At 67.6% G+C, this 41905-nt stretch carries 49 protein-coding genes and 1 pseudogene; 17 read left to right on the top strand and 33 right to left on the bottom strand.

Features of this window, described 5'->3' with window-relative positions:
• From DPQ64_RS15465 to DPQ64_RS15435, 7 genes are all read right to left on the bottom strand, one after another.
• Positions 1-306 (bottom strand): hypothetical protein (locus tag DPQ64_RS15465; RefSeq protein ID WP_198662156.1); only part of this gene is annotated, 306 nt, incomplete at its 3' end.
• Position 307: 1 nt separating this feature from the next.
• Positions 308-1342, bottom strand: coding sequence for a hypothetical protein (locus DPQ64_RS15460; protein ID WP_115865212.1), 1035 nt, complete (start codon positions 1340-1342; stop codon positions 308-310).
• Between the two features lie 31 nt (positions 1343-1373).
• Positions 1374-2498 (bottom strand): hypothetical protein, encoded by a 1125-nt coding sequence (locus DPQ64_RS15455; protein WP_115865211.1) that lies wholly within the window; start codon positions 2496-2498, stop codon positions 1374-1376.
• A gap of 124 nt (positions 2499-2622) precedes the next feature.
• Positions 2623-2976: a fluoride efflux transporter FluC gene (locus DPQ64_RS15450; RefSeq protein ID WP_115865210.1), complete on the bottom strand. Its 354-nt coding sequence runs from the start codon at positions 2974-2976 to the stop codon at positions 2623-2625.
• Positions 2977-3013: 37 nt separating this feature from the next.
• Complete coding sequence (gene crcB, locus DPQ64_RS15445; protein WP_115865209.1) at positions 3014-3403, bottom strand: fluoride efflux transporter CrcB; 390 nt, start codon at positions 3401-3403, stop codon at positions 3014-3016.
• Positions 3404-3481: 78 nt separating this feature from the next.
• Positions 3482-4612 (bottom strand): ATP-binding protein, encoded by a 1131-nt coding sequence (locus DPQ64_RS15440; RefSeq protein WP_115865208.1) that lies wholly within the window; start codon positions 4610-4612, stop codon positions 3482-3484.
• Positions 4613-4703: 91 nt separating this feature from the next.
• Positions 4704-5837, bottom strand: coding sequence for a PrsW family intramembrane metalloprotease (locus DPQ64_RS15435; protein WP_115865207.1), 1134 nt, complete (start codon positions 5835-5837; stop codon positions 4704-4706).
• A gap of 133 nt (positions 5838-5970) precedes the next feature.
• Here DPQ64_RS15435 and DPQ64_RS15430 point away from each other — a divergent pair, with 133 nt between their 5' ends.
• From DPQ64_RS15430 to DPQ64_RS15405, 6 genes are all read left to right on the top strand, one after another.
• Entirely contained in the window at positions 5971-6186 is a 216-nt protein-coding gene (locus tag DPQ64_RS15430; protein ID WP_115865206.1) for a hypothetical protein, read from the top strand.
• 109 nt (positions 6187-6295) lie between these two features.
• The gene (locus DPQ64_RS15425) at positions 6296-6949 is read left to right on the top strand and encodes an HVO_0476 family zinc finger protein (RefSeq protein WP_115865205.1); all 654 of its coding nucleotides are present in this window, start codon (positions 6296-6298) and stop codon (positions 6947-6949) included.
• A gap of 19 nt (positions 6950-6968) precedes the next feature.
• Positions 6969-7658, top strand: a complete 690-nt coding sequence (locus tag DPQ64_RS15420) for a protein-L-isoaspartate(D-aspartate) O-methyltransferase (RefSeq protein ID WP_115865204.1) — start codon at positions 6969-6971, stop codon at positions 7656-7658.
• 57 nt (positions 7659-7715) lie between these two features.
• Positions 7716-8657, top strand: a complete 942-nt coding sequence (locus tag DPQ64_RS15415) for a class I SAM-dependent methyltransferase (protein ID WP_115865203.1) — start codon at positions 7716-7718, stop codon at positions 8655-8657.
• Between the two features lie 26 nt (positions 8658-8683).
• Positions 8684-9499, top strand: coding sequence for a protein-L-isoaspartate O-methyltransferase family protein (locus DPQ64_RS15410; RefSeq protein ID WP_115865215.1), 816 nt, complete (start codon positions 8684-8686; stop codon positions 9497-9499).
• Between the two features lie 77 nt (positions 9500-9576).
• Positions 9577-9981: a hypothetical protein gene (locus DPQ64_RS15405; protein WP_115865202.1), complete on the top strand. Its 405-nt coding sequence runs from the start codon at positions 9577-9579 to the stop codon at positions 9979-9981.
• Between the two features lie 215 nt (positions 9982-10196).
• Here DPQ64_RS15405 and DPQ64_RS15400 read toward each other — a convergent pair whose 3' ends face one another.
• Positions 10197-10721, bottom strand: coding sequence for an Ig-like domain-containing protein (locus tag DPQ64_RS15400; RefSeq protein WP_115865201.1), 525 nt, complete (start codon positions 10719-10721; stop codon positions 10197-10199).
• A gap of 80 nt (positions 10722-10801) precedes the next feature.
• Positions 10802-11437, bottom strand: coding sequence for a riboflavin synthase (locus DPQ64_RS15395; protein ID WP_115865200.1), 636 nt, complete (start codon positions 11435-11437; stop codon positions 10802-10804).
• 627 nt (positions 11438-12064) lie between these two features.
• Between DPQ64_RS15395 and DPQ64_RS15390 the strand changes: the two genes are divergently transcribed.
• A complete protein-coding gene (locus DPQ64_RS15390) occupies positions 12065-12310 on the top strand; it encodes a DUF7533 family protein (protein WP_115865199.1) in 246 nt (81 codons plus the stop codon).
• Positions 12311-12394: 84 nt separating this feature from the next.
• On the top strand, positions 12395-12535 hold the full coding sequence (locus tag DPQ64_RS18935) for a hypothetical protein (RefSeq protein WP_157971744.1): 141 nt from the start codon (positions 12395-12397) through the stop codon (positions 12533-12535).
• Between the two features lie 25 nt (positions 12536-12560).
• Here the strand turns inward: DPQ64_RS18935 and DPQ64_RS15385 are convergent, their stop codons facing one another.
• The 9 genes from DPQ64_RS15385 to DPQ64_RS15360 all read right to left on the bottom strand — a co-directional run bounded on the left by DPQ64_RS15385 (position 12561) and on the right by DPQ64_RS15360 (position 19240).
• Positions 12561-14396 (bottom strand): UvrD-helicase domain-containing protein, encoded by a 1836-nt coding sequence (locus tag DPQ64_RS15385; RefSeq protein WP_115865198.1) that lies wholly within the window; start codon positions 14394-14396, stop codon positions 12561-12563.
• Between the two features lie 189 nt (positions 14397-14585).
• Positions 14586-14747 (bottom strand): DUF7563 family protein, encoded by a 162-nt coding sequence (locus DPQ64_RS19325; RefSeq protein WP_198662155.1) that lies wholly within the window; start codon positions 14745-14747, stop codon positions 14586-14588.
• Between the two features lie 293 nt (positions 14748-15040).
• Positions 15041-15214 carry an HVO_0416 family zinc finger protein gene (locus tag DPQ64_RS19320; protein WP_198662154.1) on the bottom strand — a complete coding sequence of 58 codons (174 nt, stop codon included), beginning with the start codon at positions 15212-15214 and terminating at the stop codon, positions 15041-15043.
• 136 nt (positions 15215-15350) lie between these two features.
• On the bottom strand, positions 15351-16019 hold the full coding sequence (npdG, locus tag DPQ64_RS15380; RefSeq protein ID WP_115865197.1) for an NADPH-dependent F420 reductase: 669 nt from the start codon (positions 16017-16019) through the stop codon (positions 15351-15353).
• A 99-nt stretch (positions 16020-16118) separates the two neighbouring features.
• Positions 16119-16565 carry an SRPBCC domain-containing protein gene (locus DPQ64_RS15375; RefSeq protein WP_115865196.1) on the bottom strand — a complete coding sequence of 149 codons (447 nt, stop codon included), beginning with the start codon at positions 16563-16565 and terminating at the stop codon, positions 16119-16121.
• A gap of 206 nt (positions 16566-16771) precedes the next feature.
• Entirely contained in the window at positions 16772-16930 is a 159-nt protein-coding gene (locus DPQ64_RS18930) for a DUF7534 family protein (protein WP_157971743.1), read from the bottom strand.
• A 22-nt stretch (positions 16931-16952) separates the two neighbouring features.
• Positions 16953-17888 (bottom strand): TIGR01548 family HAD-type hydrolase, encoded by a 936-nt coding sequence (locus DPQ64_RS15370; RefSeq protein WP_115865195.1) that lies wholly within the window; start codon positions 17886-17888, stop codon positions 16953-16955.
• Between the two features lie 62 nt (positions 17889-17950).
• Positions 17951-18739: a formate/nitrite transporter family protein gene (locus DPQ64_RS15365; protein ID WP_115865194.1), complete on the bottom strand. Its 789-nt coding sequence runs from the start codon at positions 18737-18739 to the stop codon at positions 17951-17953.
• 111 nt (positions 18740-18850) lie between these two features.
• Positions 18851-19240 (bottom strand): UPF0146 family protein, encoded by a 390-nt coding sequence (locus DPQ64_RS15360; protein ID WP_115865193.1) that lies wholly within the window; start codon positions 19238-19240, stop codon positions 18851-18853.
• 39 nt (positions 19241-19279) lie between these two features.
• On the opposite strand from DPQ64_RS15360, the gene DPQ64_RS15355 reads away from it, so the two are divergent.
• A complete protein-coding gene (locus DPQ64_RS15355; RefSeq protein WP_115865192.1) occupies positions 19280-19801 on the top strand; it encodes an archaemetzincin family Zn-dependent metalloprotease in 522 nt (173 codons plus the stop codon).
• 36 nt (positions 19802-19837) lie between these two features.
• Here the strand turns inward: DPQ64_RS15355 and DPQ64_RS15350 are convergent, their stop codons facing one another.
• The 5 genes from DPQ64_RS15350 to DPQ64_RS15335 form a co-directional block, all read right to left on the bottom strand.
• A complete protein-coding gene (locus tag DPQ64_RS15350; protein ID WP_115865191.1) occupies positions 19838-21175 on the bottom strand; it encodes a hypothetical protein in 1338 nt (445 codons plus the stop codon).
• Between the two features lie 168 nt (positions 21176-21343).
• The gene (locus DPQ64_RS19825) at positions 21344-21478 is read right to left on the bottom strand and encodes a hypothetical protein (RefSeq protein ID WP_269814488.1); all 135 of its coding nucleotides are present in this window, start codon (positions 21476-21478) and stop codon (positions 21344-21346) included.
• A 44-nt stretch (positions 21479-21522) separates the two neighbouring features.
• On the bottom strand, positions 21523-22560 hold the full coding sequence (locus DPQ64_RS15345) for a hypothetical protein (RefSeq protein ID WP_115865190.1): 1038 nt from the start codon (positions 22558-22560) through the stop codon (positions 21523-21525).
• A gap of 118 nt (positions 22561-22678) precedes the next feature.
• Positions 22679-24499 carry a ribosome biogenesis/translation initiation ATPase RLI gene (locus DPQ64_RS15340; RefSeq protein WP_115865189.1) on the bottom strand — a complete coding sequence of 607 codons (1821 nt, stop codon included), beginning with the start codon at positions 24497-24499 and terminating at the stop codon, positions 22679-22681.
• 2 nt (positions 24500-24501) lie between these two features.
• Positions 24502-24810, bottom strand: a complete 309-nt coding sequence (locus tag DPQ64_RS15335) for an EMC6-like membrane protein (protein WP_115865188.1) — start codon at positions 24808-24810, stop codon at positions 24502-24504.
• A 205-nt stretch (positions 24811-25015) separates the two neighbouring features.
• On the opposite strand from DPQ64_RS15335, the gene DPQ64_RS15330 reads away from it, so the two are divergent.
• Complete coding sequence (locus DPQ64_RS15330; protein WP_115865187.1) at positions 25016-25297, top strand: helix-turn-helix transcriptional regulator; 282 nt, start codon at positions 25016-25018, stop codon at positions 25295-25297.
• A 231-nt stretch (positions 25298-25528) separates the two neighbouring features.
• Positions 25529-25918 (top strand): rhodanese-like domain-containing protein, encoded by a 390-nt coding sequence (locus tag DPQ64_RS15325; protein WP_115865186.1) that lies wholly within the window; start codon positions 25529-25531, stop codon positions 25916-25918.
• Positions 25919-25970: 52 nt separating this feature from the next.
• Here the strand turns inward: DPQ64_RS15325 and yciH are convergent, their stop codons facing one another.
• From yciH to DPQ64_RS19665, 5 genes are all read right to left on the bottom strand, one after another.
• Positions 25971-26264: a stress response translation initiation inhibitor YciH gene (gene yciH, locus DPQ64_RS15320; RefSeq protein WP_113276842.1), complete on the bottom strand. Its 294-nt coding sequence runs from the start codon at positions 26262-26264 to the stop codon at positions 25971-25973.
• A gap of 54 nt (positions 26265-26318) precedes the next feature.
• Positions 26319-28676, bottom strand: a complete 2358-nt coding sequence (locus tag DPQ64_RS15315) for a transglutaminase TgpA family protein (protein WP_115865185.1) — start codon at positions 28674-28676, stop codon at positions 26319-26321.
• Positions 28673-29845 carry a DUF58 domain-containing protein gene (locus DPQ64_RS15310; RefSeq protein ID WP_115865184.1) on the bottom strand — a complete coding sequence of 391 codons (1173 nt, stop codon included), beginning with the start codon at positions 29843-29845 and terminating at the stop codon, positions 28673-28675. Before DPQ64_RS15310 ends, DPQ64_RS15315 begins: the two co-directional genes overlap by 4 nt.
• Before the next feature lies 1 nt (position 29846).
• On the bottom strand, positions 29847-30824 hold the full coding sequence (locus tag DPQ64_RS15305) for an AAA family ATPase (RefSeq protein WP_115865183.1): 978 nt from the start codon (positions 30822-30824) through the stop codon (positions 29847-29849).
• Between the two features lie 603 nt (positions 30825-31427).
• On the bottom strand, positions 31428-31934 hold the full coding sequence (locus DPQ64_RS19665) for a DUF7573 domain-containing protein (RefSeq protein ID WP_232820600.1): 507 nt from the start codon (positions 31932-31934) through the stop codon (positions 31428-31430).
• 116 nt (positions 31935-32050) lie between these two features.
• Between DPQ64_RS19665 and DPQ64_RS15295 the strand changes: the two genes are divergently transcribed.
• The gene (locus DPQ64_RS15295) at positions 32051-32257 is read left to right on the top strand and encodes a hypothetical protein (protein WP_115865182.1); all 207 of its coding nucleotides are present in this window, start codon (positions 32051-32053) and stop codon (positions 32255-32257) included.
• On the opposite strand, the gene DPQ64_RS15290 is transcribed toward DPQ64_RS15295, so the two are convergent.
• From DPQ64_RS15290 to DPQ64_RS15280, 3 genes are all read right to left on the bottom strand, one after another.
• Complete coding sequence (locus tag DPQ64_RS15290) at positions 32214-33200, bottom strand: 5,10-methylenetetrahydromethanopterin reductase (RefSeq protein WP_115865181.1); 987 nt, start codon at positions 33198-33200, stop codon at positions 32214-32216. The genes DPQ64_RS15295 and DPQ64_RS15290 overlap by 44 nt on opposite strands.
• Positions 33187-34014, bottom strand: coding sequence for a coenzyme F420-0:L-glutamate ligase (locus DPQ64_RS15285; protein ID WP_115865180.1), 828 nt, complete (start codon positions 34012-34014; stop codon positions 33187-33189). The genes DPQ64_RS15290 and DPQ64_RS15285 overlap by 14 nt, the downstream gene beginning before the upstream one ends.
• Positions 34015-34353: 339 nt before the next feature.
• A complete protein-coding gene (locus DPQ64_RS15280) occupies positions 34354-35313 on the bottom strand; it encodes an NOG1 family protein (protein ID WP_115865179.1) in 960 nt (319 codons plus the stop codon).
• Positions 35314-35451: 138 nt separating this feature from the next.
• Between DPQ64_RS15280 and DPQ64_RS15275 the strand changes: the two genes are divergently transcribed.
• The 5 genes and pseudogenes from DPQ64_RS15275 to DPQ64_RS15255 all read left to right on the top strand — a co-directional run bounded on the left by DPQ64_RS15275 (position 35452) and on the right by DPQ64_RS15255 (position 38512).
• Entirely contained in the window at positions 35452-36123 is a 672-nt protein-coding gene (locus DPQ64_RS15275; RefSeq protein ID WP_115865178.1) for a TetR/AcrR family transcriptional regulator, read from the top strand.
• A complete protein-coding gene (locus DPQ64_RS15270) occupies positions 36120-37382 on the top strand; it encodes an MFS transporter (RefSeq protein WP_115865177.1) in 1263 nt (420 codons plus the stop codon). Before DPQ64_RS15275 ends, DPQ64_RS15270 begins: the two co-directional genes overlap by 4 nt.
• A gap of 253 nt (positions 37383-37635) precedes the next feature.
• Positions 37636-37917 (top strand): annotated as a pseudogene (locus DPQ64_RS19945) (VOC family protein); the annotation flags it as partial.
• Positions 37918-37959: 42 nt separating this feature from the next.
• Positions 37960-38190, top strand: coding sequence for a DUF433 domain-containing protein (locus DPQ64_RS19940; RefSeq protein WP_115865214.1), 231 nt, complete (start codon positions 37960-37962; stop codon positions 38188-38190).
• Positions 38191-38311: 121 nt separating this feature from the next.
• Positions 38312-38512, top strand: coding sequence for a DUF5615 family PIN-like protein (locus tag DPQ64_RS15255; protein ID WP_115865176.1), 201 nt, complete (start codon positions 38312-38314; stop codon positions 38510-38512).
• Between the two features lie 54 nt (positions 38513-38566).
• Here DPQ64_RS15255 and DPQ64_RS15250 read toward each other — a convergent pair whose 3' ends face one another.
• On the bottom strand, positions 38567-39943 hold the full coding sequence (locus DPQ64_RS15250) for an NUDIX domain-containing protein (protein WP_115865213.1): 1377 nt from the start codon (positions 39941-39943) through the stop codon (positions 38567-38569).
• A gap of 213 nt (positions 39944-40156) precedes the next feature.
• Positions 40157-41905: Hvo_1808 family surface protein (locus DPQ64_RS15245; protein WP_198662153.1), on the bottom strand; the 1749-nt coding region annotated here is incomplete at its 5' end.

The raw sequence follows: 41905 nt of genomic DNA, 5'->3' as shown, positions 1-41905 counted from the left end.
CGCGTCGTCGCCGCGCGGCGACGACGCGGGCGCGACCGCCGCGACCTGCTCGACCCTCGGGTCGAAATCGGCGGCGAGGGCGTCGAGCAGGCCGACGAATTGCTCGTCGCGGTCGTCCGGGTCGTCGCTCGCGGCCGGGAGCGGGACGCTCGCGCGGAGCTGTTCGGCCACGTCGCCGAGCGTGTCGCGGATGGCCGCGGCGTGGGTCCACGGCTCCGGGGCCTCGGCGAACCGGTTGGCCGACAGGAGGTCCTCCAGCCGCCGGTCGATCACCCGTGCGCTGCCGAGGAGCGACTGGGCCTGCATGCTACACCGCGAAGTCGGTAGTCTGTCCCTCCTCCTCCATCTCCTCGCCGACGATGTCGTCGACGGCCGAATCGAGGCTCTGGGTGTCGCTCATGATGTCCGTGACGGCGTTCTCGAGGTCGTCCTCGGACATGTCCTCGGCCTCGTCCTCGATGCTGCCGACGCCGGTGAGACTGGTGACGAGTTCGCCCATGTTCATCGCGATGTCGACGTCGTTCTCGGGGAACACCCGCTCCTTGAGCGCCCGCTGTCTGATCTCGCCCTGCTTCTGGTCGAGCGTGCTACGGGCTCCCTCGAGCTTGTCGATCATGCGCTTTATCTCGTCGATGCCCTTCTGGGCGGTCGAGACGTTCTCCTGTTCGGCCTCGTTGAGCTTCTTGTAGTAGACGAAGTCCTCCTTGAGCACGTCGTACTTCTGTCGTTCCTGCTCGGAGAGGTCGCTCCGGTCCGGGAATCCTGAGCCGCCGCCCAGCGCCATCAGCTCCTGGGCCTTCTCCTTCATCAGCTCCTCGGTGCGCTGGGGGTCGGCGTCGACGCTGTCCATGTGCTTCTGGAGCTTGTCCTTGGCGCGCTCGAACCGGTCCATCGTCTCGTCGATCTTGTCGACGCAGGCACTCATCGCCGCGGCCCAGTTGAGCACCATCTCGCCCGACACCTCGTTGGGGTCCTTCAGAAGGACCACGTCGTTGCCCTCGAGTTCGACCACCTCGTTCTCGGCGAAGTAGTCGAGCAGGGCCTCGGCTTCGGCCTCGTTGGCGACGATCTGCTCGCCGCCCTTGGTGGCTTCGTCGAGGTTCTCGACTGCTTGCTGTCTGGCGATGGTGCCGGTGCCCTCCGACAGCGACATCCCGTCGGTGAGGTCGCTCCGGATGATCGCGCCGATGGGCTCTTCCCACTCGCCCTCGATGTCGTCCTCGGTGTCGAACCAGCCGGCTTCGAGGCGGACCGCCTCGTCGGTCTGGTTGACTGGCTCCGCGACGACGTACTCTCCGTCCTGCATCTCGGTCGATTCGAAGTTTCGGTATTTGCGTGGCATCGTTACGTAGATCGGCTATCGGTCGCTCGATTCACGATTCGGAGGTCCCGACCCGGAACTGGTCGGCGACCATCTCGTCGAACCGGTCGCGGATGGCGTCCCGGGCGTACTCGTTGGCCTGCTGTGCGGTGCCGACGTGGATCTCCTCGATCATCGGGTGGCCCACGTCGTGGAAGTCCGACTCGGTCGCGAGGCGCTCGTCGCTGCTGGTGACCTCGCGCTGGATCTCCTCGGCCCGGCGGTCGACGTACGCCTCGAACTCGTCGCCCTGCCGGACGACCGGCGCGTCCTCCTCCAGCCCGAGATCGTCGGCCAGCGCGTCCTCGGTCGCGTCGAGCACGTCGCCCCGGACCTCGCGGGCCTGCGCGAGTACGTCCGAGCGCTCGGAGACCTCGTTCTCGACGAGCTGGGAGAACTCCTCGGCCGGCAGGAGATACGCCGAGGACTCGAACTCGGTCGCGACGTCGTCGCCGATCTGGCGGGCGAGGTACGCGCCGAACTCCGCGATGGCCTCGTCGCTCTGGACGAGGTACTCGCCGTCGAGGTCGATGACGAACCCTTCGGCCTCCAGATATCGGATGACGTCGGCAGTCGCCGAGACGTTGATGACCTTCTCCAGCTGGTCGTGGGAAAGCTTCCCGTAGGTCGCTTTCTCCTGTAGTCGCGCCTCCACGCCCGCTTCCCCGGCCTGCTCTTTGAGCTGCGAGCCGATGGTGAAGTAGTCGCGCTCGCCCGCCGCGACGCGCTTGAGAAGTCGCCGGTCTTCGAGTTCCTCGGTGAAGAAGTCGATGTCGTCGATGGCGACCTCGAAGCGCGACCGGAGCTTCTCGCTGGTGACAACCAGCTGCTGGCGGAACAGCGCGGTCAGCTCCGCGGTTATCTCCCGGTTGTCGCCGGTTCCGAACGGGTCGTAGTAGTACACCCCGGTCCGGAGCCGCTGGAGTTCGGAGTACTCGTCGGAGACGATGTCGTCCATCGCCTTCTTGATGTCCGTCCGGGACAGCGAACTGGCCTTCAGCGCGCCGGTGTCCGAGCTCTCGTACTGCGACCGGATCTCGTCGCCGACCCGGTCGACGTACAGAAACCCGTGGTTCTGTAGCGCGACCGACGTGCAGATATCCGCGAGAACGTCGGTATCGGTGGGACGCAGTGGCATCGATTTCCTAACCTCGTTCCTCCATACTAAAGTTTGCGACGTATCTGCGGGAAGACACCACTCCGCGGGCCATCGAGCCACTGCGAGCGACAGGCCGACCGGTATCCACGGGGCCCGGCCGAAGTCACCCGACGAACGCAGTCCCGATCCAGCCGCCGACGCCGACCGCGAGGAGCGCACCCGCTAAATTCACCGCCGCGTTGAAAACCGCCGTCCGCCGCTCGCCGCGCTCGTACAGGTCCACGGTCTCGACCGCGAAGCTGGAGAACGTCGTGAACGCCCCGCAGAAGCCCGTTCCGAGCAGCGCCAGCAGGCCGGCTTCCTCGCCGAATCCGGCCAGCAGTGCGCCCAGCGCGAAGCTCCCGAGGACGTTCACCGCGAGGGTGTCGGTCGTCTCGCCGGGAAGCAGCGAGCCGACGCCGAACCGCGCGAGCGCGCCGAGCGCCCCGCCTGCGCCGACGACGACGGCAGTGTTCATCGTATCACCTCCCACACCGCTTTGACACTCCCCGCCATCACGCCCGCACCTCCGACGCTGCGAGCGAGCGAACCGCGGCGCGGCCCGCGAGCACCGCCGCGAATCCGAGCACGTAGTTCGCGCCGACGTTCGCAACCGCGAGCGTCGGCGCGAGCGCGGCCGTCTCGGTCGCGAACGTGCTGTAGGTCGTGAACGACGAGAGGAAGCCGGTGGCCGCGACCAGTCGGGCGCGCTCGCCGAGGCGGCCGACCAGCCGCTCCTCGAACAGCAGGACGCCAAGCGCGAAGCTCCCCGCGACGTTCACCGCGAGCGTGCCCCACGGAAAGCCAGTGGGGAGCGCTACCGTGACGCCGTACCGAGTGATAGCCCCGGCGAACCCGCCGAGGGCGACCAGCGCGAGCGGGTCGAGGCGGTCGAGGTCGGCCATTCGAGTCTCGTCTCGGACGAGTCAGGCGACCGAGATACCGGTTTCGACTCCGGCGAACCCTCGCCAGTAGGAGCCGGGTCACTCGCGCGCCGAAGCGCGCGGACTCGCGCCGCCGTGGGGCGTCTCGCGCTCGCGGACCCGGACCGCGTGGACGCTCTCGGTGGCGTCGTCGACCAGCAGGACCTCGCCCCGCGCGTCGGGTAGGCGCTCCTCGAACGACGCGCCGAGGTAGGTGGGCCGGGCCGCGGCGAGCGCGTCGAGGTCGGCCCGCGAGGTCAGCCGGTGGGCCGCCAACAGGTCGGCCTGCGAGATTGCGACCGGCGGGAGCGCGCTCGGGCGCTGGGTCGCCGCGACGAGGCTCAGCCCCGGCTGGCGGCCCCGCGTCACCGCGGTCCGGAGCGCGGGAGCGGCGACGCTGCGCGACCGCGAGCCGGCTCGCGGTCGCGCAGCGTCGCCCGCGAAGAAGGCGTGGGCCTCGTCGACCAGCAGCCAAGGCAGCCAGTCGGGGCGCTCGCGCACGCAGTGGTCGTAGAGGCTCCCCGCGACCGCGCGGACGAGGGCGTTCGCGGGCGCGGGGTCGAATCCCGAGAGGTCCAGCACCGTGCCCGCGCTGGTCCCGACGGCGGACGGCGAGTCGAGCAGGTCCTCGGCAGTGAGGCCCTCCGGCGCGAAGGCGTCCCACGACTCGGCGAGCGCGAGGTGGTTGTCGGCCGCTCGGCGGGTAGTCCGGTCGGCCTTCGTGTCGGCGTCCGCGACGAACGCCCGCATTCCGGCGAGCGTCGAGCGGGCGGCCGCGGCCTGCCACACCAGCGCGCCCGCCGGGGAGTCGGCCGCCAGTCCGAGCAGGTCGCACCACGCCTGCGGCGCGAGCGCGGCGGCGGTCACGCACGGGCGCTCGACCACGGTTGCGCCGAGGTCGCCCAGCGACCCGAAGATACCCATCGGGTCCGCGACCACCGGCGCGACTCCTGGCGCACGGGCGAGTTCCTCGGCGAGCACGCCGAGTGTGTACGACTTGCCGTAGCCGCGCTTGCCCACGATCAGACCGACGTGGGGCCGGTCGAAGTCGATCCGGACCTCGGCTCCGGAACTCCCGTCGCGGGCCCGGTAGTGGCCGAAGCGTGCGGCGGGTGCGGGCGGGGAGTCGTCGGGGTTCGAATCATCAGCAGTAGAGCCATCGGAGTCGCGGCGACCGAGGACGTGAGTCATGGGCCGGTTTCGTCCCGTTCTGGTACTTGAAGCTTGGCACGGCGGGTTTCGAAGGTGGGTGAGGGAGACGAGTCGCGATTCCAGCGCGAGATTACTCCGTATCGCGGTCGGAGCGCTCCGCGCGGGCCGACTCGCCGTCGCGGTGTGGGCTCTCGGTCGGCTGTTCCTCGGAATCGACCGCCTGCGCGTCGGCGTCCGGCCGGTTGCCCAGTTCGTCGGCGGGCGCTCCGCCGTCATCGAACCGGACGCTCCGGTTCATGTCGGCCTGCCGGTAGGCGTTGCGGTAGCGCGCGATCTTCCGGTAGAGCAGGTAGCCGAACGCTCCGTCGTACACGAGGACGAAACCGAGGAAGGCCACGCCGGTCGGGATGGCGAGCCCGGTTAACTCGACGATGTCCGGCAGGTAGGTCACGATGCTGTTGTACAGCGCGTGGATGAACGCCGCGATGAGTAGCCCCTTGATGACGATGGGGCCCGCGTTCTCGCGGTTGAACTTCGCCAGCCCGAGGTAGTAGCCCGCGAACGCCGAGTAGATGACGTGACCCGGGCCAGCCAGCAGGCGAGCCGCGGCAGTCTGTCCCGCGGCGGTGATGGCGTCCGAACCGATGGTCGACGCCTCGCCCAGCCCCTGCGTGATGTAGATGGCGTTCTCGATGGTTGCGAAGCCCAGCCCCGCCATCGCACCGTACACCGCACCGTCGATGACCGCGTCGAAGCGGTCGCTCCGGAACGCGTACAGTCTGACCGCGAGCCACTTCACCGTCTCCTCTATCGGCGCGACCACGACGACGAAGAAGAGGACCGTCCCGACGACCGGGACGAGCGTGAACAGGGGCTGAAACAGGGTGTTGACTACCGCCGCGAAGCTCGCCAGCACCACGCCGAGCAGGAACGTCAGTGCGAGCAGCGACACCGGCTCGGAGGTGGTCACGTCGGCGTACCAGATGTACGCCGCCAGTCCGAACGCCGGGACGACCGACAGCAGGACCAGCGCCGCGATGACGGGGTTCTGGTACGAGATCGCGGCGACTCCGAACAGCACCAGTTCACCGAGCACGATCACCAGCGCGAACAGCGCAACCACGTACGGTGCGGCCGTGCTCAACAGCCAGTAGACGCCGGAAGAGAGGCCATCGAGCCAGCTTCGTCGTTCCCACGTCGCCACGTCGTAGAGGTCCGCGGAGTCGGTCGTGCCCTCCGCGACCGGGTCGCGCTCTCCGTCCATGCCCCGGCGTTTGGGGCCCAGTACCAATTATCTGGCTTTCACTCGGCCTTTGACACCTTAATCGTGATAATATACCATTAAGACTGGCAGGGGAATCCTTTTCAGTGAGAACAGACCACACGCTTTGACAACGATGACCTACCGAAGTGCAAGCCGAGGCATCATGTACACAGCCCCGCCGAGCGGGGACGAGAACGGCCGAGACGACCGAACTGACGAAACGACCGCGAACGCGCCCGAAGAATCCGCGAGCGTTTCGAACGAAACGAGCGGCGAACGGGCTGCGCTCGACGAGAACACCCCCACGACCGACGCGAACTGGACCGGCACGGTCCCCGCCGACGACTGAGTTTCTCTCCGAGGACCGAACGGTTCTCCGAGGACGAGCGACCGAGGGTTCGATTCCAAGGACCGAGAACTCCACGCGTTTTTACGCTCGCAGTACGTACTCGACCGATATGAGCGAAACAGCGGAGCGCGTCGCGGCGACCTGCCCCTCGTGTTCGCCCGACGTGGAGACGGTCCACGAGGTGCTCTCGGAGGGGAGCGGACAGGTCACCGTGCGCTGCACGGAGTGCAGTCACGTCCACAAGACGACTATCGAGCGAGAGGAGGAGGTCGAACGCGACGTGGTGGTGTCCCAGGACGGCGAGTCGTTCACCGCCACCGTGGAGGCCCCGCCCGAGGAGACCGTCGCGGTCGGCGAGGAGTTCGTGCTCGACACGCCCGAGGCCATCATGGTCGTGCGCATCACCGACCTCCAGCTCGGCGACGAGGTCCGGCGCGACGAGGCGGAGGTCGAGGACGTGGAGACGTTCTGGACCCGCGCGGTCGACAACGTCCGCGTGAACGTCACGGTAAATCCCGTGGACGGCCGCAACGACGACTCGCGGAGCGTCCAGATCAGCGTGCCCGGTGACTACGAGTTCACGGTCGGCGAGACCGAAGAGTTCGGCGACGAGGAGTTCGAGGTCAAGTCCGTCGCGGTCCGGGACGACGCGAGTGGCTACGACTTCAACCCGCTCGGCGAGGAGGGCGACGTCGCGTTCGCGAAGGACGTGAAGCGAGTGTACGCCGACGACGAGACCTCGACGGCGTGGTCGGCGTGGTGATCCCCGCCGGGTGAGACGCATGTTCGGGGGAGGGGACGACGGGAGCGGGACAGAGAAAGACGGAGCGACCGACTACGAGCGAGCGCGCGACCGGATGGTCGAGCAGGTCGCGCGCCGGGAGGCGTTCGACGACGCGACGCTCGCGGCGATGCGGGCGGTCCCGCGCCACGAGTTCGTGCCCCCCGACCGGCGCGACCGGGCCTACGAGGACCGCCCGCTCCCCATCGGGCGCGACCAGACCATCAGCGCGCCCCACATGGTGGCGGCGATGGTCGACCTGCTCGACCTCGCGCCCGGCGAGCGCGTGCTGGAAATCGGCACCGGCTGTGGCTACCACGCCGCGGTCACGGCCGAGGTCGTCGGGGCGGAGCACGTCTACAGCGTGGAGTACCACGAGTCGCTGGCCCGGCAGGCCCGCGAGCGGTTCGACCGCCTCGGCTACGACGAGATCTCGGTCAGGGTCGGCGACGGCAACCGCGGCTGGCCCGAGCACGCGCCGTACGACGCCGCGTACCTGACCGCCGCACCGAGCGACTTCCCGACCGCGGTGGTCGAGCAGGTCCGACCCGAAGGGCAACTGCTCGGGCCGCTCGAATCGGGCGGCCCAGGCGCGGGCCAGCATCTCGTCTGGGCTCGCAAGCGCGCGGACGGGTCGCTGGAGCGGGAGACTCACGGTCGCGTTCGGTTCGTGCCGATGCAGGAGGAGTGAGACGGACGACCGATTTCGATGCAGGAGGATTAAACCGGGGGCGGTCGTCGCCCCGGTATGGACTACCGCGAAGCACTGCTCCTCCGGGCGGCGCGCGAGACGGGACTGCTCGACGCGGTGACGACCGACGCGGGAACCCCCGCGGAAGTCGCCGAGTCGACCGACGTCACCGAGCGCGCAGCCCGAATCGTCCTCGACGCGCTGGCCGAACTGGGCTATCTGGCGGTCGTCGGCGACGAGCAGGACCGCTACGAGCCGACCAACGAGGCGCTTGGCTTCCTCGCGACCGCCGACGTTCGGTCCATCGGGAGCGCGCCGCTCACCATCGATAGCGTCGAGTTCTGGCTCCAGCTTCCCGAGACGATGCGGACGGGCGAACCGCCGGAGCTCCACGACGACTGGACCGAACACTACATGGGCGGGATGGCCGACAGGGACGCGGCGGGCGTTCGGGCGAGCGTGACGGCCGCGGTCCACCGGAATCCCGACGCCGAGCGCGTCCTCGACGCGGGGGGCGGACCGGGCACGGTCGCCAAGGAGTTCGCCCGCCGGGGGTTCGACGTGACGCTGCTCGACCGCCCGGACGTGATCGAGATCGACCGCCGGTTCCTCGAACACGAACCTATCGAACTGGTCGCGGGCGACGTGACGGAGGGGTTGCCGACCGCAGGCAACTCTGACGGAGACAGGTTCGATATCGTGTTCTGCTCGCGGGTCGCCCACGCGCTCGGTCGGGCGGGGACCCGCGAATTCGTCGCCAACGCGTACGACGCGCTCAACCCCGGCGGCGCACTCGTCCTGACCGACTTCGTCCGGGGTCGCGCCGACGAGGCGGCCCTGTTCGGCGCGCACGTGTTCGCGATGAACGGCGAGGGCGAGACGTACACCGAGGCGCAGTTCACCGACTGGCTGACCGACGCGGGGTTCGAGGACGTCGAAGTCCGGGACGTGCCGGGCGTCCCCGATCAGGTAATCGCCGGACGGCGGCCGGTCAATTGAAGTCCCTCCGACTCCACGGTGGCGACATGGACCTCGCGGTGCTGCGCGACGACATGGTCGACAGCCTCGAACACCCCGCCAAGGGGGTCGTCTCCAGCGACAGCGTCAGCGCCGCGATGCGGGCGGTCCCCCGCCACGAGTTCGTCGACGACGACCGGCTGGCCTACGCCGACCGGTCGTTCGAGTACCGGGGGACCCGCGTGCTCGGGCCGAGCACCGCGGCGCGACTGCTGGAGGCGCTCGACGCCGAGGAGCGCGATTCGGTGCTCGTCGTCGGTGCGGGTGTGGGCTACACCGCGGCGGTGCTCGCGGAGATCGTCGGCGAGCGCAACGTCCACGCGGTCGACATCACACGGACCGTCGTGTGGGAGGCCCGCGGCAACCTCGCCGACGCGGGCTACGAGGGCGTGTTCGTCGACTGCCGCGACGGCGCGGGCGGCCTCCCGGAGTACGCGCCGTTCGACCGCATCCTCGTGGAGGCCGCCGCCGCGGAGCCCCCGCGAAAACTGGTCGACCAGCTCGCGCCGGAGGGCCGGCTGGTCATCCCCGTGGGCGTCGGCGAGCAGTCGCTGACGGTGGTCGAGGGCGGCCAGTCGGACCCCACCGACGATCGAGCAGACCATCCGGGAGCCCAGAACAACGATTCGATTGGCCGCCCGCTCGGCACCGTGGCGTTCGCGCCGCTGCTCGTGGAAGGCGAGCAGGCCGACTCCATCGAGCGCAACCGAACCCGACGCGAGGACCGCGAGCGCGCCGAGCGCGCCCACGAGCGCCGAACCGGCTGGGAGCACGAGTGGATCGACTGGGATGGGGACGGGGAGTCGGTCGACTGGGACAGGTAGTCGAGAGTCGCGCCGCGTCCGCCTCGACTGTTGCGGGATAGGGACGTTTTTTACCCGCTGGACCGGTACACCGAGCCGTGTCGTCGAACGACCGGGAATCGGACACACCCACGTCAGAGGGGACAGACGCGTCCGCCACCGAGGACGCAGCCGCGTCCGAAGACGCCGCGTCGTCCGCGTCCGAGGACACTGAGACGTCCAGGCTCCAGTCCGGCGGCGAGGCGGTCGCGTCCGCGTACGAGAACGCGGACGCGACCGCCTCGCCGAGCGTGCCCGAGGGGTTCGGCGAGCCGCCGGCCGACGACGAAGGGAGCCGCTGGGGCACCTACGCCCTCGCGGGACTGCTCGCGGTGGTGTTCCTGATCGGCCTCGTGCGCATCTCGTATCCGAACCTCTCGATTCTCGTCATCGGGACGCTGCTCGCGCTGTTCGGCCTACTGGTGGGCGTGGTCGCGGTCTGGAACCGGATTCGCGGGTCGTGAGCTGATAGTTTTGGTTGGGCGCAGCGGATTCTTTCAGCGGTGTTCCGAAATGCTTGACCGACCCCGGTTTCGCTCGGTGAGCCATTCTATGCCCTGGCGGACTGAAAGGGCGAGGCGCGCTCGCGCCTGTCTTGGTCGCCGAGGGCTTTCGAGACCGCAGTTCCCGTCGCAGTGGTTCACTGCACCAGTCTCATCCTTCCGCATCCCTTCTCGTTCTATTTCCCCTCCAGCACCAGTATCGCGGTGTTCTCGCGGTCGTCGGCGTACTCGGTCCCGGCGGGCGGCTTGATGGAGACCGACAGCGTGCCATCCTGCTGGTTCGGGCCGAGTTCCGGGTCGACGGAGACGGTCGCTGTACCGTCCGCACCGGTGGTCGCGGTCGCCACGCCGTCGATGGTCGCGGTGGCGCTCTTCACGACGACGGTGGCGTCCGAGACGGGATTCCCGTCGGGGTCGACCACCTCGACGGTCACGTCCTGCTGGTCCGGCCCGACCACGTCCGGCGAGGGTCGCGCGTCGAGTTCCGTGACGGTGAGACCGCTGAGCCCCGAGAGCATGTTCATCATCACGCCGAGGCTGGCGACGCCGACCACGAGCGCGATGACGAGTCGGATGGGAAGCCCCTCGATTCCGCGCTCGTCGGCCCCGAATCGGTGGAGGGGGGTCGAGCAGTCGAGGGAGTCCGGGCAACCGAATCGAAAGCTGTCGAAGTAGCCGTAGTAGCCGAGTAGCGTGGGCATGGGCCGGTTTCGTCCCGCCCTCGGATTTAAACGCTTGGACGGTCGGAATCGAACCGGAAATCAGAAAGAGAAACCCAGCGTCAGTGTTCGAGGGTCTGCGCAACCTCGGCGTCGCCGACCTCGAACCCGGCGTCGTCGAGCAGTCGCTCGGCGTACTTCGCGATCACGTCCACCTCCAGATGGACCGGATCGCCCGGCTCCTTCTCCGAGAGGTTCGTCACACTGCGCGTCTCGGGGATGATGGCGACCGAGAAGCTGTCGTCGCCGCGCTCGGCGACGGTGAGGCTGATGCCGTCCACTGTTACCGATCCCTTGTCGACGACGTACTTGCCGAATCCGTTGGGGATGGTGAACTCGTACTCCCAGTCCTCGCCGATTTCTCGCACGTCCAGGACCTCCGCGGTGGCGTCGACGTGACCCTGCACGACGTGGCCGTCGAAGCGGCCATCGGCGGCCATCGCGCGTTCGAGGTTCACCGCGTCGCCCGGGGCGACCTTGCCCAGATACGTCTTCTCGACCGTTTCGCTCGCGAGGAACACCTCGAACCAACCCGAGCCGTGCTCCTCGACAGTCAGGCAGACCCCGCTGACGCTGACGCTCTGCCCGCGGTCGAGGTCGGTAGCGACCTCCTCGGCCTCGATCCGGAGCCTGCGTCCGTCCTCGTCCTCGGTCACCGCGGCTATCCCGCCCGACTCTTCAACGATTCCGGTAAACATATCGAATCTGTGGGTGCGGTCGGATGAAAAGGATTGTGGAAAAGAGCGTTCGGGTGAGGTGGTTCGGCTCTAGAGGGCCAAAAGCGAAATCTCGTCCGTGCCGACTCAACGTTCAGCCCGGCGCGCGCGAGCAATGCGCGCGAGGGACGAGGACCGCAAGGAGGAGCGCAGTGACGACTGAGGACCGCAGGAGGCTGGGGAGGTATGAGGGTCCGTTGCTGTGCGGTCGCGGTGCGGTTGCGGTCACGCCGAGGCGCAAGCAGTAACTAGCTCCACAGCCTCGATAGAAGACGAATCTACGGTGAAGCTAGCTACTGCCGAGGCATATGAGAGACCGCACCGCGACCGCGACAGCGAGCCTCTCAGACCTCCCCAGCCTCGGCGGTCGCATAAACGCGACCGCCTCCCTCGCACGCTAGGGCGCGGCGCGTGCGCCGCGCCCAAATGCGCGCCGAGTCAGAAGCACGGAACAGCGCACGCCCACAGGTAGACAGTCCAGCTCACGTGGGGCCGAAAAGCAGAGACGGTGAGACGCTCGAGGGAAGGAACAGAATCACCTCGAAAGCCGACCATCCCACCGACTCACGCCCGCGGGGTTTTTGAGGGCGCGACGGATACTCAGATACGATGACCGGCACGGGTATACTGGGAACCATTCAGCTGGCGGCGACGCTCGTGTTCGCGCTTCCGGTCGGGCTGCTCGGACTCCAGTTCCTGCTCGACGGCCGAATACTCGCGGGCGTGGGGTTCGTGGTCGTGGCAGTGCTGATGGTCGCACTAGAGGAGTATCTCACAACGCCGACCGACGTGCCGACCTCCATCGCCGAGCGGGCGGTCGGCAAGGTCGCCAAGACGCCCGACGACGAGGAGTGAGAGGAAGCGGACGTTCGGCACCGAGAAGTCAGAACCGAGGCATTCGGTCGCACGCTTATCCCTGTCCGCGTGCAACCTTATGACATGGACTGTTTCCACTGTAGCGACAGGATCGACAAGCGGGGAGAACACTTCGAACTCCTCCACTATCAGGCCGAGGACGACCCGATCCGCCAGCACAACTTCTGCTGTGAGGACTGTCTGCGCGAGTATCTCGCTGGATAGCGACGGGGTCGAAACCTCCCGGAACTCACTGTGCGGGCGGCTCCTCGGCCTCGGCCAGCACGTCCGGGACGCCCTTGTCGTTGCGCTCGTTGTACAGCAGCACGTCGACCGGGAGGGTCGGCGCGCCGCCCACGAGGTTCTCGATGACGACGAGGCGCTCGCGCGCACGGGACATCCCCACGTAGAACACCCGGCGCTCGTTGTCGGTCAGGGTGGGCACGGGGTCGGTCGTGGAGGTGAACTCCTCGATATCGTCGGGAACGTCGGCCTCGTCGACCGTGGCGGCCATCTGCTCGACGACCTTCTCGGTGAGGTCCGTGGCGACGAACACGTGGTCGGCCTCGCGACCCTTCGCGGAGTGGATGGTGCCGACGCGCACGCGGTCGGGAGCCATCCCCTCGTAGTCGCCCCCGAAGTACGCCTTCATCGAGTTCTTCTGGAAGCTGGTGACCTTCCGGACCATGTCGGCCGCCGACGCCGGACCGGGCATGAACGGCGCGAAGTCGGTCACGAAGTCGGGGTCGAGCTCGATCTCGGCGAGGTCGTCGGTGTCGGCCTCCTCCTTGCGCTCGTCGATGGCGTCGAACAGTTCGTCGCGCTCGTTCGTGCCGAACGCCGAGTCCTGAAGCATGTCCGCGAGCCGTCGGGCCTCCAGTCCCGTGATGGGCTCGTCGGCGTCGACGTTCTCGACCGCGCTGACGTACTGCTGGAGCCGGTCGGTCCACATCCGCTGGTCGGTCAGACACTTGAACGGCATGCCCTCGTCGATGAACTCGTCGATGAACCGGAACATCTGGTAGCGCGCCCGGAACAGCAGCATCATGGTGCCGTCGTGTTCGTCGACCGTGTACCGGACGTTCCGGACGAGTTCGAGCATCGACGGGCTGTCGACCTGCTCGACCGACCCGCCCTGCTTGCGCGGCGAGAGGTTCTTCTCCTGGCGCTCGTCGATGTGGCGGACCTCCTGCTGGACCACGCGCAGGATCTCGGAGGGGAGGCGGTGAGACGTGTCGAGGATGACGTCGTCGCCGCCCTCTTCGAGCAGGAGCTTGGGGTCCGCGCCCTGCCACGCGTAGACGACCTGGTCGTCGTCGCCCGCGATGAGCACCTGCTCCATGTGGGGCTTCCACTCCTCGTACACGTCGTACTGGAGGCTGGTGATGTCCTGGAACTCGTCGATGACGAGGTAGTCGACGTTCGGGAGGAGCGAGCGCTGGCGGACGCGTTCGAGCATGTCCGCGAAGCCGATCAGATCGTTCTCGCCCTTGTAGGTCCGCCACGCCCGGATAGCCTCCGGCACGTCGAGGCGGTCGTCGTCGCTGGGCCACGTCGGGGTGTACTTGTTACCTTCTTTAGAATTCGGGTCGATATCCGGCGGCAGTCGAACCTCCTCGTCGTTCCACTGGAAGGGGACGTCGTACCAGTCGGCCACGTCGCGGCGGGTGCGCTGGAGCCACTGGCTAGTGGCGATGATCTTGTTGCCGAGCGTGGTCGAGCGGGCGGTTCGGCGGCCGGCACCGCTGTACTCGTCCTCGAACTCGATGCCGTACTCCTCGCAGAACTCCTCCTTGGCGGACTCGCCAACCACGTCGTTACGCGAGAGGTCGAGCAGTTCGTACGCCTTCGCGTGCATCGTACAGACCGTTCCCTGCAGCGACCGGGGGTTGATGTCCCGGCGCTCGGCGAGGCGCTCGCGGACCTCGTTGGCGGCCGCACGGGTGTACGAGACCAGCAGGATGTCGTTGACGCCGACGCCGTCCTCGTCGAGGAGTTCCTCGACGCGGTCGAGCAGTTCGGTCGTCTTCCCGCTCCCCGGGCCACCGAAGAGGCGGGTCACTCGTTCCGCCGTGTCCTGACTCATTACACCTACCACATGAGTCCCGCACTCATAAAACGGGGTGAATCGGAGTCGCCGCGAGAAACGGCGGCTGCAGGGCCGGAAGGCGTCGCTTACCGGGAGAAGACGAAGCGACGCGTCGGCCGGTGCCATCCTGTCGGTGGTTGGGAGTGTTCGGTGCGTCGCGCGTCGAGGAGACCGCTCTGGCGCACGTCAGGACGTGTTCCGCGGGGACCGCGCCTCGCGCACTTCGCTGCCGTCCCGGATCTTGTCCTCGCATTCGGGACACACTCGCGGGTCGTCGACGCCTCGCGGCGTGAACACCCGGGCGTACGCGTCCGTCACGAACGAACCGCAGTTCTGACACTCTGGCATTTCTCCTCTTGCACTACGGAAATCTTACAATATATTTCTATCGACACTGAGACGAGGGACGAAACCGCGGGAAAATGGTCCGAGTCGGCCGAAAATAGACAGATAGCGAATAAATAATGAACGATGATTATATTTCGGGAGTCGTTCCGTGCGGAGCGCTCACCGGTCGGTAGCCGGAAGTCGGGAGTCAGGAGTCGGGAGTCAGGAGTCGTTCAGCGGTCGAAAGATGGAACGAGTACTCGAAAACGAGTCGGTCGGTCAGTCGAGAACCGTATCGCAGTCACGCCACTCGATTACGGTCGCCAACCGCATACCGAACACTCCGTCGCCGACGTCTCGTGGAGTCCGCCACACTCGGGACACTGCTTCTTGTTGTAGTCGTCCTGCCAGCCGACGCTCTCGGTCTCGTGACCACGCTCGGTCAGGAACTCGTCGAAGATGTCGTCGCCGGTCGGTGCGGTCGCCATACACGGTGTGCTAACGCACACCATCCCTATAACTGTACTGGTGGAACAGACGGACTACCGACAAGTCGAAACGCGGGATTTCTCGCGTGTGCGAACGTGTCGCGTGGCGTAAGCCGGTCCTAACTGGAAGAAGAGCCTACTCGAAGGTGACGCCCACGTCGTGCAGGCCCTCGTTCTCCATCGCGAGGTTGATGAGCAGGGGCGTCAGGCTCTCGACCTCCGGCGCGTTGGCGATGGGGCCCGCTCGGAGCGCGCGCAGGCCCTCGATGCCCTCCGCGAGCTGGACCACCGTGTCGACCGCGTCGCCGTCGTCGCCGACGACGAGCGTGTCGAGGTCGATGTCCACCGAGAGGTTCGCCAGCCGGTCGGCCGAGAGGTTGTGGAACGCCCCGACCACGGGGACGCCCTCGGGCGCGGCGTCGGCGACCAGCCGCGTGACGCTCCCGGCCTTCGGGGGCTTGTAGTGGAAGCCCGCGTCGTCCCGGTCCATCCCGACCGCCGGGGAGACCAGCACGTCGGCCTCACCCACGCGGTCGGCCACCGACTCGACAGTGTCGCGGGCGTGGTAGGCCGGCACCGCCAGCACCACCACGTCGGCGCGGTCGGCCGCCATCTCGTTGGCGAACCCCTTGACCTCGCGCTCGACGCCGACGCTGTCGAGTTCGGTCTCGTACTCGTCGGCCTTCGTGCGCGCCCGCTCTGGGTCGCGCGAGCCGATCAGGATCTCGTGGTTGGTGTCCCGCGCCCACCGAAGCGCCAGCGCCTGTCCGATGTCACCGGTTCCGCCCAGAAGTGCGATTCGCATACTGTCACGTCGTGTCGGCGGCAAAGTAAGCGTTCCCCACTCGGCCGGCCGGCGTTTCTTTCGCTCGTGAAAGTCGGAAGCGAGCCCGGGAACTCAGACTCAGGCGTCCGCACGCTCGAACCGCTCGGCGCGGTCGGCCAGCCGGTCGTTCATCGCCTCGAAGCCGCGGTGGACGGCGTCGGCGTCGAGCAGGACCGGCACGAGCAGCCCCGTGAACGTCTCGCGCTGGACGAACCGGGTGCGCTCCCCGCCGGCGATGGGTTCGAGCCGGAACTCGTGGCGGCCGTCGAACAGGTGCGGCACGACCAGCCGACCGACCCAGACCAACTGGCGCTCGGGACGGACCACACGCACCTCGGGGCGGAACGTCGTCCCGCGCGAGCCCGGTGGTTCGATCCGGACTCGGAGCCGTTCGCCCTCGCGCAGCGGCCCCTCGACCCGTCTGACGAACGGGTTCCACTCGGGGTACGCCGGGAAGTCGACCAAGACGCGCCACACCGCCTCGGGCGGCGCGTCGACGACCCGTCCTGCCTCGATGGTTCGCACGGAGTATCGTCACGACGAACGGAAAGAAATGGTTAGTGGTTCGATACCCGGGCGAGGTTCTCGGTAAAATCCGTCCGGGGGAGCTCCCCGATGAAATCCGCCCGCGGCGACCGACCGACTGCTGGCAGTCGGTCGGCGGGCGCGGGCGGATTCGTGGTGGAGTTCGGTCGCTACCGGCGCGAGGTTGCTGCAAGCCGGAATCGAGTTCACAGCCAGTACCGGTACGCGAGCGGCGTGAGGACGACGAACAACGGGCCGACGTACAGCAACTGGGTGACCGGGTCCGGCGGGGAGAGTATCGCACCGAACACGAACGCGATCAGGAGGGCGACCGCCGCGGCCCCGCCGAGTCGGGACCAGTTCATCGGTCCACCGCCGCCGACGCGTTCATCGTTCGACCAGTTCCGGCAGGTCGTTCACCGACTCGACCACGGCGTCCGCGCCCGCGTCCTCGAACGTCCGGCGGCCCGCCTCGCCCGTCAGTCCACCCGTCAGCACGCCGACGCCGAAGTAATCCCGCGCAGAATCGGCCTCGTCGGCGTTCCGCGCGGTCCGCACGTCGTCGAGGGTGTCGCCGGCGTAGACGACCGACTCCGCACCGAACCGCTCCGCGAGCGCGACGAGGGCGTGCGGGTGGGGCTTGCCCTCCTCCCAGTCGTCCATCGTGAACCGTCGGTCGTCGGGCACGTCGAGGCCCGCCCGGTCGAGCGCGATGTCGGCCTCGTCGGCCGGGCGACCCGTCACCACGCCGAGGTGGGAGTCAGCCAGCGCGTCGAGGGTCTCGGGGTCGAGGAGGATCGGCTCGTCGTGGATGAACCCAGGCGCGTCTATGTCGGGGTCCTTGCCTTCGAGTTCCGCGTACAGGTCCGCGCCGAGATAGAGCTGCTGAAACACCTCGCGGAGGCGCTCGGTGTCCCAGTCGGCCCGGACGCGCTCGCGGGCCGACGCCGACAGCGCGTCGTCGACGACCGCCTCGGCGGCGGCGAGGCCGTCCGCCGAGGCGGGGTCGACGCTGGCGGCCCTGCGCTCGGCGATTCGGTCGGTGAACGCGTCCACGTCCAGCGCCATCCCCTCGCGCCGGGCGAGCACGTACAGCGCGGCGGCGAACGTCAGGTCCCAGTCGTTGTTGAACCCGCCGGCGTCCTTGAACGACTGGACGTCCGCCTTCTCGAACGGGACGCCGGCTTCCGCGAACGAGGCGTCGGCCGCTTCGCTTGCGCCGCCGTGGACGCGCTCGACCGACTCCACGATGGCTCGCCGGTAGGAGTCGGCCACGTCCACGAGCACCCCGTCGATGTCCAGCACGACCGCGTCGACTTGCATGCGCGGGGGTAGTCAGTGCCGGTTCAAGGGTCTTGCGACGAGCGGGAGTCGGGAACTGGGCTTCATTCCTCGGACTCCTCGGCCCCCATCACCTGCGCGATGTGGCTGAGAGTGACCAGGCCGAGCCCCCCGACGAGGTTCCCGGCGGTGACGATGGCTGTCGTCTCGACCAGCGCCCCGAGGCCGACGTTCGCACCGAGGAACGCGCCGAAGAGGACGTGGAGTATCGTGACGATAACGTGGTCGAACGGGCCGAGCGTCAGCAGGACGCCCACGACGTACGCCAGCGCGATGCGACTGCCCACGCTGTCGACGGCCGCCAGCATGAACGACAGCAGCGCCACGAGCGCGCCGCCCGTGATGGCCTTCACGAACTCGGCGGCCGCGGTGCGGTGGACGATCTCCTCGGCAGTCCTGCTCAGGACGTGCGGGGCTCCGGACGGGAGCGCGCCCTCGGCCGACAGGACGGCTACGAGCAGGCCGCCGCCGACGAGATTGAGTGCGAAGGTGACGACCCAGAGCCGGACGAGCGAGCCGACCAGCCAAGACCCTTCGGTGTCGGCCGCCTTCGCCACCGGATCGAAGAAGTTCTCGTTGAACAGTTCGGCGCGGCCGACGACGAGGAACACCAGCCCCGGCCCGAACGCGAGCGCCCCAGCGACGGGCGCGAGTGTCGGGACGGCCGGTTCGACCGCCGCCTCGACGATGCCGAGCGCCGCCATCCCGAAGACGACCGTGAAGCCGGCGATGAAACTGGTCGAGACGAGTTCGAGCAGCGACTGGTCGAGTCGGCGCTCGCCCTCCGCGACCGCCCGCTCGAAGATCTCGTCTGGGTCCGGTGCGACTGACACAGAACCACGACCAACAGCGACGTGGTTAAGCGTCTCGGCGGGATGACGAGTTCAAGCCTCGCTTATCGGGAGTTAGAGGTTCGTCACCGGCCCAAATCTCGCGCCGTGAATCTACTCGCGCGCAACGAAGACGGTGTCACCCGGCACGGTTTCGCGGGCGACCGGAATCGCGGGCTGGTCGGCCCCGAGGGTCGTGAACAGGAACGCGGCGTCGGCCTCGCGGGCCACCGCCAGCGCGGGCCGGTGCAACTCCGGCGGGAGGTTCAGCGCGTAGATCGCGTCGGCGTCGCGGTACGCCGCGAGGTCGGGGTCGGTCACGTCGTCGCAGACGTACTCGACCCCCGGTGGGACCTCGCGGGGGTGAACGTCCGTCGCGGTGACCGCGTGGCCGGCGCGGGCGAGCGCGCCGGCCACGTCGGTCCGACGGCCGACCCCCACCTCCATGAGGCGTTCGAAGTCGGACAGGCGGCCGACGATGGCACGACGGGTCCGGGGTTTCACGGCGGGAAGTTTATGGGCCGCTCCCGCATAGTGTTTCCCATGCTCGTCGACGTGGTCCCCGTCGGGGACCTCTCCGCCAGGGTCAAACGACAGGCCTCCGCCGCGCTCCGTTCGGTCTACGACTGCGACGTCACGATCCACGACGCCCAGTCGATCCCCGACGGCGCACACGACGAGAAGCGCGACCAGTACCGGGCCGAGGAGTTCATCGAACTCGCGGGACGGGTTGGGTCGGGCCAGAAGAACATCGCGATCACGCCGAAGGACCTGTTCTACCGCCGCCGGAACTACGTCTTCGGACTCGCCTACCTCGACGGCAACGGCAGCGTCATCTCGACGTACCGGCTTCAGACCTCGAGCGACGGCGGCTTCTCGAACCGGAGCGCGGGCGAGATATTCTCCGACCGGGTTCGCAAGGAGGTCGTCCACGAGATCGGCCACACCCTCGGTCTCGAACACTGCGACAACAAGCGGTGCGTGATGAACTTCTCGCCGACCGTCCGCGAGGTCGACGTCAAGGAGGAGAACCTCTGCGGGTCGTGCCAGCGCAACGTGTTGTAGCCTGCAGTCGGCTGTTCTCGCCCCGTTCCTGTCGATTTAGCGCTCGCCAGTTCTGTCCGCGAGCCACCCGCGAACGCCGAGTCCCCGCCACCGGATTCCCTCTATCGTCGCGCCGAGGAGCGCGAGCGCGCCGAGCGCCAGCACGAACACCTGCTGGGCCAGCGCGGCCGGCAGCACGTACCGCGAGAGGGCGATGCCGTAGCCGAGGTAGCGCTCGACGAATCCTTCCTCTCCGCCGCCGGCCAGTCCTGCCTCGGTGGCCGTCGGTCGGTCGGCGCTCCCCTCACCGGGAACGCGGTCGGCCTCGTAGGGAAGCCCACCTGTCTCGACCGCCCAGACGATCTCGCCGTTCTCGTCGACCTCTACGACCCGGTCGTTGTACGAGTCGGTGACGAGCGTGTGGCCGTTCGACTGCCGGTCGGCGTCTCTGGGCCAGTTCAGGGTTGCGCTCCCGCCGAACTCCCAGACGACCTCGTCGTCGGCGTTCAGTTCGACCACGCGGTCGTGCTCGCTGTCGGCCACGAGCAGGTGGTCGTCGGCCAGCCGGTCGGGGTTGTGCTGTTCGTACAGCGGCCCGCCGCTGCCCGAGAAGCTGTTCGGGCCGACGACCGGCTCGACCGTCACCTCGCGATTTTCGGGATCGGGGTCGTCGCCCGAGGCGTTCTCGACGTGGAGTTCGACCACGGTGTCGAAGTTCCGGAGGCTGACCTGAAAGACGCCGGGTTCGAGTCGGTCGACGTCGTTCATGTGCGTCCAGTCGCCCTCCGGCCCCATCCCGTCGGGGCGGTCGTACGTCTCGGTGGCGTTCCACTGCCAGACCATCTCCCCGTCGCGGTCGACCGCGAACACGCGGTCGTTGCCCATGTCGACCAGGACCCAGCGGTCCGCTCCATCGACGGTGTAGTGGTCGGCGTCGTGGAGTTCGTGCTCGTGGAGTTCGGCGTCGTACCACGCGTACTCCCAGACCACGTTGTTGCTCGACTTGTCGACGATGCGGAGGCTATTCCGGACGCAGTTGCTGAACCCGTCGTCGCGGTACTTGTCGGGACAGTCCGCGTCGGGGATCTCGTCGGCGGTCGAGAGCTGGACCCTGTCAGGGCCGAGCGCCTCCACGTCGAACACGTCGTCGGTGTCGTCGTACTCCCAGACAGTCTCGCCCTCGGGCGAGACCTCTATCGCCCGTCCTTCGTCCTGATAGCCTTGGAGGGCGACGTAGGTGTTGTTCTCGGGGGGCTCGTCGTCGACCGTCAGGCGGGGGCGGTCGGGAGCTGCCAGCACGCCGGCCGTGGCGACCGCGAGGCAGACGACCGCGAGGCACGCGAACAGCTTCGCCCGCCGCTCGTGGCCCGTGCCGAGCCACTCGAATCGTGTCACTGGGTAGGCCTAAGCGTTCACCGACGAAAATCGTTCGGTTCTGTGATGGAGAAAGCACTTGCCACCTGAGCCGTCCGAATCGGACTTCGGCGGACAGCTACGCTACGATTTAGCTAAAGATTCCAGTCAGTGTCGAGAACGATAGGGATATTAGTCGATAACGCCGTCTTATTCCGAATCCGCCAGTTCGTCGGGATTACGTCCGGGCTTCGTCTCGATACTACTCCCGGAAATCGCGACGCTGACGATCTGTTGGCGGGCCTCGTCTTTTAATCCCCGCTTTGAGTCGTCGTTTTCGGCCATACTTACTGGTTGACTGGCCTCGTATTTAGATTCTTCCACTCGTATCATCCCCCATTTGTACCGATAATTGCCCAGAGAAACCACGATATGCCGTGTAGCACGATTGGTGCCACACAAAGAATCCGATACCGTTCGGCCCATTCCGTGCGAAGCGCGTACATCACACCGACCGTGATCGATGTAACGCCCGTAGAGATAGAGCGACTTGCTGTCTCGGGTACAAATCCCGCTACTGTCAGTGCTTCCGGGTCTATACAACCGAAATGGAGAGCAGTTTGAACCACGAAGATGAGTACAGCAATCCCCATCGCGATGCCCCAGTATCCGGCTAGCAATCGGAGGAGTCCGGTGTTGTTCGGAACGAGATTGTAGTTCAGTTCCCACGTGTACTCGTCACTTTCCGCTGGCGGGAGATGTGTCGATAGCACCCGTGTATCGTCGCCATACCCGTTCTCGTAGAACTGATTACGGTCTGCGTGTTCGCACGACTTGTCTACCACGGTTACGTACTCGGACGGTCCTTCGACGACGAATAGTTCGGAATGTTGTCTGTCAGGCCGTCGTGTAGCTCTGGCGATGAACGATGGGATTCTGAAGAACTTCTGCTTCCAGTGTGTTATCCACCCTGTGATTTGTGGCTGTTCCCATGGGCGATGATACTGCGGCTGTTCGGACTGTCCGAAGGTGATCCTGATACTCCGAAGCTCATCAGGCCCTATCGGCCGCTCTGGTGGTAGTTGAACGAAGAGCGTATATTTGAGGTCGCCAAATCGTTCCTCGATCTGCGAATACTCATCTTCGTCCGTTTCTTTGACATCGTTGAGGAGAGCTTCGACCTCATCGTTCGGAAAGTAATTGAGCTTCGTATCGTCTTCGTCGAACACTTCGAGATTGAGTCGAAACTGCCCTAACGGCAGAAAGATGTAGTTCTTGGGTTCGTTAGTGTTGTTCCGAACGACGAATTCCTTCTCGCGGTTGTAATCCGTTGGGGACACGAAGTCGGTACGGTCGACGACACGGACTAGTTCTAGAGCTTCCTCCTTTGTCTCTTGTCTATCCTGTTCTTCATCGCCGTTGTCCATCAGTTAGTATAGTCTCGATAGACTATTGTATTCTTTCCGATATCTGAGAGCCAATTTCTACTCTGTAGGGCATATCTCGCGAGTAAATTCGGTGTCGAAAGCCTCTAAAAGTGCGGCTTCAAGGCGCGTAGTAGTACTCGCCCGTCTTCTTCTGTTCCTTGTCGAGCTGGCTCCCCGGCTTGTTGATGCGGGGTCGCCCGACGTTCTCGTCGCGGCGGAAGGTGATGTCGAGGTTCGCGAGGAAGTCGTTCATCCCGTCGCGCATCCCCGTGGGCGCGCCGGCGTGGCCGCTGACCGCTGGTTCGCCGTCGAACACCATCAGGCGGTCCGCCAGCAGGTCGATCATGTAGATGTCGTGGTCGACGACCATCACGGTGGCGTCCTGCTGCTCGGCGTAGCGCCGGATGGCCTGCGTCGCGCGAACCCGCTGCTCGACGTCGAGGTAGGCGCTCGGCTCGTCGAGCAGGTAGAGGTCCGCGGTCTCCGAGAGCGTGGCCGCGATGGCGACCCGCTGGCGCTCGCCGCCCGACAGGTCGAGCAGGTTCTGCTCCATGATGCGTTCGAGCTGGAGCGGCTGGGCGATCTCGGTGTTCCAGTAGGAGGTGCCGACCTGATCCGTGATCGACCGCAGGAACACGTCGACTCGCATCGACTGGTCGATCTCGATGTACTGGGGCTTGTACGCGATGTCGAGGTCGAGATCGAGCGCGTCGCCCGATTCGTCGGGAGTCAGTTCGCCGGCCAGCAGCTTCGCGAAGGTGGACTTCCCGATGCCGTTCGGACCGACGATGCCCAACACCTCGTTCTCGTAGACGGTGCCAGCCTCCACGTCGAGGCCGAACTCGCCCTCGCCGTAGGACTTCGAGAGGTCGGGGTAGTCCACGAGCGGGTCGGCGTGGCTCGCGGTCCGTGGCGCGTGCTCCTCGAACTCGATGGCGTTCGGCCGGATGCGCATGTTCTCGTTGTCGAGGTAGCCCGCGAGGTACTCGTTGATGCCGTTCCGGACCGACTTGGGGTCGGTGATGACTCCGTACGCGCCCGGCTCACCGTACGCGACGTGGAGGTTGTCCGCGACGAGGTCGAGGATCGCGAGGTCGTGCTCGACGACGAGCATCGACTTATCGTGTTCCTCGGCCATCTCCTGGATGAGCCGCGCTGCGGCGACCCGCTGGCTGATGTCGAGGTACGGCGTGATCTCGTCGACGAAGTAGAAGTCGGCGTCGCGGGCCAAACAGGCCACGAGCGCGACCCGCTGGAGTTCGCCGCCCGAGAGGCTGTCGATGTCCTGGTCGACCACGTGTTCGATCTCCAGCCGTTCGAGCAGGTCGTCGAGCACGCCGCGCTCGTCGGTGTTCTCCAGCAGTTCGGAGGTCGGCCCGTCGAATCGGTCGGGGATCTTGTCCACGTACTGGGGCTTGCGCGCGACGCTGACCTCGCCGGCCTTCACGGCTTCGAGGTAGTCCTGGAGTTCGGTGCCGCGGTAGGCGTCGAGCACCGCGTCCCAGCCCGGCGGCTCGCCGTGCTCGCCGAGGTTGGGTGCGAGTTCGCCCGCGAGAATCTTGACCGCGGTGGTCTTCCCGATGCCGTTTGGCCCGAGGATGCCGGTGACCTGCCCCTCCAGCGGGACCGGCAGGCCGTACAGCGAGAAGGCGTTCTCGCCGTAGCGATGGACCGGATCGTCCTGCAACTCTTGGGGCAGGTTGATGATCTCGATGGCGTCGAACGGACACTTCTCGACGCAGATGCCGCAGGTCTCGCCCAGACAGATCTCCTCGCTGATGTGGATCTGGTCGGGGTCGCCTTCCTCGGCGTCATCGCCCCGGAGCGTGATGCACTCCTTGCCCGTCCGGTTCGGCGGGCAGTAGTTCTTGCACTCGTAGTTGCAGCGGTCTGGTTGACACCGTTCGAGGTCAACGACCGCGATGCTGTCGTCGGCCATGATCAGAAGGTGACGCTGTTGGTCAGCAGGATGGTCCACGTCACGAACCAGAGCGAGAACGTCATGAACAGCACGTAGAGGTGGTCCTTCATGGAGAAGTCGTTCAGGTCGATCCCGAGCACGTGCAGGATCGGCAACTGGGCGAACACGAACGCGCCGACGATGACCAGCCCGAGCTGGTCTTTGGCGGCGGTCCCGAGGTACGCGGACGACACCACGGCGGCGGCGACGCCTGCCAGCGTGGCGACGGCCGTCACCGTGATGCCCCGTACGTGCGAGGACCGTCGTTCGGCTACCTGTTCGGTCGACATGGTTCCAGTTCAGGGACGCGAGTTGAAGGCCTTTTTGTTCTTTGCAGGAACCCCGACTTCGCGCACGCGACCGATTACGGGTTCGGGCGCGACCGCGATGCGGACTCGCGCGAGCGGCCCGACCGCACTGCGGAACAGTACACCCCGGAACAGTGGCAGACGTTCTCAATACTTTTATGACGATGGCCTGTTTCGATTCGTAACGATGGCAACGCAGTCCGAGTTAGAGGACATCGACGACCTCCCGCCGAGTGCGAAACTAGTTTTCAAGGTGCTGGAGTACAAGGGAGCGCTCACTCAGAAACAGATCGTCGAGGAGTCGATGCTGTCGGCCCGGACCGTCCGCTACGCCCTCGAACGCCTCGAAGAACTCGGCGTGGTCGAGGAGGACGTGTACTTCGCCGACGCGCGTCAGAACCTCTACGAGATAAACGAGGCCGCCGACGTGACCGCCGACGGATGCGAGGCGCAGAACTGCGCGGACTGATCCGGGATTCTATCTCCCGCCCTCCAGTCGACTTCGCCCCAGTTAGTAGCCCGTCGCTCGCCCGCCAAGCAGTGTCGTGACGGTAACTGATCCCCGCCCGGCCGTCGTGGTGGGAACTCGCCACCACCCGACCGTCGTGACGCGCCCCGGCGGCCGAGACGCGTCTCGGCCGCCGGGGCGCGTCACAGCCCACCGCGGGGCTTATTCGGCCGGACGACCAACCCGGAATCGATGGACGCCGAAATCTCCCCGGAAGAAGTCAGCAAACTCCTCGACGCCGGCGCGGACGTGCGCGTCGTAGACATCCGACCGGAAGCGGAGTTCGAGCGGGGCCACATCCCCGACAGCGAGAACATCCCGTTCCACGCGCTCGCCGACGAGATCGACCGCCTCGACGGCGCGGACCGGGTCGTCACCGTCTGCCCGCACGGGCAGGCCAGCGTGCAGGCCGCTCGGCTCGTGGCCTCCTACGAGGGACTCCCGGACGACGCCCGAATCGAGAGCATGGCCGGCGGGCTGGAGGCGTGGGAGTACGGGGTCGAAAGCGGCGGTGAGGCGGAGAGTTCCGGAGAAAGCAGCGAGGAGGATACCGACTCCGATGGCCCCGAAGCGCCGTTTTAGATAGCGTCGTCACTCGGTGACCCTGTTACGACAGTACAGAACCGGTGCGGACTCAGGCTACGTTGAAACCCTTGTCACGCAGGAAATCCTCGACGCGCCCGGTGTGGTTGCCCTGGAGCTCTATCTGGCCCTCCTCGACCGTCCCGCCGCACGCGAACTTGGACTTGAGGTCCGAGGACAGGCTGTCCAGATCTACGTCCTTGGGGTCGAATCCTTCGATTATCGTTACCTCTTTACCGTAGCGTCGCTCGTCGATGCGGATGTTAATCTGCTGGGACTCTTTGGCGACGTCCTCGCAGACGCAGAGCTCTTGAGGCAGCCCGCACGTCGAGCACACTTCCGACATTACGACTAGGCCTACGAAAGCGTCCTATTAAACATTGTCGGGAACGCCGTTAGTTTATCGGCCGCCGAGGCCTCGGCGTTCGGCGACGAGTTCGTCCACCAGCGACACCGCTTCCTCGGCGAGCTCGTCCTCGACCTCCCCGGCGTAGCGGACCCGCTCGTAGATCCGTCCGACGCGCTCGGCCCGGTCGTCGAGGTCGCCACGGATCGCCATCGCCGAGAGGTACTGGCGGGGCGTCTCGCCGGGGTCCCGTTCGCGGTGTTCGTCGGCAAGCAGCCCCTCCAGCCGGGCGAACGCCCGCTCCACGTCGGCCTCGGGGTCGCGGCGGGGCTGCCACCGGAGCCAGACCGCCCGCTGAGCGCGACCGAGCGCTCCCGTCCGCCGGGCGGCCGCGAGCAGGCCGACGAGCGCGATCGCGCCCAGCACCGTCTGCTCGCGCGACGGCAGTCCAAGGGGAAGCCCGCCGTCGTCGCTGTCGGCCTTCGACGCAGTCGTCGCGTCGGTCCGGGCGGAGGTGACCGGCTCCACGTTGCCGTCGTCGAGGCCGGCTCCTACGGGCTCGAGTTGGCCTCGACCGCCGGCGAGCGTGGCGTTCACGCTCGAATCGGTCGTCCCGTTCTCGCCGGACTGGGTCGTCAGGTCGTTGGCTTCTCCGATGTCCGGCATCTCGGTGGTCGAGGGCGTCCACGTTCCGTCCTCGCTCTCGTCGGTGTCGACGTTCGAGACGTTGCCCTCGCGGGCTTGCTCGACCTGTTCGTTCTCGGCCGACTCGCGCGGCCCACCGGGCGTGGGGTCGAACTGCACCCAGCCGACGCCGGGGAAGTACGCCTCGACCCAGGCGTGGGAGTCGAGCCCGCGGACGACCCACTCGTCCTCGGCGACCTGCTGGCCCGGCGTGTACCCGACCACGAACCGGGCGGGGACGCCCTGCGAGCGCAGCATCGTGACCATCGACGTGGCGTAGTAGGTGCAGTAGCCCTGCTCCATGTCGAAAATGAAGCTCTCGGCGATGTTGCCGTCCGGGCGGTCGACGTCGAGCGAGTAGCGCTTGTTGCTCTCCAGCCAGCGCTCGATGGCCACTGCCTCCTCGTATGGGGTGGACGCGTCGGCGGTAATCTCGTCGGTGCGGTCCGCGATGCGGTCGGCCGAACTGCCCGGCAGCTGGAGGTACCGGTCCTCGACGCGCGCGGGGTAGTCGGTGCCCGCGGTCTGTAGCTGGCGTCTCTCCGGAGCCGGAGCTCTGCTCACGACCGAGTAGGTCTCGCCCTCGCGGAGCGACCCCACGGGATCGAACGAGCCGCCGGCCCCGACCCTGACGTTGTCCCGGTCGCCGTCGGTGAGCCTGAGCGGTCGCCACGCGGCGGGCATCGCGTCCATCCGCTCGGCCTCCACGGAGACGGTCTGTTCGATCTCCAAACTCGGTCCCGGCGGCGGTTGCTGGACTCCGTAGTCGCGCGGGTCGCCCGTCCGTATCCAGCCGTCGCCGTCGTAGCGGTCGTACGCGCCGACGCGCCAGTACGCCGACTGGTCGGCCTCGACGGTGAACCGAACCTTCGGCGAGAGCCGGATCGACCCGACGACCGACAGTCGGTCTTGGTTCGTCACGAACGCGTCCTCGACCGTGGGCGTGCCCGAGCCCCCACCCGGCAGGATGGGGCTGGTCGCCCCGCCGGGGACGACGCTGACCGTCGACGAGAGCACCACCATCGTCACCAGCACGACCGCGATGGCGTCGACCTGCTCGGGGGTGCCGCCCCGCCGAGCCAGCGTGCCGAACCCGAGCGCCGCGGTGGCCGCGAGCGTGCCGACCAGCGTGACGAAGCTGCCGGCGTCGCCGCTCAGCACGAAGAAGACAAGCGCGGCCCCGCCCGCGGCGACCGCCAGCGCGTACCGCCGCCGGAGGACGAGATACCACGGCGCGAACACCAGCGCCGGGGCGACTCCGAGCGCCCACGCGCCGACCTCGGTCATCCGGAGCACCGACAGGCCGGTCAGCAGCGCCACGTTGTCCGCGAGCACCTTCCCGAACGACACCGCGACGAGGTAGGCGCTCGGCACCGACATGTAGTAGCCCGCCAGTCCGACGGCGAGCAGTCCGCCAGCGACGAGCGCAGCGTGGCGCGGCGAGAGCCGGCGCGCGAGCAGCGTCCCGACGACCAGCGTCCCCGCGACGAGCGCGGTCAGGGTCCCCGTGCCGCCTACGATGTCGGTGACGTGGTAGAGCACGCTCACGGAGGTCGCCATCAGCACCGCGACCGAGCCGACCGCGAGCCGGTGGTACGACGCGGCGCCGTCGCCGATCCGGAGCCCGTCGCGGAGTCCCTCGCGAATCGGCGAGTCCGCGGTCGCCGGCGACCGCGGACTCGCCGATTCGCTTGCGGACGGTTCGCCGGTAGATGCGTCCCCGCTCATTCTTCGTCACACCCGGCGTCCTGCGCGGGGGGTCGGCTACCCTCAGCGTCCGGCGGCGCGGGGCGGTCGCCGCCGGCGACCGGCCCGCGCAGCCCGTTCGTGGGTCCGTACTGCTCGTCGTGCGCGACCGAATTCCATCCGCCGTCCGCGAGTGCCGTCGAATCGGTCCCCCCAGTTTCGCCGGGACTGTCCAGTCCACCTCCGGAGCCGGTGAGTTGGTCGAAGGTGACCGTCCGGCCCTCGACCGTGACGTGGACCGCGTCGGCGTCGGTCGGGCCCTGAACGAACACGTCGGCGCGGTCGCGCCGGGCCTCGCCAACCGTGCCGGGGTGGGTCCGAGCCAACAGGGTCAGCAGTTCCGTCCGATGCTCGGGGCCGACATCGGGCGCGACCCGGTCGCCGGGGACGGTCAGTCCGACCGCGAAGCCGGCGTCGAGCAGGTAGGCGGCGATGCTCGCCGTGGCCTCGGCCACCTCGTCCATCCGACCGCCGTCGGCCTCCGCGAGGAGTTCGACGCGCTCGCGGTTCTCGCTGGCCGCGAACTCCATCACGACGAGTTCGTCGGGGCGCTTCGCGCTGGACTTCCAGTGAACGTCCCGGAGCGGGTCGCCGCGCTCGTACTCGCGCAACTGGTCGAAGCGGTCCCGGCCGCCGACGCCGAACTCGCGGTGGAGCGAGGCGAGTTCGCCCGCGTCGCTGAGCCGGTGGACCGTGGGAAACACTACGACTTCGAGGTTGACCGGGTACGAGTAGGTCCGCTTCCAGACGCCGAGCACGTCCTCGGCGGCGAGTTCGACCGGGCCGACGGACCGGACGCCGCGGTCGCGCAGGTCGACCTCGAACGTCACCGGCTCGTCGGCCACCGTGGTCTCGACCGCGTCCGCGTCGACCGCGAGCCCGTCGGCCGCCGACAGCCGGACCGTGGCGACGAGCGGCCGCGAGGCGTCGAAGTCGAGCGAGGCCGTCACCGACTCGCCGGCGAAGCCGTAGCCGGGCGTCTCGGTGTGGAGTTCGGGCGGAGGAGTGCGCTTGAGCTGTATCCACCCTGCCGCGAGCGCGAGCAGCGCCGGGCCGACCACCGCGTTCAGCGAGCGGGCGCTGAACCACGCGGCCATCACGAAGCCGCCGACCGCGACCGCCGCGACCGCCCAGCCGCGTCGCGTCAGCATCTCACTCCACCGGGACCGCGTCGAGCGCTTCGGCGATCAGGGCCTCGCCGGACCTGCCGCCGGTCTCGGTCCCCGACCGAACCCGGTGGGCGAGCACGGACTCGGCTTCCGCCTGCACGTCGTCCGGGACGACGTACTCCCGGGCGTCGAGGACAGCTCTCGCTTGCGCGGTCCGGAGCAGCGCGATGGAGCCCCGCGGGCTGACCCCGAGGTCGGCGTGGTCGCGGGTGTAGTTCGCGAGCCGGGTGACGTACGCCCGGATTGGCTCCTCGGCGGTCACCCGCGCGGCCGTCTCGCGGGCACGGACCACCTCGTCGCCGGTCGTCACCGGCTCCAGCTCCTCGATGGGGTGACGGCCGGACATCCGCCGAAGGACCTCCGCCTCGTCCTCGGGCGAGGGGTAGCCGAGCGCGAGTCGCTTGGTGAACCGGTCGACCTCGGCGACGGGGAGTTCGAAGGTCCGGTCGGCCTCCACGTCGTTCTGCGTGGCGATGACGGTGAACGGCTGGTCGAGTTCGTACGTCTCGCCGTCGACCGTGACCTGCGTCTCCTCCATGGCTTCGAGCAGGGCCGACTGGGTCTTCGGCGGCGCGCGGTTGATCTCGTCGGCGAGCACGACGTTGCCGAACACCGGGCCGGGACGGAACTCGAACTCCCGGCTCTTCTCGTCGAACACGTTCACGCCGGTCACGTCGGTCGGCAGGAGGTCGGGGGTGAACTGGACGCGGGTGAACTCACAGTCGATGGAGCGGGCGAGCGACCGGGCGAGCATCGTCTTGCCGACGCCGGGCACGTCGTCGAGCAGGAGGTGGCCCCGAGCGAGGATGGCGGTCACGATCTGCTCGGTCACGTCGTGGTGGCCCACGATGACCTCTTCGACGTTCTCGACGATGCGCTCGGCGACGTTCGCCGCCTCCTCGACCGGAAGCGGGTCGGGCGACGCGTCGGTTCGGCGCGGGGTAGAGTTGGCTTCCGTCATGGGTAGCTCGGTCCGCACGCGGAGGGCGAGAAGGCCGGCGGTCGGAGCCCCACCGAAGCGTGCGATTACTACCCGTACCTTTCGGCCCCACCTTTGAAACTTTTGTCCCGCCGGAACGCGCCCGCTGGACGGCCACTGCCCGCTTCCTCGGGAGAACGACGACCGCTGCGCGAGGGTGAGTGGAGGGTGGTGGAGACGGCAGGTCGTGGAGGTAACGCCGGACCGTCTCTCGGTATTCTCTGGCTCACGCTAATCTGAATTGACAACCACAGGCGTGCGCGAGCAGTGCGCGGCGCTTCGCGCCGCGACGAGCGAGCGGTGTCTCGGCGAGCGACGCGAGCCACGGCTCGGAAGAGCTTCGCTCTTCCGGTGCAACCGCGAGCAACGCGCGCGAGGGACGAGCATCGCAGGCCGAAGGCCGAGAAGCGCAGGAGGTTGGGGAGGTTCGAGGCACGTGCTGTGCTGTGCGGTTGCGGTGCGGTCACGCCGAGGCGCAAGCAGTAGCTAGCTTCTCTCTTCACCCAAAATCCACGCTATCGTTTCACCGAACAGCCACTACCCACGCACGAGTTTAGAGAACGAACCCGAAGACACCGCTCGAACTCACCACTCCTTGCAGTCCTCACAGACCAGTTCACCCGCCTTCTGTCCGTCCGCCCGCCAGCGCCGCTCGGCCGACGCGCCGCAATCGGCGCACTCGCCACCGTCTGGAGTCCAATCGTACGTCGAGCGCGCGGGTTCGACCTCGGAGATATCGACCGTGGACTCGTCGGTCGACTCTCCGACGGTCGCGGCCTCCGAATCCGCGGATTCGGAGGCCGCGACCGTCTCGTCGGTGGGTTCGGTTTCGTCGGGGGTATCGAGGGCTTCGCCGTCGGCCTCGATTTCGGCTGGTTCGTCGCCAACCGTGGCCGATTCGTCCTCAGCCTCGGGCTCGTCCTCGGCCTCGACCGAGCCGTCTTCGAACTCGCCGTTCTCGCTAGGTTCGGCGTCCCCATCAAGCTCGGCGCTTTCGTCGTCAGTTTCGGCGTCCTCCACGGGCTCGCCTTCCTCGTCGCTCTCGGCCGCGTCCTGCGAGGCGAACGCGTCGAGCGTCGCGTCCTCTGGCACGCGCAAGGCTACGGGAGCCGCCGTCGTAAGGGTAGCGGAGTAGCAGTCGGTGAGAACAGTCACAACAATCGCCCGCAGACGAACCAAACAAGTACCACCGGCACGCAGACTCTCGTATGGCGAGCATCATCCAGAACATCGTGGACATGGCGGGCTACTTCGGAGACGCCGCGTTCTCGTTCCCGACCTCGATACTCCTCGTAGCCATGGGAGGCCTGCTGATAACCGGCGCGTCGCTCGCGCTGGGACTCCTCGCAGCAGGCGCGGTCGTGGACTTCCTCACTCCCGAGTCGCTCGGTCGCAGGCCGCCCCAACGAGGCTGACCGCCGCCTTCGGGTCCGCCCCGAGCGGCGAGCCGGCGACGAAGCTGTCGGCGTACTCCAGCACCGCAGCTATCTTCTCTGCAGCCGAGTCGGGCGTGCCGGCGATGCAGAACGCGTCGATCATCGCGGGCGTGACCGCCTCGAACGCCGCCGAGAACTCACCCGACTCGATAGCCTCGCCGATTTGCCCAGCGCGGTCGTGGTCGACGCCGTGGCGGTCGAGCACCGGCGGGGCGGCTCCCGCCGCGATGAACGCGACCGGCGGCCGTGCGGCTTCGCGGGCCGCCGCTTCGTCTTCGGCCACGCTGACGCTGGCGTAGGCCGCGAAGTCGAACTGGCCGAGATCGTCCGACCGCTCTTCGAGCCCCTCAGCGACGCGCTCGTCGGCCCACGAGAAGTCGTCCGGGTGCGAGGCGTTGACCAGCACGCCGTCGGCGTGCTTGGCGGCCATCCGGATCATGTGCGGGCCCTGCGCGCCGACGTAGACCGGGATCTCGCCGACAGCTCCGGGATAGTTGAGCCCCGCGTCCCTCGCGACGAAGGTGCCGTCGTGGTCGACGCGCTCGCCCGCCCAGAGCTGCTGACTGACCTTCATCGCCTCCAGCACGCGCCGGAGCGGGCGGTCGCGCTCGAATCCGAGATTCCGGAGCGTCGAGCGGTCGCCCGCGCCGAGTCCGCAGACGGCCCGGCCGTCGCTGACCTCGTCGAGCGTGGCGACGCTGGAGGCGAGCGACACCGGATGGGTCTCGTAGGGGTTGGCGACCCCCGGCCCGACCAGCAGGTCGTCGGTGGCGGCCGCGACCCTGTCGAGGACCACGAACGGGTCGCGGTTGTTGTAGTGACAGCTCGCGAACAGCGCGTCGAACCCCTCCTCTTCCGCCGCTTCGCCGAGCTCCACGAGTTCCGGGACGGGATGCTCGGGCGTGAGTTCAATCCCGCGCAAACTCCCACCCCCGGAGCGCCTGCCGGACGAAGTCGCTCTCCACGTCGCGGTAGAGGTTCTCCGAGCCCTCGTGAGCCCCGAACTCCCAGTCGCGCACGACCGCAACCGGGAGGCCGTCGTCGCCCTCGCCGGTCACGAGGTTGGCCGCCGCGGCGAGTTCGTCGACCACCGCCTCGACCGTGACTTCGAGTTCGTGGCCGTCGCGGTCGGTCTCCCCGCGCCAGTCCCTGCTGGCCGGGATACCCGCCCAGCCGAGCGCGACGCCGCGCTGGCCGTGCCGGAACGGTCGCCCGGAGGTGTCGGTGACGACGACGGCGGGGTCGGCCGCGAGGTTCCGGCGGATGCGCGCCGCGCTCTCGTTCGGGCGCTCGGGCAGGAGCAGGAGGTCGGGGGCGTCGCTGGACCCGTCGTCGCCGCCAGCCCCGTCTTCGCCACCGGTCCGTTCGTCGTCCCGCGCGCCACCGACGTTTGACCGGTCGATGCCGGCGTTGACGCCCACGTGACCGAACTTTGTCGCGGTGAGCAGGAACGGTGCCTCCATGATGATCTCGGTGCTCTCCTCCAGCACGGCCTGCGCGAACCGGGGGTCTTTCTCGTCGCCCGAGATGTCGGCCAGTCGGTCGGCGAGTTCCCGCGCTCTGGGTCCCGCCGGGAACTCGTCGAGGTCGGCCCGCCGCCCCTCGGCCTTCGAGACTATCGTGCTGGCGACCAGCACCACGTCGTCGTCCCGGAGGTCGGCGCGCTCGTCGATCATCTCCGCGAGGTCGTCGCCCGGCCGGACTTCGGGCAGCCCCGGCACCGCGAACACTTCCATGCCGCGGCGTTGGGGCGTTGCGGGTAAAAACCCGTCCGAAACGGGCAAGCGAGCGTGGCGAGGATCGCAGGGTGAAGCTGCCGGAATCGGTGGCGAAGTTCACTGATTCTAGAGATTACGTTGTCCTTTGGAGAGACGCGCTTGATTGGTCAGTCCACCGCGGCGCGCGAGCAACGCGCGCGAGGGACGAGGACCGCAACGAAGTGAGGACCGCAGGAGGTTGGGGAGGCGTGAGGCTCGCGGTCGCGGTGCTGCTGTGCGGTCTCTCAGAGGCATCGGTTGTAGCTAGCTTCGTGACGCTTCCGGAAGTTCCCAGAACAAGTTGTCCGGGGCCGAACGCTACTCCTCGAACGGCAGTTCCGGCTCGTACCCCACGGCGTCCACGGCCGCGTCGAGCACCGCGTCGACGTTCTCGCCGTTCTCAACGCTCATGTACGCGTCGGCGTCCACATCGGTCGAGAGGTCGGACTTGTTGCACACCGTCAGCACCGGTACGTCCGCGAACTGCTCGCCGAGCGCGTCCCGGAGGTCGAGTTGGGCGTCGAGGGGGTACCCACAGTAGCCACTGGCGTCCACCACGAACACGATGGCGTCAGCGAGGTGGGTCAGCGCCGACACCGCCTGATTCTCGATGTCGTTGCGCTCGTCGGCGGGCCGGTCGAGCAGGCCGGGCGTGTCCACGATCTGGTAGCGGATGCGCTCGCGGTCGAAGTGGCCAACGCGCACGCCCTTCGTGGTGAAGGGGTACTCCGCGATCTCGTTGCGGGCGTTCGTGACCGCGTTGACGAACGACGACTTGCCGACGTTCGGGTAGCCCGCGACCACGACGGTCGGCTCGTCCGGGTCGATCTCGGGGAGCCGCCGGAGGTCCTGATGAGCTTGCCCGACGCGTTCGAGGTCGTCGGCGACCTCCTCGACCACGTCCGCGAGCCGAGCGAACGCCTGCTTGCGGAACTTGCGGTCGGTGTCGGCGTCGCCCGTGAGCTTCCCCTGGTACTCGCGGCCGATCTCGTGGGTCTTCCGGCTGGCCCACTGGATCTCGGAGAGCGACTTGCGGAGTTCGTCGACATCGACAATCGCGTCCGCCAATTCGTAGTAGAAGGGGTCGACGTCACGGAAGTCCGGCCACTCGGTCGCGACGTTCCCGAGGTTGTCGCTGAGGATGTTCGACGAGGTCTGGAGCATCGACTGCTGGGCCTCCGCGCCGCTCTTGGCGCGCCCGGCCCGCGCGGCCCGCGAGAAGGCCTTGTCGACGAGCTCCTCCGACGTCGGGGTCGTCGGAAGGTTCTCGAAAATCATGACCGTCAGTACGTCTCGCGGGATTAAAAGGGCGTCCATACTGGGTTTACAGTCGGTCGCTCCAGACCCCTCCATCCCAGACGCAACTCCACCCGAAACCGCGAACCCTTTCAACCCCGTGTTAACTAACTAGTTAGTATGACCGACGACGCCGACGACGGGGACGGCGTCCCAGCCGACACGCGCGAGGCCATCATGGAGGCCACGTACGCCGCGCTCTGCAAGCACGGCTACGCCGACCTCACGATGCAGGCCATCGCCGACGAGTTCGACATGACGAAGGCCGTCCTCCACTATCACTACGACACCAAGGAGGACCTGCTGGTCTCCTTTCTGGACTACCTGCTCGACCAGTTCCTCGACGCGGTCGACACCAATGCGGCCGAGGAGAGCGAGGACCCCGACGACCCGGCGGACCGACTCGTCGCGCTCGTGGATTCGCTCGTGCTCGGCGACCGCAGCGGGATGCCCGACGACGACCGCGACGCCAGATCCGAGGCCGAACACTGGGAGTATCACACCGCCCTCCTGGACGTGCGAGCGCAAGCGCCACACAACGACGCGTTCCGCGACCAGCTCACGACCAACTACGAGTACGTCGCCGCCGCCGTCGCCACCGTCGTCGAGGACGGCGTCGAGACGGGCGTCTTCCGGGAGGTCGACCCCGACAGGACCGCGGCGTGGCTACTGGCGACGATAAACGGGGCCCGCCTCCATCAGGTCACGCTCGACGCCGACGTGGCCCGGGAGGTTCGCGACGCCATCGTCGAGGACTGGATTCCGTGGCTCCGGAGGCCCGAGAGCGAATGAGTCGGTGGTTCGGCGGCGAGGACCCGAGCGTCAAGTACGTCGTCGGGAGCCTCGTCGCCGGCGTGTTCCTCGGCGGGGTCGGCGGCGGCGTGGCGTTCCCGACGCTCCCGACGCTCGGCCCACTGCTGGGCATCTCGCCGTTGTTCGTCGGTGCTATCCTCTCGGTGAACCGGTTCACCCGACTGCTGATGAACACCCCCGCGGGCCAGATTCTGGACACTATCGGAACCCGCCGGCCGATGATCGCCGGGTTCGTGGTCCAGGGGCTGGTCCCGTTCGGCTACGTGCTCGGTCTCGACCCCGGCCCGATTCCGCTCGACAGCGCGACCGTCTTCCTGCTCTCGCGGGCGTGCTGGGGCATCGGCTCGGCGTTCGTCTTCGTCGGGGCGTTCAGCACCATCACCCACATCACGACGCCCGAGAATCGCGGTCGCTGGGTCGGCTACATGCGCGGCGGGCAGAGCCTCGGCTTTCCCGCGGGGCTGGTGGTCGGCGGCCTCGTCACCGACGCGTTCGGCTACAGCGAGGCGTTCCTCGTGGCTGGATTCGCAGGCCTGCTCGCGGCGGTCGTGGCCGCGCTGGTGCTCCCGGACGTGAACGCCGACGTGGGGACCACCAGCAGCCTCCGAGACCTCCCAGCGCTGGTCGGCGCAGACGCGCGCATCTTCACCGTCGGCGCGATCAACTTCGTCGTCCGATTCCTGTTCGCGGGCATCCTGCTGTCGACCGTGGTGCTGTACGCCGAGGAGTACGGCATCGCCGTCGGCTCGCTCTCGGGCGTCGGCGCGAGCGGACTCGTGATGGCCGTCAGCGTGCTCGGGTCGAGCCTGACCACCCTGCTGGTCGGGCGCTACTCCGACACGCTCACGAACCGGGCCGCGCTCACCATCCCCGGACTCGCGGTGTTCGCGTCGGGGTTCGCCGTCCTCGCGCTGGTCCAGACGCTCGAATCCACGCTCGTCGGCGTCGCGCTCATCGGCATCGGCGTCGGCGGCACGAGCCCGCCGCTGCTGGCGTATCTGGGCGACATCAGCCCCGCGGACGACGTGGGGAAGCTCGGCGGCGCGTACAACGTGTTCGGCGACCTTGGTTCGACGCTCGGCCCACTGGTCGCGCTCCCGGCCGCCAACGCGTTCGGCTTCACTGTCGAGTATCTGGCCTGCGTCGCGCTCATCGCGGTCGCCTGCGTGCTCGCGGCCCGGACGCTGTACGGCGACGCCTCGATGGTGGAGATGTCGCCGGCGGCGGCCGACGACTGAGAAATGGTTCGGACGGGGTGACCAACCGCGAGTATCAGCCGGTGAACCGAAGTCCTGGCGGACTGAAAGGGCGAGGCGCGGTCGCGCAACGCGTGGTCGTCTCAGCGACCCCTATCCGAGTGAGCGAAGCGAACGAGGATATGTCGCTGAGCGACCGCGATCGCGCCGAGGGCTTTCGAGGTTACAGTCCTCCTCATCGAGACGAAGGTGATTGACCGAACGTTCTTCACAACTCGTTGAGAAAATCCCGTTCGTGAGCCACGACCACGCCGACCCCGAGCGCGCCGGGCAGCTCCACCACGTCGAGCTGTACGCCTCGGACCTCGACGCGTCGCTCCCGTTCTGGGACTGGCTGCTCGGCGAACTCGGCTATGAGCCCAAGAACGACTGGAACGGCGGTTGCTCGTGGATCAACGGCCCGACCTACGTCGTGCTGGTGCAGGCCGAGGAGAACGACCACCCCTTCGCCGGAGGCTACTACGCGCTCTACTGCGATGGGCCAGAGAGCGTGAAGGTCGAGGTCGTCGGGCCGGAATGGCCCTGTATTTCAAGTCAGTGCGGGTACTGCTCCTCGCATATGAAAATCACCCGAGATCCTGGACACAGTGACGGAGCACCGACAATCGAGGGTACCGGTATCCGAGTAAAGGACGTTGCCGTGGCGTACGAGCACAGCGGGTACGAACCCGACGAGATAACGCAACTGTACCCGGACCTCACGCTTTCGGACGTTCACAGGGCGTTAGCGTACTACTACGACCACATCGACGACTTCCGGTCGGCTCCGTCCGAGTCTGCATCCGCATGATGAGACCGCTGTACTGCGACGAGAGTATCTGGGTCCCGGTAGCTGACGGGCTTCGCCGTCGTGGATGGAGCGTTCGAACCGCTAGGGAGGAAGAGACGTTAGGAAAACTGGACCGTGAACAGTGCAATATGCGGTCGAAAACGACTGGATCCTCGCAACGTTCGACGACGATTTTCTGTCTCTCGTCGAGGGCGAAAGACTGGAGCACGCGGGATTGATTTACGTCCAGCAGGCAGGACGGCAGATCGGTGACGTGGTCAAAGCGGTCGACGCACATCTCGAAGACCGAGACGAAGACGACCGCTCTATCGAGTATCTGTGAACGGGCCGGCTCTTCTTCTGTAGGACGAAACACTGTTTCTGTTAGCGTCCGGAACTACCACGCCGCGACCTCCCGCAGTTCCTCGGCCACCTCGCGCACGCCCTCGTCGTCCAGCGTCCCGCGCTCGGTGATCACTCCCGAAAGCAGATCGGCGGGCGTCACGTCGAAGGTTGGATTCAGCACCGCGACGCGCTTCTCGCCGTCGTAGATTTCGGCCGGGTTCCCGTCCTCCAGTTGCACGGTATCGTCGGTCCGAACCTTGTCGCTGGCCGCGACCGCGTACGCGGGGACGCCCTCGCGCGCCGCCGCGAGCGCGGCAGCGCACGTGCCGGTCTTGTTCACGACGCGGCCGTCCGGCAGTATCGCGTCCGCGCCGACCACCACCGCGTCCACGTCCTCGGTCGCCAGCACGTGCGCGACCGCGGCGTCGGTATGGAGAGTCACGTCGGGGGCAGATTCGTTCTCGTCGCTTTCGATGCTCTCCACGGTCTCGTCGTTCTCGATGCTCTCATCACCTCCGTCGGCGTTCGCGGTCGCGGGGGGGGGGGGGGGGGGGGGGGCCGGCCCCCGCCCCCCGCCCCCCCCCCCCCCCCCCCCCCCCCCCCCCCCCCCGACGCCCTCCCGCGCCGGCCGAGACTCCGCGACGAACACCGACTCCGCGGCGGGGAGCGCGTCGAGCACGGTGCCGGACTGCGAGAGAGTGAGGACGGTCGCGTCCCGGATCTCGGCGGCGGCGTTCTCGGCGGCCCCCTCGTCGGCGCGGAACGCCCGGTCGATGCCCTCGCGCGCTGCGACCTCCACCGCGTCCGGGCTCTTTTCGCCCGAAGCCGCTGACGCCATCGCGCGGTTCACGCGGTTGGCGACCGCGGCCATGCTCGGCCGGGCGTCGAGCAGTTGCTCGGCGATGGCGGTGAGTTGGTCCCAGCCGCCGGTGTCTTGCACCGCGAAGGACCCCGCCCTGTCTCGGAGGACTTCGAGCGCACGGACCGAGAGGTACGCCGACCCGTGCGCCGAATCGTCGGCGACCTGCTGGATTGTCGGGGCGACCCGCGAGTAGGCGGCCCAGAGCTTCGGGACCGTCTCGCGCCGGAGGATTTCGGTCGGGTGGACCCACTCGGACTCGGTGGTCTCCCAGTTCGTCTCGGCGTCGCGGCGCTCGCAGTCGAACAGGTACGGGTGGACGACCCACCGCGTGTCGATGTCCGAGTCTTCGAACTCGAAGGTGACGCCCTCCCGGGCGAGCGTGCAGGCGTCGCGCAGGCCGGTCTCCTCGGCGATTTCCTCGCGGGCCGCGGCGTCGGGGTCACCTTCGGCGTGGCCCGCGACGCCACCCCACAGGCCCGCGTAGGAGCCGACCTCCTCGGAGCGACACAGGAGCAGCACCTGACCTCGGTTCCGCAGAAAGCAGGTCACGACGTGCGTCTCGTCCATGTCCGATGCGTGGGCACGGAGCGGCTTGAACATGGAGGGTCGACTAGGAGGCGATGGTTTTTCGGTCGGTGAGACGGCCTCGAAAGCCCTCGGCGCGCTCGCCCTTTCATCCGCCAGGCCGTAGTTGTTTCAGTTTGCAAAACTGCTGATCTGTCAAAACGCGTTCGCGTTCGCGTTCGCCTGAGTCAAAAATCGAAACCACTGCCGACCGACCTACTCGGCAGTGGTCGTCTCGGTCTCGTCGTCCTCTCCGTCCTCAGTCGCGTCGGCCTTGGCCCCACCGTCGTCCTCGGTCGTGGTTTCGGTCACCATCGTCGCCTCGGCGGCGGCGTCACCGTCGGTACCGTCTGCGTCGTCGGTGGCGCTCGCGTCGCCGTCGTCGGTGGTCGTCCCGTCGCCGTCGTCGGTGGTCGTCCCGTCGCCGTCGTCGGTGGTCGTCCCGTCGCTCTCGCTCGCCGCGTCGTCCGCCGATGTTCCGGGCGCGACCGGGTCGGCGTCGGCCTCGACGTTCGAGAGTTGGCCGACGGTCGGCGCGTTGACGACCGTCACGGTCGTCGCGTTCACGTCGACGTAGAAGGCGTCGGCGAACCCGCCGTCGTCGATGCGCCACGTGTTCGGGCCGAGCTGCTGGCCGCCCCAGTACCGGAGCACGCGCTCGTAGCCCTCGACGAACTGCTCGGCGTCCTGGGGCGAGTCCCACGCCAGTCGCCAGACGTACGCCTGCTCACCCGACTCGTTCTCGTAGGCGTGGAGCCGATCGCCGTCCCAGCCGGTGGAGTACGCCGACTCGTAGTTGAGCGGGTCGAAGTCGCTGACGTTGCCGGTCTCGTTCTGGTTGAACCACTGTGCCGGCGCAACGACCTCGGTCTGCCCGCCGCTGTCGTAGTACGGGAAGACGAACATCGCCATCAGGCCGGCCTCGCCGACCTCGGCGTAGTCCGGTCGGTCCGGCGGTCGGATGCGCTCCCACGCGTCGGTCGCCGAGTCGTTCAGCGCCACGTCGGTCGGCTCGTCGACCCCGTAGCGCTGCGGGTGGATGACCTGTTCGCTGCTCGCGGGCAGGTCGGTGTAGAGGTCGTTCACCGCGTCCCAGCCGCCGAGGCGCTCGGCCATCCGGACGAACGCCGGCCCGTCGCTGTACGGCTGGTACTTTAGCATGTACACGCCGATGTTGGCGAGTTGGCTCGCGGCCCCGCTCTCGCGGCCGGCGAGGCAGTCCCAGCCCTGTCGACACTGGCGCTGGTACAGCCGGTCGACGTAGCTGGCGTCGCCCTCCACGATGCCGTTTCTGGCGTTGACCTCGTCGCGGAGGTTCACCTCCAGCGGGTCGCTTTCGAGGCCGAACCGCTGGTCCTGCCACGCGTGGACCAGCTCGTGAGCCAGCGTGATCTCGTCGAGGCGCAGCTCGTCGGCGTTCTCGGCGACGACCACGATCCGGTCGGCCTGCGGGCTGTAGAACCCGAGGACGCCGCTGCCCCTGTTCTGGCGTTGGACCTCGATGGAGTCGGTCTCCTCGCCGACGAGGAACATCGACTCGAACTTCGCGTTGTCGAAGGCCCGGAGCGCCTCGGAGACGTTCCCGCCCGCCACGTCGCTCTCGCGGAACTGCTCGCGGCTGATCACGCTCACGGGCACCGACTCGTCGAACTCGATGCACCGGACGGCCTCGACGCGAGCCATCGTCCGAGCGACGACCGACTCGCGCTCCTCGTCGGTGAGCCCGTCGCTCTGGTTCACGTCGAGCGTCTCGTTGTACCAGTAGCCGCTCTCCCAGCCCGTCGCGTCGGACTCGGGATCTGCGAGGTCCGAGGACGGTGTCGCCGCGCACTCGGCGACGGTCGTTGCGTCGGCTTCGTCCTGCGCGTTCGCTGCAGGAGCGCCGGTTTGCGCGTCCGATAGTTTGGCTGTCGCATCCGACGAGTCGGTCGCGGCCGGGGTCGGCGGCGCAGCGGCCGCTGCGCC

It is taken from the genome of Halorussus litoreus (assembly GCF_003382685.1).
GTDB classification, from domain to species: Archaea; Halobacteriota; Halobacteria; order Halobacteriales; family Haladaptataceae; genus Halorussus; species Halorussus litoreus.
The sequence above is the reverse complement of the archived record's forward strand: the minus strand, read 5'-3'. Positions and strand labels throughout refer to the sequence as shown.

What these genes read in the sequence shown, in the direction of transcription:
- DPQ64_RS15345 (WP_115865190.1), bottom strand. Translation starts at nt 22,560, where the DNA reads ATGGACAACGGCGATGAAGAACAGGATAGACAAGAGACAAAGGAGGAA.
- DPQ64_RS15325 (WP_115865186.1), top strand. Translation starts at nt 25,529, where the DNA reads ATGGACGCCGAAATCTCCCCGGAAGAAGTCAGCAAACTCCTCGACGCC.
- DPQ64_RS19320 (WP_198662154.1), bottom strand. Translation starts at nt 15,214, where the DNA reads ATGGCGACCGCACCGACCGGCGACGACATCTTCGACGAGTTCCTGACC.
- DPQ64_RS15415 (WP_115865203.1), top strand. Translation starts at nt 7,716, where the DNA reads ATGGACTACCGCGAAGCACTGCTCCTCCGGGCGGCGCGCGAGACGGGA.
- DPQ64_RS15305 (WP_115865183.1), bottom strand. Translation starts at nt 30,824, where the DNA reads ATGACGGAAGCCAACTCTACCCCGCGCCGAACCGACGCGTCGCCCGAC.
- DPQ64_RS19940 (WP_115865214.1), top strand. Translation starts at nt 37,960, where the DNA reads ATGAAAATCACCCGAGATCCTGGACACAGTGACGGAGCACCGACAATC.
- DPQ64_RS15280 (WP_115865179.1), bottom strand. Translation starts at nt 35,313, where the DNA reads ATGATTTTCGAGAACCTTCCGACGACCCCGACGTCGGAGGAGCTCGTC.
- DPQ64_RS15395 (WP_115865200.1), bottom strand. Translation starts at nt 11,437, where the DNA reads ATGTTTACCGGAATCGTTGAAGAGTCGGGCGGGATAGCCGCGGTGACC.
- DPQ64_RS15270 (WP_115865177.1), top strand. Translation starts at nt 36,120, where the DNA reads ATGAGTCGGTGGTTCGGCGGCGAGGACCCGAGCGTCAAGTACGTCGTC.
- DPQ64_RS15275 (WP_115865178.1), top strand. Translation starts at nt 35,452, where the DNA reads ATGACCGACGACGCCGACGACGGGGACGGCGTCCCAGCCGACACGCGC.
- DPQ64_RS15250 (WP_115865213.1), bottom strand. Translation starts at nt 39,943, where the DNA reads ATGGACGAGACGCACGTCGTGACCTGCTTTCTGCGGAACCGAGGTCAG.
- crcB (WP_115865209.1), bottom strand. Translation starts at nt 3,403, where the DNA reads ATGGCCGACCTCGACCGCCTCGACCCGCTCGCGCTGGTCGCCCTCGGC.
- DPQ64_RS15385 (WP_115865198.1), bottom strand. Translation starts at nt 14,396, where the DNA reads ATGAGTCAGGACACGGCGGAACGAGTGACCCGCCTCTTCGGTGGCCCG.
- DPQ64_RS18930 (WP_157971743.1), bottom strand. Translation starts at nt 16,930, where the DNA reads ATGAACTGGTCCCGACTCGGCGGGGCCGCGGCGGTCGCCCTCCTGATC.
- DPQ64_RS15335 (WP_115865188.1), bottom strand. Translation starts at nt 24,810, where the DNA reads ATGTCGACCGAACAGGTAGCCGAACGACGGTCCTCGCACGTACGGGGC.
- DPQ64_RS19825 (WP_269814488.1), bottom strand. Translation starts at nt 21,478, where the DNA reads ATGGCCGAAAACGACGACTCAAAGCGGGGATTAAAAGACGAGGCCCGC.
- DPQ64_RS15330 (WP_115865187.1), top strand. Translation starts at nt 25,016, where the DNA reads ATGGCAACGCAGTCCGAGTTAGAGGACATCGACGACCTCCCGCCGAGT.
- DPQ64_RS15390 (WP_115865199.1), top strand. Translation starts at nt 12,065, where the DNA reads ATGACCGGCACGGGTATACTGGGAACCATTCAGCTGGCGGCGACGCTC.
- DPQ64_RS19325 (WP_198662155.1), bottom strand. Translation starts at nt 14,747, where the DNA reads ATGCCAGAGTGTCAGAACTGCGGTTCGTTCGTGACGGACGCGTACGCC.
- DPQ64_RS15425 (WP_115865205.1), top strand. Translation starts at nt 6,296, where the DNA reads ATGAGCGAAACAGCGGAGCGCGTCGCGGCGACCTGCCCCTCGTGTTCG.
- DPQ64_RS15400 (WP_115865201.1), bottom strand. Translation starts at nt 10,721, where the DNA reads ATGCCCACGCTACTCGGCTACTACGGCTACTTCGACAGCTTTCGATTC.
- DPQ64_RS15455 (WP_115865211.1), bottom strand. Translation starts at nt 2,498, where the DNA reads ATGCCACTGCGTCCCACCGATACCGACGTTCTCGCGGATATCTGCACG.
- DPQ64_RS15285 (WP_115865180.1), bottom strand. Translation starts at nt 34,014, where the DNA reads ATGGAAGTGTTCGCGGTGCCGGGGCTGCCCGAAGTCCGGCCGGGCGAC.
- DPQ64_RS15435 (WP_115865207.1), bottom strand. Translation starts at nt 5,837, where the DNA reads ATGGACGGAGAGCGCGACCCGGTCGCGGAGGGCACGACCGACTCCGCG.
- DPQ64_RS15440 (WP_115865208.1), bottom strand. Translation starts at nt 4,612, where the DNA reads ATGACTCACGTCCTCGGTCGCCGCGACTCCGATGGCTCTACTGCTGAT.
- DPQ64_RS15450 (WP_115865210.1), bottom strand. Translation starts at nt 2,976, where the DNA reads ATGAACACTGCCGTCGTCGTCGGCGCAGGCGGGGCGCTCGGCGCGCTC.
- DPQ64_RS15355 (WP_115865192.1), top strand. Translation starts at nt 19,280, where the DNA reads ATGCTCGTCGACGTGGTCCCCGTCGGGGACCTCTCCGCCAGGGTCAAA.
- DPQ64_RS18935 (WP_157971744.1), top strand. Translation starts at nt 12,395, where the DNA reads ATGGACTGTTTCCACTGTAGCGACAGGATCGACAAGCGGGGAGAACAC.
- DPQ64_RS15370 (WP_115865195.1), bottom strand. Translation starts at nt 17,888, where the DNA reads ATGCAAGTCGACGCGGTCGTGCTGGACATCGACGGGGTGCTCGTGGAC.
- DPQ64_RS15430 (WP_115865206.1), top strand. Translation starts at nt 5,971, where the DNA reads ATGACCTACCGAAGTGCAAGCCGAGGCATCATGTACACAGCCCCGCCG.
- DPQ64_RS15310 (WP_115865184.1), bottom strand. Translation starts at nt 29,845, where the DNA reads ATGCTGACGCGACGCGGCTGGGCGGTCGCGGCGGTCGCGGTCGGCGGC.
- DPQ64_RS15315 (WP_115865185.1), bottom strand. Translation starts at nt 28,676, where the DNA reads ATGAGCGGGGACGCATCTACCGGCGAACCGTCCGCAAGCGAATCGGCG.
- DPQ64_RS15460 (WP_115865212.1), bottom strand. Translation starts at nt 1,342, where the DNA reads ATGCCACGCAAATACCGAAACTTCGAATCGACCGAGATGCAGGACGGA.
- DPQ64_RS15420 (WP_115865204.1), top strand. Translation starts at nt 6,969, where the DNA reads ATGTTCGGGGGAGGGGACGACGGGAGCGGGACAGAGAAAGACGGAGCG.
- DPQ64_RS15340 (WP_115865189.1), bottom strand. Translation starts at nt 24,499, where the DNA reads ATGGCCGACGACAGCATCGCGGTCGTTGACCTCGAACGGTGTCAACCA.
- npdG (WP_115865197.1), bottom strand. Translation starts at nt 16,019, where the DNA reads ATGCGAATCGCACTTCTGGGCGGAACCGGTGACATCGGACAGGCGCTG.
- DPQ64_RS15295 (WP_115865182.1), top strand. Translation starts at nt 32,051, where the DNA reads ATGGCGAGCATCATCCAGAACATCGTGGACATGGCGGGCTACTTCGGA.
- DPQ64_RS15410 (WP_115865215.1), top strand. Translation starts at nt 8,684, where the DNA reads ATGGACCTCGCGGTGCTGCGCGACGACATGGTCGACAGCCTCGAACAC.
- yciH (WP_113276842.1), bottom strand. Translation starts at nt 26,264, where the DNA reads ATGTCGGAAGTGTGCTCGACGTGCGGGCTGCCTCAAGAGCTCTGCGTC.